This window comes from Isoptericola variabilis (assembly GCF_050311655.1).
Lineage (GTDB): Bacteria > Actinomycetota > Actinomycetes > Actinomycetales > Cellulomonadaceae > Isoptericola > Isoptericola variabilis.
In genome coordinates, this window is record NZ_JBNOZM010000008.1 from 57,672 (window position 1) to 114,543 (window position 56,872).

A 56,872-nucleotide genomic window follows, 5' to 3' on the forward strand; every position below is an offset into this window, starting at 1 on the left:
TCGCGGGCGGCGTCCACGTGCTCGGCCGGGTGCAGCACGGCCTGGATCCCGTCGTAGACGAACGGGGCGGCCAGGAGGGGGCGGGCGATTCGGCGCAACAGCATGGGCCCACTGTGGCAGAGCCGACCCACGCTTGCGCGGCGACCGGCGGACGACAAGGGGAGCGGCCGGGCCGTGCGTCAGCCGGGGGCGCCGTCCCACCAGTCGGGGTGGGAGCGCGGGGGCTGCCGGGTGCCGCGCCCGTCGCGGCGGACGGTGCGGACGAGGCCGGAGGCGTAGGCGGCCAGGAGCAGGACGGCGAGGGTGACGGCGATGAAGGTCATGGCAGTAATGCTTCGCGCATCGTTGTTCTGCCACGAGTGGCAGAAGTGCCAACATGCGTCGACATCCCGCCATTCGGGTGGGACCATGGGAGGCATGATCCGGACCGTGGCCGCCGTCGTCGTCCCCGGCGTCGCGCCGTTCGAGCTCGGCGTCGCGTACGAGGTGTTCGGGATCGACCGCAGCGACACCGGCGGACCGGCCTTCGACTTCACGCTCTGCGCGCCCGAGCCCGGGCCCGTGATGACCAAGGGCGGCTTCCCCGTCGTCGTGGAGCACGGCCTCGAGGCGCTCGACGACGCCGACCTCGTCGTCGCGGTCGCGTACGGCATCGACGACGACGGCGCCGAGGTGCTCCCGCCGGCCTACCTCGACGCGCTCCGGGCGGCCCACGACCGCGGCGCGTGGCTGTTCGCCATCTGCTCCGGCGCGTTCACGCTCGCGCGGGCCGGCCTGCTCGACGGGCGCCGGTGCACCACCCACTGGATGTACACGGAACGGCTCGCGGCGGAGGTCCCCACCGCCGACGTCGACCCCGACGCGCTGTTCGTCGAGGACGGGCGCGTGCTCACCAGCGCCGGTACCGCGGCGGGGATCGACGCCGCGCTGCACCTCGTGCGTACGCAGGTCGGCGCCGACGCCGCCCGTGCCGTCGCGCGCCGCATGGTGGTGCCGCCGCAGCGCGAGGGCGGCCAGGCCCAGTTCGTCGTCGACCCGCTGCCCCGGGAGGGCGAGTCGCTGGCCGGCCTGCTCGCCTGGATGCGCGAGCACCTGGCCGAGGAGCACACCGTGCCGCGGCTGGCCCGTCGGGCCGCGCTGTCGGAGCGCACGTTCGCCCGCCGCTTCCGGCAGGAGACGGGCGCGACGCCGGCCGCGTGGCTGGCGCGGCAGCGCGTCGCGCGGGCACAGGAGCTGCTCGAGTCCACCGAGGCGCCCGTGGACGAGATCGCGCGGTTGGTCGGCTTCGGCAGCGCCCCCGTGCTGCGGCACCACTTCGCCCGCCAGCTCGGCACCAGCCCGGTCGCGTACCGCCGTCGGTTCGCCGCGCCGGTGGCGTCCTGACGCCGTGCACCGAGCCCGTCGAGCGGGAATGTCGCGGCCCCTTCCGGGGTTGCACACCGACGTGAGCACCCGCACCTCGACGACGGCGACCGCCGTCCCCGCAGCCGGACCCGCGTCCGTGCGGCTGTTCGCCGTACCCGACGACGCCCTGGTACCGGGCACGCGGGCCGCGGCGGCCGGCGGCACCACACTGCACACCCCGTGGATCGGAGGACCCCACCCAGTGGCTGGACTAGGCTCGACGGTGATGACCCAGGACCTTGGCCCGGCGAGCGGCGACGCGCCGCACGGGAGCACCGGGCGCACCCCGGACGAGGAGATCCCCGAGGACACGGAACGTGCCCCCGAGGGAGAGAGCAACGCGGCACGGGCCGCGCGCTTCGAGCGCGACGCCCTGCAGTACCTGGACCAGCTCTACTCCGCCGCCCTGCGCATGACGCGCAACCCCGCGGACGCCGAGGACCTGGTGCAGGAGACGTTCGCGAAGGCGTTCGCCGCCTTCCACCAGTACAAGCCCGGCACCAACCTCAAGGCCTGGCTGTACCGCATCCTCACCAACACGTTCATCAACAGCTACCGCAAGAAGCAGCGCGAGCCGCAGCAGTCCCAGGCGGAGGACGTCGAGGACTGGCAGATCGCCCGCGCCGCGTCGCACACGTCGCAGGGGCTGCGGTCGGCCGAGGCCGAGGCGCTCGACCGGCTCCCGGACTCCGACGTGAAGCGCGCGCTGCAGGAGCTGCCCGAGGACCGGCGCATGGTCGTCTACTACGCCGACGTCGAGGGCTTCCCCTACAAGGAGATCGCCGAGATCATGGGTACGCCGATCGGGACGGTGATGTCCCGCCTGCACCGCGGACGTCGGCAGCTGCGGGAGCTGCTCGCCGACTACGCCGCCCAGCGTGGCCTGGTCCCGGCTCGTGGAGGAGCGTCATGACCGACCCCATCACCCCCATCCCGCACGACCGGGCCGAGGGGGAGAACGAGTGCGAGCACGCCCTCGTGCACCTCAACGAGTTCCTCGACTCGGAGATGACGCCCGAGGACGAGCAGCGGATGCGCGCGCACGTGGCGCACTGCTCGCCCTGCCTGGCGGAGCTGAGCATCGAGGAGCTCGTCAAGCAGCTGGTCCGTCGCTCCTGCTCGGAGCGCGCGCCGGACACCCTCCGGGTGCGCATCCACGCGCAGCTGACCGTGATGTCCACGGCCGAGTAGGCCGCACGACCACGGCCCGCGAACGACGAAGGGCCGGGAACCCCGCGGGGTTCCCGGCCCTTCGACGTCTCTCGGCGAGACGTCCGGCGCCTGTGCTCAGGCGTTGGGACGCTTGCCGTGGTTGGCGGCGTTGCCCTTGCGGCTACGGCGCTTGCGACCGCGCTTGCTCATGGTGGTCTCCTCACGAAGGATGGACGAGGGGTCGGGTCCCATGGTCCCACACCCGAGGCCCGGGGTCGGAATCCGGGGCATCCCCGATCCGCACGTCCCCGGGCTCTGCCAGGGTGGTACCCGTCCCCAGCACAGCCCGAGCACCACAGGGAGCCTCATGAGCACGGAGTCGTGGGCGGTCGCCGCCCCGCAGACCATCGACGTCGAGAGCGCGACGGGGGTGACGCTCCGCCTGCAGGACGGGCGCGCCGACGTCGTCGCCGACCCGGCCGCGACGGGCGTGCGGATCGAGCTGCTCGAGGTGGGTGCCAAGCCGCTCCAGGTCGTGCGTGACGGCGACCGGCTGCGCGTGGGCTACGAGTCCTCCGTGCTCGACTCGGTCATGGCGAAGCTGCGCAACCCGCGCCAGAGCGAGCGCGCCGTCGTGCGCGTCGTCGTCCCGGTGGACGGGGCGGTCGACGTCGGCGCCCTCGGCGCGGACGTCGAGGTCGCCGGTGGTCGGAAGGTGGCGGTGAAGACCGTGACCGGCGCCGTGCGTGCGACGGGCACCACCGGCCCGATGACGCTCAAGACCGTCTCGGGCGCGCTGTCGGCCGAGGGGCACACCGGGGACGTGACGGCCAGCAGCGCGGCCGGGTCGATCGCCCTGGCCGGCGCCCTCGCGCGGGTCTCCCTGAACACCGTGTCGGGGGCCGCGACGGTCACCGCCACCCAGGCGAGCCCGCTGATCACGGCCAAGACCGTCTCGGGGGCGATCGACCTGCGCCTCCCGGCCGGCAGCCCGGTGAACCTCAAGGTGCGCGGTGCGTCCGGCCAGGTCGTCCTCGACGGCTCGGTGCTGCCGAGCGCCGGCGCGACCCTCGTCGTCGACCACGGCGAGCAGCCCGCCGACGGCCGCAGCGCCGCCTACCTGTCCGCGACGGTGACGTCCGCGCACGTCACCGTCGACCGTCGCTGACGGCGTCCGCCCGGACGTCCGCGAGGAGAGGAGCACGATGACCACACCGTCGACAGCGCCCGCACCCCACGTCGCCCTGCTGACCGACGCCTTCGGGCGGATCGCCGGGACGGCCCACCGCGTGCTCCGCGGGGCCACGACGGAGCGGCTGACGTACCGCCCCGACCCCGAGGCGAACACCGTCGCGTGGCTCGTGTGGCACCTGGCGCGCGTGCAGGACGACCACGTCGCGGACGTCGCCGGCACCGAGCAGCGGTGGACGGCGGGCGGCTGGGCCGCCAGGTTCGCGCTGCCGTTCGACGTCGCGGACACCGGCTACGGCCACACGCCGGAGCAGGTCGCGGCGGTCCGCGCCGACGCCGCGCTGCTGCGGGGCTACCTCGACGACGTGACCGCCGCGACCACCGCCTACCTGGAGAAGGTCACCGCCGAGGACCTGGAGCGCGTGGTGGACACCGGCTGGGACCCGCCCGTCACGCTCGGGGTGCGGCTCGTCAGCGTCGTCGGCGACGACCTCCAGCACGTCGGCCAGGCCGCGTACGTGCTCGGCCTGGCCGAGCGGGCGGGGGTCTGAGGGGCGCCGTGACGTCGACGAAGGACCGCCCGGTCCGGCGCCGGTTCCTGCGGCTGCTCAAGAACACGCTCAACCGCTGGACGACGCGCGTCGCCAGGTCCGGGAGGGGCCCGTTCTCCCTGGTGCGGCACGTCGGCCGGAAGACGGGGAACCGGTACGAGACCCCGATCATCGTGGCGGCCGTGCCGGACGGCTTCGTCGCCGAGCTCACGTACGGCGAGGACGTGAGCTGGTACCGCAACGTCGTCGCCGCGGGCGGCTGCGACCTGCTGGTGCGGGGAGCCGTCCACCACGTCGTCGCGATCGAGCCGTACCCCGTGGAGGCCGGTCGCCGGGCGTTCGGGTTCCCGGCCGGGCTCCTGCTCCGGGTGCTGCGCCGGCGCGAGTTCCGGCTGCTGCGCACCGCGGCGTCCGGCTGACCGTCACTCGTCGGCGGGCAGCCCCAGCCACGCGTGCCAGCCCGTGTGCAGCACGAGCCACGCCATGAGGCCGTAGCCGGCCTGCCCCGGGTAGGTCGAGCCGTTGGTCGCGAGGTCGGCCAGCCACTGCTCGTGCTGCGCCAGCGGCGTGTACGTGTCGACGTACGGCACGCGGCGCCGGTTCGCGACGTCGGAGAACGCGGCCGAGAGCTCCGCGATGCGGCCGCCGTCCTCCGGCCGTCCCGGCGGCGGGCCGACGACGAACGCCGGGATCCGGCTCGTCTCGGCCACGTCGAGGATGTTCGCGAGGTTGAGCCGCGACCGAGCCACCGAGAGCGACGAGTCGACGTCGTGCCGGCCGAGGGCCACGACGAGGCGGTTCTCGCACGTGTCCTCCGGGCCGAAGCGCGACTCCGTCTCCGCCTGCCAGCGGGCGCCGAGTGCCGAGCTGGTCTCCCCGGGCACGGCGAGCGTGAACGCCATCGCCGGCCGGCCGAAGCGGGTCCGGGCCATGACGCGCCCCGTCCACCCCAGGGCGCGGGCGTCCCCGACGCCCACGCTGAGCTCGTCGCCCACGACGCAGATGCGCACCTCGGTCTGGGTCACTGAGCCTTCACCGTCCAAGTCCTGTCTCGCAGTTGCGCGGCCATTGTCGCCGCACGCCCGGCCGCGACGCAGGATCCCACGCCGCACGGCTCCCCGAGTTGTCAGAGCCACAGGGGTGCATACCCCGCTGTGGCTCTGACAGCTCGCCGGTGCAGCGAGCTGTCAGAGCCAGGTCGGCAATTGGACCCCTGTGGCCCTGACAGGTCAGAGCAGGGTGGCGCCCCAGCGCACGACGTGCTCGTCGCCGGGGGCGAGGCGGACCAGGCGGTCGCCGGTGTTGAAGGCGTCGGCGACGCAGCTCATCGGCTCGGCGGCGAGACCGAACCGCTCGTAGCCGGTGATGTGGTCGGCCGAGCAGACCTGCCAGCAGTCCATGGACCCGTCCATCCAGATCGCGGCGGTGGTCCCGTCCGGGCGGCCGAGCCGGGCCCACGACAGGCCGGCGTCGTCGCGGGTGGCACCCGTCCACGCGTCGTCGAGGTCCAGGCCGGCGAGCGAGCGGGTGGTGCGCAGGTCGTACGGGCCGGCGACGGCCTCGGTGCCCGTGGGCAGCAGGCGGTCGTCGACGGTGACGTGCGTCGTGGCGTCCAGGCTGACCGTGCACTCGTCCAGGGCGGCGCCGCCGGTGGACAGCCACGGGTGGAAGCCGACGCCGTACGGCGCGGTCCCGGCCCCGACGTTGCGGGCACTGACCACGACCTCCAGGCCGGCGTCGGACACCGCGTACCGGGTGCGCAGGACGAGCTGGAACGGCCAGCCCTTCTGCGCGGGCAGGGCGAGCTCGAGGGTGACCGCGTCGTCGGCCACCTCGACGGGCGTCCAGCGGTACCAGCACACGAGGCCGTGCAGCGCCGTCCCACGGTCGGGCTCGCTCACCGCGACCTGGTGCTGCACGCCGTCGACCGTGTAGGCGCCGTCGCGCAGGCGGTTGGGCCACGGGGCGAGGACGGCGGCGTTGAAGACGGGGGCGGCCTCGTCCTCGGCGAACGGCACGAACACGTCGCGGCCGGCGACGGTGTACTCGCGCACCATCGCGCCGACCTCGGTGACGGTGGCCCGGTGCTCGCCGGAGGAGATGCGGAACTGCCGGCCCGACGGGGCGGGGACGGCGGGGGAGTCAGCGGTGTTCACGCTCACACCGTAGTCGGCACGCCGGATCGGTGCGGGCGTCGTAGCGTAGGGGAGCCAGATATCTGACGAGACGTCCCCTCGCGCGCGAGGGGTCCGCGCCACGGGTCCGGGGGGCCCGGGGTGCCACCGAACGGGGGAACGATGGAGAAACAGGTGCTCGGCCGCACCGGTCGGCTGGTGTCGGTCGTCGGCCTGGGAACCTGGCAGCTGGGTGCGGACTGGGGGACGGTCGACGACGACCAGGCCCGGTCGGTGCTGGATGCCGCGTTCGAGTCCGGCGTGACGTTCTTCGACACCGCCGACGTCTACGGCGACGGCCGCAGCGAGCAGGCCCTCGGGGCCTTCCTCGCCGACCACCGCGACGACGGGATCACCGTGGCCACGAAGATGGGCCGGCGGATGGACCAGGTGCCGGAGAACTACGTCCTGTCGAACTTCCGCGAGTGGACGGACCGGTCGCGCCGGAACCTCGGCGTCGAGACGCTCGACCTCGTGCAGCTGCACTGCCCGCCCACGTCGGTCTACTCCGACGACGAGGTGTACGACGCGCTCGACACGCTCGTCGCCGACGGCGTGACCGCCGCGTACGGCGTCTCCGTGGAGACGGTCGAGGAGGCGCTCACCGCCATCGCGCGCCCCGGTGTCGCGACCGTGCAGATCATCCTCAACGCGTTCCGGCTCAAGCCGCTGGAGCAGGTGCTGCCCGCGGCCTCGGCGGCCGGCGTGGGCATCATCGCGCGGGTGCCGCTGGCCTCCGGGCTCCTGTCGGGCCGGTACACCCACGAGACCACGTTCTCCGAGGACGACCACCGCACGTTCAACCGCGAGGGCAAGGCCTTCGACGTCGGCGAGACCTTCTCTGGCGTGCCGTTCGACGTCGGCGTGGACGCGGCCGCCCGCTTCACGGAGCTCGCGGGCTCGGCCCTGAACCAGGACCTCACGCCCGCGCAGGCGGCCATCGCGTGGGTGTGGCAGCAGCCGGGTGTCTCCACGGTCATCCCGGGCGCGCGCAGCCCCGAGCAGGCGCGGCTCAACGCTGCCGCCGGTGGCGCCGGCGTGCTCGGCCCGCTCTTCACCTCCGGGGTGCGCGAGATCTACGACGAGGCGATCAGGGAGCACGTGCACGACCGCTGGTGACGGCGGCCCGCACCACCAGCCGGACATCGTCCGGAACGGCGAAGCGCCCCTCCACCCGCGGGTGGAGGGGCGCTCTCGCGTCCGGGCCGGGCCGGTCAGGCGCGGTCGAAGGCCTGGGCGACCAGGACCTCCTGCTGCTCCTTGTGGCGCTTGGCGGTGCCGGCGGCGGTCGAGGCGGACGCCGGGCGGGACACCACGCGCACGCGCGGCATGTCCTCCGGGAGCGCGAGGTGCAGGAACGACCAGGCGCCCTGGTTCTCGGGCTCGTCCTGGACCCACACGACGTCGGCGCCCGGGTACTGCGCCAGCTGCGTGCGGAGCTGCTCCTCCGGGAACGGGTAGAGCTGCTCCAGGCGGACGATGGCGGTCCGGGTGTCCTGGCGGTTGGTGCGCTCGGCGAGCAGGTCGTAGTACACGCGGCCGGTGCACAGCAGCACGCGGTCGACCTGCGCCGCGTCCACCGTCGTGTCCGGCAGCACCGGCTCGAAGGTGCCCGTGGTGAAGTCCTCCACGCTGGAGGCCGCGGCCTTGAGGCGCAGCAGCTGCTTCGGCGTGAAGACGACCAGCGGGCGGCGCGGGCGGGCGTACGCCTGCCGGCGCAGCAGGTGGAAGTACGACGCCGGCGTGGACGGCTGCGCCACCGTCATGTTGTCCTCGGCCGCGAGCTGCAGGAAGCGCTCGATGCGGGCGGACGAGTGGTCCGGCCCCTGGCCCTCGTAGCCGTGCGGCAGCAGCATGACGAGCGAGGAGTTCTGGCCCCACTTCTGCTCCGCCGACGAGATGAACTCGTCGATGACGGTCTGCGCGCCGTTGACGAAGTCGCCGAACTGCGCCTCCCAGAGCACCAGGGCGTCCGGGCGCTCCACCGAGTAGCCGTACTCGAAGCCGAGGGCCGCGTACTCGCTGAGCGAGGAGTCGTACACCCAGAACTTCGCCTGGTCGCCCGACAGGTACAGCAGCGGGGTCCACTCGGCACCGGTGTTGCGGTCGTGCAGCACGGCGTGGCGCTGGACGAAGGTGCCGCGGCGGGAGTCCTGACCGGCGAGGCGCACCGGGGTGCCCTCCATGAGCAGCGACCCGAAGGCGACCAGCTCTCCGAAGCCCCAGTCGATGCCGCCCTCCTTCGCCATGAGCTGGCGCTTCTCCAGCATCTGGGCGAGCTTGGGGTGCACCGTGAAGCCCTCGGGGGCGGACACCTGGACGGCGCCGACGCGCTCGAGCACGGCGTGCGGGACGGCGGTCTGCCAGCCGACCATGTCGCCGGCGCCCTCCCGCTGCGCCTCCGGGCGCTCCAGGCCGAGGATCTCGTCGTCGCCGTCGGGCGCGGGGGCCTTGCCCGCCGACTTGGTCTCGGTGAAGACCCGCTCGAGCTGTGACTGGTAGTCCTGCAGCGCCTGCTCGGCCTCCTCGACCGTGATGTCGCCGCGCGCCACGAGGTTCTTCGTGTACAGCTTGCGCACCGACTGCTTGGCCTCGATGAGGTTGTACATCAGCGGCTGCGTCATCGACGGGTCGTCGCCCTCGTTGTGGCCACGACGGCGGTAGCAGACCATGTCGATGATGACGTCGCGGTCGAACTGCTCGCGGTAGGCGAAGGCCAGCTCGGCCACGCGCACGCAGGCCTCGGGGTCGTCGCCGTTCACGTGGAAGACGGGGACCTGGTAGCCCTTGGCGACGTCGGTCGCGTAGGTCGTGGAGCGCGACGACGACGGACCGGTGGTGAAGCCCACCTGGTTGTTGATGATCACGTGGATCGTGCCGCCGGTCCGGTACCCGCGCAGCTGCGCGAGGTTGAGCACCTCGGGCACGACGCCCTGACCGGCGAACGCGGCGTCGCCGTGGATGAGGATCGGCAGCACGGAGAAGCCGTCGCCGCCCAGGTCGATGCGGTCCTGCTTGGCCCGCACGATGCCCTCGAGCACCGGGTCCACCGCCTCGAGGTGCGACGGGTTGGCCGCCAGGTACACCTTCGTGGTGGCGCCCGACTCGGCCGTGAACACGCCCTCGGTACCGAGGTGGTACTTCACGTCGCCGGAGCCCTGCACGCTCTTCGGGTCGAGCTGGCCCTCGAACTCCTTGAAGATCTGGCCGTAGCTCTTGCCCGCGATGTTGGCCAGCACGTTGAGGCGGCCGCGGTGCGCCATGCCGATGCCGACCTCGTCGAGCCCGCCCTCGGCGGCGCGCGACAGGATGGCGTCGAGCAGCGGGATGACCGACTCGCCGCCCTCGAGCGAGAACCGCTTCTGGCCGACGTACTTGGTCTGCAGGAAGGTCTCGAACGCCTCGGCCGAGTTCAGCTTGCGCAGGATGCGCAGCTGGTCCTCGCGCGGGGTGCGGGCGTAGCCCGACTCGAGCCGCTCCTGGAGCCACTTGCGCTGGGCCGGGTCGGCGATGTGCATGTACTCGACGCCGATGGTGCGGCAGTACGAGTCGCGCAGCAGGCCCAGGATGTCGCGCAGCGTGTCCTTCGTCTTGCCGCCGAAGCCGCCCGTGGGGAACCGGCGGTCCAGGTCCCACAGCGTCATGCCGTGGTTCTGGATGTCCAGGTCGGGGTGCTTGCGCTGGCGGTAGGCGAGCGGGTCGGTCTCCGCCATGAGGTGGCCGCGCGAGCGGTAGGAGTGGATGAGCTCCGCGATGCGGGCCGGCTTGGCCGCCTCGACGTCGGCGTCCACGGTGTTGTCGCGCACCCAGCGCACGGGCTCGTACGGCACGCGCAGCGCCGCGAACACGCGGTCGTAGAAGCCGTCCAGGCCGAGCAGCTTGTTCGCGAGCACCTTGAGGAACTCGCCGGACTGCGCGCCCTGGATGATGCGGTGGTCGTAGGTCGACGTGATCGTCATGACCTTCGAGATGCCCATGCGGGCGAGCTGCTCCTCGGACGCGCCCGCGAACTCCGCGGGGTAGTCCATGGCGCCGACGCCGATGATCGTGCCCTGACCGGCCATGAGGCGCGGCACGGAGTGCACGGTGCCGATGCCGCCCGGGTTCGTCAGCGAGATCGTGGTGCCGGCGAAGTCGTCCATGCCGAGCTTGCCGCCGCGCGCCTTGCGCACGAGGTCCTCGTACGCGGCCCAGAAGCCGGCGAAGTCGAGCTCCTCGGCCTTCTTGACGCTGGGCACGAGCAGCTGGCGCGAGCCGTCCGGCTTCGCCAGGTCGATCGCGAGGCCGAAGCCGACGTGCGCGGGCTGCACGACGTGCGGCTTGCCGTCGATGCTCTCGTAGTGCGCGTTCATCACCGGCATGTCGGACAGCGCCTCGACGAGCGCGAACCCGATGAGGTGGGTGAACGAGATCTTGCCGCCGCGGCCGCGCGCGAGGTGGTTGTTGATGACGATGCGGTTGTCCACCATGAGCTTGGCGGGCACCGCGCGCACCGACGTCGCGGTCGGGACCTCGATCGAGGCCTCCATGTTGGTGACGACGCGCGCGGCGGGGCCGCGCAACTTCTGCACGTCGTCGGTGGCCTCGTCCTCGGTGGCCTTGGGGGAGGACTTCGCGACCTCGGCGTACGGCGCGGTCGAGGGCAGGGCCTCGGCGACCGGGCGGACGGCGCTCACCTCGGGGTCGGCCGGGACGGGGGCCGGCTTCGCGGCCTTCCGCTCCGCCTTGGCCGTCTCGGCGGCGGCGGTGCCCGACCGGCCGGCCGGGGCCGCGGGGGCCTGCGCGGGGGCGGCGGGCGCCGCGGCCGGCTGTGCCGGAGCCGCGGGCTGGGCCGACGCCGTCGGCTGGGCCGGGGCCGCGTCCGCCGCGGCGCCGTTGTGCTCACCCGGCTCGTAGTCGGCGAAGAAGTCCCACCACGCGGGGTCCACCGCGTTCTTGTCCTTCAGGTACTGCTCGTAGAGCTCGTCGACGAGCCATTCGTTGGCTCCGAACGCGCTCGCCACGCTGATCGACTCTGACCCGTCCTTCGGGGACACCACGCGCGGATCGCCCACTTTCACACAGTTGCAACTCGTTCGACCGGAAATGCGCCCGACAGCGCCGGTGCGCAGGTCCAGCCTACGTCCTTCGACGTGTCCCACCGGGGAGGCCGAGCGGCGTCAGACGGCCGTTCCCGGGCTCACGGCGCGGCATCGTGACCGTCCGGTAATGGGGTGGGCAACGACTCTTCGGGTCGACCCGATGACTCCGTGTTCCGACGTCATGTCCGGACCACGCGCGCCGTCCTGTGACGGGGGAGTGTGACCAACGTCACGACGCCGCCCCGGGCGTCGGCCCGGCGCGATCAGCCCGACGGCTCGGTCGTGACGCCGGGGGCGGGCCGGGCCTGCGCGGGAAGGGTGACGCGCATCGTCGCGCCGCGGTCGGTGTCGGCGACCTCCACGTGCCCGCCGTGCAGGTCGACCGCCCAGCGCACGATCGCGAGCCCGATGCCGGTGCCGCCGCTCGCCATGCCGGCGGGCGGCGCGGCGTGCGGGCGACCGGCGGCCGCCCCGCTCGCGAACCGCTCGAAGATGCGCCCACGGTCCTCGGGGGCGATGCCGGGGCCCTCGTCGCTCACCTCGAGGACGATGTCGTCGTCCACCGGGTAGGCGTCGAGCCGCACGGTGCCGCCGTGCGGCGAGTGCCGGATCGCGTTCTGCAGGAGGTTCGTGACCACCTGGCGCAGCCGCTCGACGTCGGCCTCCAGGGCGAGGTCCGGCGGGGTCACGTCCACGACGTAGCTGAGGCCCTTCGCCGCGTCGACCATCGACATCGCCTGCGCGGACTCCTCGAGGAAGTCGCCCACCGAGAACTCGCTGAGCACCAGCGCGGACGCGCCGGCCTCCACCCGCGACAGGTCCAGCAGGTAGGTGACGAGGCGGGTGAGCCGCTCCGTCTGCTCCAGCGACAGCTCGAGGGCCGACGGCGTCGGCTCGGTGACGCCGTCGACCATGTTCTCGAGCTGCGCCTGCAGCGCCGCCACCGGGGTGCGCAGCTCGTGCGACACGTTGGCGATGAGCTCGCGCCGCACGCGGTCGGAGGCGTCGAGGTCGGCCGCCATGACGTTGAACGCCTCGGCGAGCTGGCCCACCTCGTCGCGGCTCGTGGCGCGCACCCGGATCGAGTAGTCGCCCGCCGCCATGGCCTGCACGGCCGCCGTCATGTCCCGCAGCGGCGACGTCATGCCGCGCGCCAGGAGCTGCACGATCACCAGGGACAGGAAGATCGCCAGCGGGAGCGTGCGCGTGGGGCCCAGCTCGTTCTGCAGCCCGATCCACGTGATGAGGACGGCGAACGTCACGGTCGCCACGACGAGCACGCCGAGCTTGGTCTTGAGCGACCGCAGCGGGTCCAGAGGGCGGACGTCGGGCAGCCGGTGGTGCTCCTTGCGGCGGGGCGCGACCGGCCCTGCCGGCCCGGCGGCGTCGTCGCCGGGGGCGGGATCCATCAGGCCTCCGGCGGCTCGAACGCGTACCCGACGCCGTGCACGGTGCGGATGAGGTCCGGCCCGAGCTTGCGGCGCAGCGCCTTGATGTGGGAGTCGACGGTGCGGGTGCCGCTGGCGTCGGCCCAGTCCCACACCTCGGCGAGCAGGCGCTCGCGCGTCTGGACGGTCTTCGGCGAGCTCGCGAGCATGACCAGCAGCTCGAACTCGGTCGGCGTGAGGTGCACCTCGTCGCCGGCGCGGTGCACGCGGCGCTGTGCCCGGTCGATCGTCACGTCGCCCATGACCATCGGCGGGTCGGCGGGGGTGGTCACCGCGGCCTGCTGCGCGCGCTCCACGCGGCGCAGGAGCGCCTTGACCCGCGCCACCAGCTCGCGCATGGAGAACGGCTTGGTCATGTAGTCGTCGGCGCCGACGCCCAGGCCGACGAGCATGTCGGTCTCGTCGTCGCGCGCCGTGAGCATGAGGATCGGGATCGGGTTCTCCGCCTGGATGCGGCGGGTGACCTCGAGCCCGTCGATGCCCGGCAGCATCACGTCCAGCACGATGGCGTCCGGGTGCAGGCGGGAGGCGGCGTCGACGCCGGCGAGGCCGTCGCGCGCGACCTCGACCCGCCAGCCCTCGGCGGACAGCCGTTGCGCGATGGCGGCCGCGATCGCGGGCTCGTCCTCGACGACGAGCACGGTGGCGTTCTGCTGGCCCGACGTGCCCGAGGTGCCCGGGGTGCTCGGAGGGGTCGCGGTGGTCATGAAGCCATCTTGCACCGGCTCCCTGGGGGAGCGCTGAGTACACGCTGTCCGGGCCGACGACCGGCGGCCCCCTGTGGACCCCGACTCGCCCGTGCCCGCCGTCCCGATAGCATCGGAGCACGATGGACGAGAGTCGATATCGCGCGCGCCCGCCCGCGCCGTCCCACCGCCAGCCACGCCCTGCCGCCGGGAGCCGCCCGTGCTAGGCGACGTCCTCATGATCGTGCTGGGCGTCGTGCTCACCGCCGGTACCGCGGTGTTCGTCGCCAGCGAGTTCTCGCTCGTCACCCTCGACCCGGCCGTCCTGGGGGCCGACGACGAGGAGGGCGACAGTCCGTCGCCCGGCCGCGACCCGGCGCGACGCCCGTCCGACCGACGGGACCGCGCCGTGCGTGCCGGGCTCAAGCACCTGTCCACGGAGCTCAGCTCCGCCCAGGTCGGCATCACCATCACCACGATCCTGCTGGGCTACACCGCCCAGCCGGCGCTGCTGTCCCTGTTCTCGGAGGCGTTCGCGGCCACCGCGCTGGGCCGCGGCGTCGCGGGCGTGCTCGCGGGCGTGCTCGCGCTCGTCGTCGTCAACGCGTTCTCGATGCTGTTCGGCGAGCTGATCCCGAAGAACTTCGCGCTCTCCGCCCCGCACGCCACCGCGCGGCTCGTGGTCCCCGTGCAGCGCGTGTTCACCATGATCTTCCGGCCCCTGATCGTCGTGCTCAACGGCTCGGCCAACGCGCTGCTGCGCCGGGTCGGCGTCGAGCCGCGCGAGGAGCTGTCGGGCGCGCGCTCGTCGTCGGAGCTGCTGTCGCTGGTGCGCCGGTCGGCGCAGGAGGGCACCCTCGACCCGTCGGTCGCGACCCTGCTGACCAACTCCCTCGAGCTCGACGAGCTGTCCGCGCGCGACGTCATGACCGACCGGATGCGCATGGCCGTCGTCGAGCGGGACACCACCGCCGCCGAGGTCGTGGACCTCGCCCGGCGCACCGGACACTCCCGGTTCCCCGTGATCGGCGAGGACCGCGACGACGTCGTCGGCCTCGTGCACCTGCGCCGCGCCGTCGGCGTGCCCCACGACCGGCGCGGCGAGGTGCCGGCAGCCGCGCTCATGGTCGACGCGCCCCGCGTGCCGGAGACGGTCCGGCTCGGGCCGCTCCTCGTCGAGCTGCGGGGCCTCGGGCTGCAGATGGCCGTGGTCGTCGACGAGTACGGCGGCACGTCGGGCATCGTCACGCTCGAGGACGTCGTCGAGGAGCTCGTGGGCGACGTCGCCGACGAGCACGACCCGCGCCGCGCGGGGGTCGTGCGCGGTGCCGACGGGTCGTGGGTCGTGCCCGGGGTGCTGCGCCCCGACGAGCTGGAGGAGCGCACCGGCCTGGTGGTCCCGGAGGGCCCGGCCTACGAGACGCTCGGCGGCCTGGTCATGGCGGAGCTGGGGAGGGTGCCCGAGGTGGGCGACGAGATCGAGACCGACGGCGTGCTGCTGCGCGTCGAGGCGATGGACGCGCGGCGCGTCGAGCGGCTGCGCGTGCTCGCCGTCGACCCCGCCGGCCCCGGGCGCGGGGAGGCGGGCCGATGAGCACCGGGACCGCCCTGCTGGTCGGCGTGCTGCTGCTCGCCGGCAACGCGTTCTTCGTGGGCGCCGAGTTCGCGGTCATCTCCGCGCGCCGCAGCGCCATCGAGCCGCGCGCCGAGGCCGGCGACCGCCGCGCCCGCACCGCCCTGTGGGCGATGGAGCACGTCTCCCTCATGCTCGCGTGCGCGCAGCTCGGGGTCACCGTGTGCTCCACCGGCCTGGGCATCGTCGCGGAGCCCGCCCTCGCGCACCTGCTCGAGGTGCCGTTCGAGGCCCTGGGCGTCCCCGAGGCGCTGCTGCACCCGGTCTCCCTGGTCCTCGCGCTGGCGATCGTCGTGTACCTGCACGTGGTGCTCGGCGAGATGGTGCCGAAGAACCTCGCCGTCGCCGGCCCGGAGACGGCCGCCCTCTGGTTCGCGCCGCCGCTGGTGCTGCTCGGCCGCGCCGTGCGCCCGATCATCGCCGCGCTCAACTGGGTCGCCAACCACGCGGTGCGGCTCGCCGGCATCGAGCCGAAGGACGAGGTGGCCTCCGCGTTCACGGCCCAGGAGGTGCAGTCGATCGTCGAGCACTCGCAGGCCGAGGGCGTGCTCCAGGACGAGCAGGGCCTGCTCGCCGGGGCCATCGAGTTCTCCTCGCGCACCGCGGGCGACGTCATGGTGGCCGTCGACGAGCTGGTCACCGTCGGCCCCCGCAGCACGCCCGACGACGTCGAGCACCTCGTGGCGCGCACCGGCTTCAGCAGGTTCCCCGTCCGTGGTGACGACGACGCCCTGCGCGGCTACCTGCACCTCAAGGACGTCCTGTACGCGTCGAACGGCGACCGGTTCGACCCGGTGCCGGCGTGGCGCGTGCGCGCCCTCGCGTCCGTGCGCCCGGCCGACGAGGTGGAGGACGCGCTGCGCGCCATGCAGCGCTCCGGGGCGCACCTGGCCCGCGTCGAGGGGCCCGACGGCGTCCTCGGCGTCGTGTTCCTCGAGGACATCCTCGAGGAGCTCGTGGGTGAGGTCCGCGACGCCATGCAGCGGCGGCACTGACTCCGCACCGACTCCCGCCCGCGACGCCTCCGTGGCGTCCTCGGGTCGCCGGGCGTGAGCAGGGTGGACACCCTCCCACCACTCCGGTCCGCGGGCTCGGCCTGACCGTCTGTGGACGGGGACTTGGCGGGGGAGCCCGACCCCGTTATGGTTCCGTGACGGATCGGTCGTACGGCGCGTGCCGGGCACGCGACGACGGGCGGTCCGTGTTCAGGTCCGGACTCCTCGAGCGGCCATGGCGGCCGCCCGGGGCACGAGCGCGGAGGTGCCGTGGAGGCGACGTCGCAGGGTGACGCAGCCGCGCCGCGCTCCCGTCGCGAGATCCGGGAGGCCGAGCTCGCCCGGGCCGGCAAGAAGCCTCGCAAGCGCCCGTCCTCCACCCGCGGGGACCGCTCCGCCGGCCGGCACGCCGCACCCGCCGGGCACGCCTGGGTCACCCGGCTGACCGTGCTCGGCTCGCTCGCCGCCGCCACCATCGCCGCCCCCCTCGTCACCGACGACCAGGCCCACGGCGGCACCCCGTTCGACCTCGACACCCAGCCCACCGGCCCGTCCACGCTGGCGCTCCTCGAGCAGGGCGTCGACACCCCGCGCACCTCCCAGGGCATCGCCGCCGCACCCCGCGACGTGCGCGTCGAGGCGTCTGCCGCCAGCCGCACCGCCGAGCGCAGCCCCCTGCCCGGCTGCGACGCCGGAGCCTCCATCGACGGCGGCAACGGCAGCCTCGCCGACCACTCCCTCTGCGACATCTGGCAGCCCGGCGAGAAGCTGCGCGCCGACGCCGCCGTCGCCCTCAGCGCCCTCAACGAGGCGTTCCGCGTCCGCTTCGGCCGCGACCTGTGCCTCGTCGACAGCTACCGCTCCATCTCCTCCCAGTACGCCGTCAAGGCCAGCCGCGGCTACCTCGCCGCCACGCCCGGCACGTCCATGCACGGGTGGGGGCTCGCCATCGACCTCTGCGGCGACGAGTACCGCTCCAGCGAGGTCTACGGGTGGCTGTGGGAGAACGGGCCGGCGTACGGGTGGGAGAACCCGCCGTGGGCGCAGCGGGGTGGCATGGGGAACTACGAGCCGTGGCACTTCGAGTACAAGCCCGGCGTCGTGGAGATCACGACCTGGCACTGAGCGCTGGTTGAGCCTGCCGAAACCCGGCTCGCCGCCGAAACCCGGCTCGCCGCCGAAATACGGCTCGCCGCCGCGGGAGGTGCAGGATCCTTCGCGCGGTCGCGTTCACGCGCCCCAGGGGGCGCTCCACTTCGGGAGGGATACGACCGCGCGAAGGATCCTGCACCTCCCGCTCTCCTGATTCCTCGCCGTTCGCTGTACTACGGCCTTTCGTACCGCCGTGGCCTTCGGTCTCTCTCGCGCGGGGCGTGGGGTCGTGCGTCGCGCCGTCGACCCGTGTGGGCGACGGCGGGCTGCGGCCGGTGACCGTTGTCAGGCTGGCGCGCACGCCGGCGCAGCGTGCTGCGTGCTTCCGGTCACGTGGTGAGGGTGGTGTTGCCGCCAAAGTCGTCGCGGAAGCGGGGGCCCTGCGTGGCGAGCTCCTGGGCGTAGGCGGCGGACCAGCCGCGGAAGGGGTCGACGGCCAGGGACTCGTTGGAGAAGCGGCGGTCGTCGGTGAGCTCGGTGACGCAGAAGTCGGGGATCTGGAGGTCCGTGACCGGGCCCGAGCGCTCGCACTCCGCGACGATGAGCGGGGCGTTGGCGCCGCCGAAGACGTCGATCGACCAGCCGTCCGCACCCAGCCAGGCCGCGTAGCGGGTCTTGAGGACCTGGGCGCCGCCGCGGCGCACCAGCTCCGCGCCCACCTTCGGGTCGAGCTGGCGCTCCGCCTCGTACCGCGTGCCGCCCACCGACGGACCCTTGACCGTGACCGCGGCGAAGTCCACCCGGTTGCGGTACAGCTCCAGGACGTCGCGGGCGTCGCTGTCGGGCCCCAGCCGTGCCTCGACGCCCGTGGCCTGCACCCGCACGCGCAGCGCGTAGCCGCCGTCGGACAGGAAGTAGGACTGGACGATCAGGGCCGGGGCGTCGCGCAGCGCGTCCGGCAGGTCGCGGACGAAGAACCGGCGCTCGAACTCGAAGTCGGAGTAGTCGGCGGACATGGGTGCGAGCCTAGTGCGCCGCGGTGACGGCCCGGGCAAGGGGCCCGGCGAGCCCGGCGGGTCGGCTCAGGTGCGCCGCGCGCGCAGCACTCCCGTGCGCATCGGCAGGGTGAACTCGCCCTGTGCCGCCTCCGGCCGCTCGGCGAGGTAGGTGCGGATGCGTCCCGTCCGGACGGTGCGCTCCGCCTCCGGCATGACGAGCATCCCGGCGCGGGTCGCGAGCGTCGCCACGAGCGAGTCGGCCGTGCGGCGCTGGCCGTGCGGGAACTCGGCCCGCTCCGCCCGGCCCGACCATGCCTCGCCGGTGGGCGGGAGCAGGTCGGCGGTCGCGCGCCGCCAGGCGGTCGGGGTGTCCCGGGGGCCCACGGCCTCGGGCCCGCTCACCTCGGCGAGCCCGGCGACCCAGGCGACGTCGTCGTCCAGGAGGTTCCACAGCCCGGCCAGGACGCCGCCCGGGGCGAGCACCCGGGCGATCTCCGGGCCCGCGACCGCCAGGTCGAACCAGTGCAGGGCGTTGCCCGCGAGCACCGCGTCGACGGAGGCGTCCGGCAGCGGGATCGACTCGGCGCTCCCCGCCAGGGCGCGCACGCCCGGCAGGCCGCGGCGCAGCTCGGCCAGCATCGCGGCGTCGGGCTCGACGGCGACCACGTCGGCGCCCGGCACGACCGCCGGGTCGAGCAGGGTGGCGGTGAGCTTGCCCGTCCCCGCGCCGAGGTCGAGCACGCGCGGTCCCGGCGCCGCCCGCAGCGTCCAGCGCACCGCGGCCGCCGCGTAGTCGGGACGGTGCTCGGCGTACGCGACGGCCGCCGTCCCGAACGAGGACGCCGCGTGCGGGGCGTCCCGCCCGGCGCTCACGACGTCGTCCCGGGGACCTCGCGACGCGCCGGCCCGACGTACGCGGACAAGGGGCGGATCAGGGCGTTGGCCGCCTGCTGCTCCATGATGTGCGCCGTCCACCCCGTGACGCGGGCGGCGACGAACAGCGGCGTGAACGTGGGCGTGTCGAAGCCCATGAGGTGATAGGCCGGGCCCGACGGGTAGTCGAGGTTCGGGTAGATGCCCTTGCGCCGCACGAACTCGGACTCCAGCGCGTCGTAGAGGGCGGCCAGGTCGGGGCGGTCGTAGTGCTCGACCAGGGTGTCGAGGGCCGCCTTCATGGTCGGCACGCGGGAGTCGCCGTGCTTGTAGACGCGGTGCCCGAAGCCCATGATCTTGCGCTTCGCCGCGAGCGCGTCGTCGAGCCAGGTCGCGGCCCGCTCGGCGGTGCCGATCTCCGCGAGCGTCTCCATGACCGCCTCGTTGGCGCCGCCGTGGAGCGGGCCCTTGAGCGCCGCGATCGCGCCCACGACGGCCGAGTGCAGGTCGCTGAGCGTGGACGTGATGACCCGCGCGGTGAACGTCGAGGCGTTGAACGAGTGCTCGGCGTACAGGATCATCGACCGGTTGAACGCGTCGACCACCACGGGGTCCGGCTCGACCTCGAACGTCGTCCAGAGGAAGTTCGCGGAGAAGTCCAGGTCGTCCCGCGGGGCCACCGGCTCCAGCCCCTGGCGGCGGCGCTGCCCGTACGCGACGACGGCCGGCAGCGCGGCGAACAGCCGCACGCTGCGCGCGAGGTTGACCTCGGGGTCCGCCGCCGCCTCCAGGGCGGTGAGGCCCGCGGCCTCCCGGGCGCCGATGACGCTCACCGCCGTGCGCACCTCGTCCATCGGGTGCGCGGTGACGGGGAGCAGGTCGATGGCGGCCCGCACGTCGTCGGCGAGCGGGCGGTGCTCCCGCTCGGTCGCGCGCAGGACGGCGAGCTCGTCGTCGCTCGGCAGCTCGCCGTGCCACAGCAGCCACGCGACGGCCTCGAACGGGCGCGTCGCCGCCAGGTCCTGGACCGGGTAGCCGCGGTACAGCAGCGAGTTGGTCTCGGGGTCCACCTTGGAGACGGCGGTGACGTCGGCGACCACCCCCGCCAGCCCGCGCCGGACCTCCGGCTCGCCGGAGGTCTGCTCGCTGTGCTCGGTCATCGGTGCTCCTTTGCTGCGATGCGGGTGCGGCGGTGGGCGGCGCGCGGCCGCCGACCGTCAGCCGTGGTGGTTGTCGTCGAGGGAGAAGTCGAAGACGCTCGTGTCGAACGTCGAGTAGGCGGCGTAGTCGAGCAGCTCGTAGAGCCGGGCGCGGGTCTGCATGTGCTCCACCTGCCCGGCCAGCGAGCCTTCGGCGCGCAGGGCGTCCAGGCCGCGCTCGGCGGCACCCATCGCCAGGCGCAGCAGCGAGACGGGGTAGATGACGAGCGCCACGCCCGCGTCGGCGAGCTGCGCCGTCGTGAACAGCTCGGACTTGCCGAACTCCGTCATGTTGGCCAGCACGGGGACGTCGACGGCGCTCGCGACGGCCTCGAACTCCGCCAGGTCGCGCATGGCCTCGGGGAAGATCGCGTCGGCGCCCGCGTCGACGAGCGCCTTCGCGCGGTCGACGGCGGTCGCGAGCCCCGCCACGGCCCGCACGTCGGTGCGGGCCATGACCAGCAGGTTCTCGTCGCGGCGCGCGGCGACCGCCGCGCGCACCCGCTGCAACGCCGTCGGCTCGTCGACGACCTGCTTGCCGTCGAGGTGGCCGCACCGCTTGGGGTTCACCTGGTCCTCGACGTGCAGGCCGGCGACGCCCGCGTCCTCCAGGGCCTGCACGGTGCGGGCTACGTTCATCGCCTCGCCGAAGCCGGTGTCGGCGTCCACGAGCGTCGGCAGGTCGGTCATGCGCGCGATCTGCCCCGCGCGCGTCGCGACCTCGGTGAGCGTCGTCAGCCCGACGTCGGGCAGCCCCAGGTCGGCGGCGACCACCGCTCCCGAGACGTAGACGCCGTCGAACCCCTTGTCCTGGATCAGGCGCGCCGCGAGCGGGTTGAACGCGCCCGGCAGCTGCAGGAGCTCGCCGGAGCGCAGGCGCTCGCGGAAGGCGGCGCGCTTCGCGGCGGGGGTGGTGGCGGAGTAGAGCACCGGACGCTCCTTCTAGAAGATGCCGCGCGCGACCGGGTGCGTCGCGAGCGGGTCGGCGAGCGGCGTGACGGTGAGGCCGGACAGCTCGTCGGCGGTCAGCTCCGGCAGCCGCTGGGCGAGGTCGAGGAACCGCTCGGTCTCCTCGTCGGCCAGCACCCCGGCGGCCAGCGTGCGGAACTTCGCCACGTACTGCTCGCGCGCGAACGGGCGCGCGCCCAGCGGGTGCGCGTCGGCGACGGCGATCTCCTCCACGACGCGCGAGCCGTCCGCGAGCTCGATCTCCACGCGCCCGCCGAAGGACTTCTCGTCCGGGTCGCTCGAGTGGTACCGGCGGGTCCACTCGGCGTCCTCGGCCGTGGTGACCTTGCGCCACAGCTCCACGGTGTCCGGGCGGGCGGCGCGCTCGGGGGCGTAGCTCCCGACGTGGTCCCAGGCGCCGTCCTGCAGCGCGACCGTGAAGATGTAGGGGATCGAGTGGTCCAGGGTCTCGCGGCTGGCCGTGGGGTCGTACTTCTGCGGGTCGCCGGAGCCCGAGCCGATGACGTAGTGGGTGTGGTGGCTCGTGTGCAGCACGACGGCGACGACGTTCGCCGGGTCGCGCAGCTCGGGCCGCTCGGTGCCGAGCCGGCGGGCGAGGTCGATCCACGCCTGCGCCTGGTACTCGGCGGAGTGCTCCTTGGTGTACGTGTCCAGGATGGCGCGCCGTGCCTCCCCGGGGGCGGGGAGCGGCACGGTGTAGCGGGCGTCGGGCCCGTCGAGCAGCCAGGCGATCACGCCGTCCTCGCCCTCGTAGATCGGGCTGGGGGAGGTCTGCCCGCGCATCGCGCGGTCCACGGCCTCCACCGCCATCTTCCCCGCGAACGCGGGGGCGTGGGCCTTCCAGGTGGAGATCTCACCCTTGCGCGACTGCCGCGTCGCCGTCGTCGTGTGCAAGGCCTGGCCGACCGCCTGGTAGATGGTCTCCGCGGGCAGGCCCAGCAGCGTGCCGAGGCCCGCGGCGGCCGACGGGCCGAGGTGGGCCACGTGGTCGATCTTGTGCGCGTGCAGGCTGATGCCCTTCACGAGGTCCACCTGGATCTCGTAGCCGGTGACGATCCCGCGCAGCAGCTCGGCTCCGGTGCGCCCGAGGTGTTGGGCGACGGCCAGCAGGGGCGGGATGTTGTCGCCGGGGTGGGAGTACTCGGCCGCGAGGAACGTGTCGTGGTAGTCCAGCTCGCGGACGGCGACGCCGTTGGCCCAGGCCGCCCACTCGGGGCTGGTGCGCTCGGGGGAGCCGAAGACCGTCGACCCCGCACCGCCGCGCGAGACGGGGTGCGCCTCGGCCTGCGTGCGGGCCGCGAGGATCGGGCCGCGGCCCAGGGACGCCGTCGCCACCGCGGCGTTGTCGATGACGCGGTTGATCACCATGTCGGTGACCTCCGGCGTCGGCTCGAGCTGCTCGGCCCCGACCTCCGCGATCTTCCACGCGAGCTGCCCCTCGCGCGGCAGCGGCTCGTCGGAACGGTAGACGCGGACCTCGTGGTCGATCATGCGGGGGAGCCCTCCGAGTGTGCAGGCATCGTGTGCTGGCGCCGTCGCCGCCCGGGTCCGGGCTGCTCCGAGAACGTAACCCCCGGCGGGCGCGGGGTCCAATGAGCGGGGTCGCGCCGGCGCCGCCCGGACGGCGCGAGGACGTCGTGTGGCGGGCTTCACGAACGACGTGTCAAGGAACGGTGTCGTCGCAGGTGAGGAGGCTGCGCCGACGGTCGTTCCGGGTCCATGGTTGCCCTTCCGAACTTGATTCTCGGTCAAGGATCGGTAACGTGGCCGCCCATGTTCGGGCTCGACGTCCGCTCTCGGAGCGGGCGTCGGCTCCCTGTCACGGGCCGGGCCGCTGCGTCACACCGCGTGCACGCCGCGCCGGCCACGGAAGGAAACATGACCGCCGTACTCCCTCAGGAACCGACCGGCACCACCCCCGAGAGTGCCCCGGCGACCCGGGCCGCACGCCGCAGGCTGCGCGTCTCCGACGTCACCGTCGTCGACAACTCCATGCTCAAGAAGACGATCGGCGGCACCGCCGTCGGCAACCTCATGGAGTGGTACGACGTCGGCGTCTACGGCTACCTCGCCGTGACGATGGGTGCCGTGTTCCTGCCGCAGGCGTCGTCCGGCGTGCAGATCCTCTTCTCCCTCGGCGTGTTCGCCGCCACCTACGTGGCGCGCCCGCTGGGCGGCATCGTCTGCGGCCGCATCGGCGACAAGGTCGGCCGCCAGAAGGTGCTCGCCTTCACGCTGGTGATGATGGCGGCCTCGACGTTCCTCATCGGGCTGCTGCCCACGTACGGCGTCCTCGGCGTCGCGGCGCCGCTGCTGCTCGTGCTGCTCAAGGTGGTGCAGGGCTTCTCCACCGGCGGCGAGTACGCCGGCGTCACGACCTTCGTCGCCGAGCACGCCCCCGACCGCCGCCGCGGCTGGGCGGCGTCGTTCCTCGACTTCGGCAGCTACCTGGGCTTCGCGCTCGGCGCCGTCGTCGTGACGGTGCTGCAGGTGACGCTGGGGGAGCAGGCCATGCTCGACGGCGGCTGGCGCATCCCGTTCCTGGTCGCGGGCCCGATCGGCGCGTTCGCCGTGTGGTTCCGCCTGAAGATCGAGGAGTCGCCGGCGTTCCAGGCGCAGCAGGTGGCGGCCGAGGCCGCCAAGGACCAGGGCGCCGAGGTGCCCGCGGCCGCCGACGTCACGCTGCGCTCGCAGTGGCGCCCGCTCGCCGTCGCGATGGTGCTCGTGGCCGTCGCCAACACGGCCGGCTACGCCCTGACGAGCTACATGCCGACCTACCTCACCGACACCCTCGGCTACGAGGCGACGGCGGGCACCCTGCTCACCGTGCCCGTGCTGGTGCTGCTCGCCGTGATGATCCTCGTGGCCGGCCCGATCAGCGACCGCGTCGGCCGCCGTCCGCTGCTGTGGTTCGGCGCGGGCTCGCTCGCGGTGCTCGCGGCCCCGGCCTTCCTGCTCCTGGCGATGGGCCACGTGTGGTCCACGATCCTGGGCCTCGTGCTCATGGCGGTCCCGGTGGCGTGCATGGTCGGCGTGCAGGCGGCGACGCTGCCCGCGATGTTCCCCACCGCGGTGCGCTACCGCTCGATGGGCCTGGCCTACAACGTCTCGCTCGCGATCTTCGGCGGCACGACGCCGCTCATCGTGGAGTCGCTGACGCAGGCCACCGGGTCGAGCATGGCCCCGGCCTACTACCTCATGGGCTTCGCGCTCGTGGGCGCGGTCGCCGTCGGCTTCGTCAAGGAGAGCGCCGGCAAGCCGCTGCCGGGCTCCATGCCGTCGGTCGACACCGACGCCGAGGCCAAGGCGCTCGTCAAGACGCAGGAGAAGAACCCCGACCTCGACCTCGACGCGATGCCGGGTCTGGTTCCGGCGCACTGACCGTATCGACGTAGCGATCTCCCATGATTCCCCGGCCGGGAACCATGGGAGTCGCTACGTCGCGGGACAGAACGAGAGCGGCCCGTCACCTTCAGCAGGTGACGGGCCGCTCTCTTCGGTGCGCCTGAAGGGATTCGAACCCCCGACCTTCTGCTCCGGAGGCAGACGCTCTATCCACTGAGCTACAGGCGCGGGCGCCGGAGCGGAACCGCTCGGCACGGTGCACGAGACTACCAGCACCTGGGCGCGCGGTGGCACACGGCGACCAGCCGGCGCGCACCCGGCGGCCCGTCGCCTTTGTAGAATCGCCCGGTGACCCCCGACGAGCTCTCCGGAGCACTCAGCGCTGCCCTCGCCTCGGCCGTGGCCGACGGCACCCTCGCCCTGCCCGCCGACGCCGTCCCGGCCTCGGTGCACGTGGAGCGACCCCGGCAGCGCGAGCACGGGGACTGGGCCACGAACGTGGCGCTGCAGCTCGCGAAGAAGGCCGGCACGACGCCGCGGGCGCTCGCGGAGGACCTGGCAGCCCGCCTCGCGGCGACGCCGGGGATCAAGGCGGCCGACGTCGCCGGCCCCGGCTTCCTCAACATCACGCTCGAGGCCGGCGCGGCGGGCGAGCTCGCGCGCACGATCGTCACGGAAGGTGACGCGTACGGCCGCACGGACGCTCTCGCGGGCCAGGTGCACAACCTCGAGTTCATCTCGGCCAACCCGACGGGCCCGCTGCACATCGGTCACACGCGCTGGGCGGCGCTCGGCGACGCTCTGGTGCGGATCATGCGCGCGGCCGGCGCCGACGTGACGGCCGAGTACTACATCAACGACGCGGGCGCGCAGATGGACAAGTTCGCCGCGTCGATCCTCGCCCGTGCCAAGGGCGAGGACGTGCCCGAGGGCGGCTACCCCGGTGAGTACGTCGCCGAGCGCGCCGCCGAGGTGCTCGAGCAGGAGCCCGACCTCCTGTCGCTCCCGGCGGACGAGGCCCTGACGACGGCGCGCGAGCTCGGCTACCAGGCCCAGCTCGAGGCGATCCGCCGCACGCTCGACGCGTTCGGGGTGCACTTCGACGTCTGGTTCTCCGAGCGCACGCTGCACGACTCGGGCGCCGTGGAGCAGGCGGTCGCCCGCCTGCGCGAGCAGGGGCACGTCTTCGACGTCGACGGCGCGGTGTGGCTGCGCACCACCGACTTCGCCGACGACAAGGACCGCGTGATGATCCGCGCGAACGGCGAGCCCACGTACTTCGCCGCCGACGCCGCGTACTACCTGTCGAAGAAGGACCGCGGGTTCCCGGGCAAGATCTACCTGCTCGGCGCCGACCACCACGGGTACATCAACCGCCTCAAGGCCATCGCCGCGTGCGCGGGCGACGACCCGGAGACGAACATCGAGGTGCTGATCGGCCAGCTTGTCAACATCGGCGGCGAGCGCATGGGCAAGCGCCGCGGCAACGCGCTGTACATGGACGACCTCATCGAGTGGCTGGGCTCCGACCCGCTGCGCTACTCGCTCGCCCGCTACCCGGCGGACTCGCCGCTGTCCCTGTCGGGCGAGGAGATGCTCAAGCAGAGCAACGACAACCCCGTCTACTACGTGCAGTACGCGCACTCGCGCACCTGCGCCGTCGACCGGAACGCGGCCGACCGCGGCGTCGCGCGCACCGCCGCGGACGGCTCCGACGCCTTCGACCCCGCCCTGCTCACGCACGAGACCGAGGCGACGCTCATCGGCGCCCTCACCGAGTTCCCGCGGATCGTCACGCAGGCGGCCGAGCTGCGCGAGCCGCACCGCGTCGCGCGCTACCTCGAGTCCCTCGCCGCGGACTACCACAAGTGGTACCAGGAGTGCCGCGTGACGCCGTACCCGGACGAGGAGGTCACGGACACGCACCGCACGCGCCTGTGGCTGAACGACGCCGTCCGCCAGGTGCTGGCCAACGGGCTCGACCTGCTCGGGGTCACCGCGCCGGAGCGGATGTGACCGGCGCCGCCCCGGGGAGCGCGACGGGCGTCCTCGGCGTCCCCTGGTCGGCGGGCGTGCGCCGCCGCGACGACGGCGTCGTCGAGGTGGCCGGAGCGGGCGTCGACGCGCTCGCCGCCGAGCACGGAACCCCCGCCTACGTGCTCGACGAGGCGGACTTCCGGGCCCGCGCGCGCGGCTACCGCACGGCGTTCGCGACGGCGTTCGCCGAGGTGGGCGCCGGCGTCGACGTGTACTACGCGGGCAAGGCGCTGCTCACGGTGGCCGTGGCCCGCTGGGCCCGCGAGGAGGGGCTGCGCGTCGACACGGCGTCCGGCGGCGAGCTGGCCGTCGCCCTCCGCGCCGGCGTCCCCGGCGCCGAGATCGGCCTGCACGGCAACAACAAGTCGGACGCCGAGATCCTCGCGGCGCTCGACGCCGGCGTCGGCCGCATCATCGTCGACTCGCTCGTCGAGATCGACCGCGTCGCGGCGCTCGCGGCCTCCCGCGGGCTCGTCGCGCCGGTCATGGTGCGCGTGACGACCGGCGTGCACGCCGGCGGCCACGAGTACATCTCCACGGCGCACGAGGACCAGAAGTTCGGCCTCTCGGTGAACCGGGGCGCGGCCGACGACGCAGCGGGCGACCCGCCGGCGATGCGGGCGCTGCTCGCCGCGGCCGGGCGGCCGGAGCTGCGGCTGCTGGGGATCCACTCGCACATCGGCTCGCAGATCCTCGACCCGGCGGGCTTCGAGGCGGCGGCGCGCGTGGTGCTGCGGCTGCGCGCGGAGCTCGCGGAGCGCACGGGGGTCCTGGTCGAGGAGGTGGACCTCGGCGGCGGGTACGGCATCGCGTACCTGCCGGGGGAGGTGCCGCTCGACCCGGACCGCATCGCCAAGGACGTGGCGAGCGCCGTGGCGGCGGTCTGCGCCGAGCTGGGCACCCCGCTGCCGCGCCTGTCCATCGAGCCGGGCCGCGCGATCGTCGGACCGGCCGGCCTGACCCTCTACACGGTCGGCACGGTCAAGCCGGTCGCGCTCGACGACGGGCGCGTGCGGACCTACGTCTCGGTCGACGGCGGGATGAGCGACAACATCCGCCCCGCCCTGTACGAGGCGCAGTACCACGCGGAGCTCGTCGGCCGGACGTCGACGGCGGAGCCCGTGCTCGCGCGCGTGGTGGGCAAGCACTGCGAGAGCGGCGACATCGTCGTGCACGAGACCTGGCTGCCCGGCGACGTGCGCGCCGGGGACCTGCTCGCCGTCGCCGCGACGGGCGCCTACGGGCGTTCGATGGCGTCGAACTACAACCTGCTCACGCGCCCGCCCGTGGTGGCCGTCTCCGGCGGCGCGTCGCGCGTCCTGGTGCGGCGCGAGACGGTCGACGACCTGCTCGCGCTCGACCAGGGCTGACGCACGTCGTCGCCGCCCGTGGACGGCGGCCCGACGGCCGACGCGCCGCGGCTATCCTGACCCCGTCCCGGCATCCCGTTCCGAAGGTTCTCCCGTGCCTGCAGCCACCCCGTCCGGGCCCCTGACCGGGGCCGTCCCGCTTCGCGTCGCGCTGCTCGGCTGCGGCGTCGTCGGCTCCCAGGTGGCGCGGACGCTGATCGAGCACGCGGACGACCTCGCCGCCCGGGCGGGTGCGCGCCTGGAGCTGGTGGGCATCGCGGTGCGCGACGCCGGCCGCCCGCGCGACGGCGTCGGCACGGTCGTGCCGGCCGACCTGCTCACCGAGGACGCGGACGCGCTCGTCGACCGGGCCGACCTCGTCATCGAGCTCATGGGTGGCATCGAGCCGGCCCGGGGCCTCATCCACCGCGCGATCGCCGGCGGCGCGAGCGTCGTCACGGCGAACAAGGCGCTGCTGGCGGCGCACGGCCCGGAGCTCTTCGAGGCCGCCGACGCCGCGGGCGTCGACCTGTCGTTCGAGGCCGCCGTGGCGGGCGCGATCCCGATCGTCCGCCCCGTGCGCGAGTCGCTCGCGGGGGACCAGGTGCGCCGCGTGCTCGGCATCGTCAACGGCACCACCAACTACGTGCTCGACCAGATGACCACGCACGGGCTGGAGCTCGAGGAGGCGCTCAAGGAGGCGCAGGCCCTCGGGTACGCGGAGGCCGACCCCACGGCCGACGTCGAGGGGCACGACGCCGCGGCGAAGGCCGCGATCCTCGCGTCGCTCGCGTTCCACACCCGGGTCTCGCTGGCGCAGGTCGCCTGCGAGGGCATCACGGGGGTGACGGCGGCCGACGTCGCCGCCGCGCAGCAGACCGGGCACGTCGTGAAGCTGCTCGCCATCGCCGAGCAGACCGCCGAGGGCGTCTCCGTACGGGTGCACCCCGCGCTCGTGCCGGCGGCGCACCCGCTCGCCGCGGTGCGCGGCGCGTTCAACGCCGTCTTCGTCGAGGCCGACGACGCCGGCCCGCTGATGTTCTACGGCCAGGGCGCGGGCGGTCGCCCGACGTCGTCCGCCGTGCTCGGCGACCTCGTGTCGGCCGCGCGCGACCGGATGGTCGGCGGCCGGGGGCCGCGCGAGTCCGCGTACGCGTCGCTGCCGGTGCTGCCGCACGACGCCGCGGTCACGCGCTACCAGGTCCGCCTCGTCGTGGCGGACCGCCCCGGCGTGCTCGCCCAGGTGGCGCAGGTGCTGGCCGACCACGGCGTGTCGATCGACACCGTCCGCCAGGCGCCCGACGAGCCGTACGCCGTCGACGTCGCCGAGGGCACCGCCGCGCTGCTGCTCACCACGCACTCCGCCCGCGAGGCGTCGCTCGCCGCGACGGTCGCGGCGATGCGCGGCCTCGAGCCGGTGCACGAGATCACGTCCGTCCTGCGAGTCGAGGGAGCCTGACCATGCCTGCACACCAGTGGCGCGGTGTCATCACCGAGTACGCCGACCGCCTGCCCGCCCACGTGGCGGAGCGCGTCGTGACGCTCGGCGAGGGCGGCACCCCGCTCGTGGCCGCCCCCGCGCTGTCGGACCGGACCGGCGCCGACGTGCACGTCAAGGTCGAGGGCATGAACCCGACCGGGTCGTTCAAGGACCGCGGCATGACGACGGCGATCTCCGCCGCCGCTGGGCGCGGCGCGAAGGCCGTGGTGTGCGCGTCGACGGGCAACACGTCCGCGTCTGCGGCGGCGTACGCGACCCGCGCGGGCATGACCTGCGCCGTGCTCGTGCCGGACGGCAAGATCGCGATGGGCAAGCTCAGCCAGGCGATCGCGCACGGTGCGCGCCTCCTGCAGGTGGACGGCAACTTCGACGACTGCCTGGTCGCGGCGCGCAAGCTCGCCGAGGTGTACCCGGTCGAGCTGGTGAACTCCGTCAACCCGGACCGCATCGAGGGCCAGAAGACGGCGGCGTTCGAGATCGTCGACGCCCTCGGGGACGCCCCGGACATCCACTGCCTCCCGGTCGGGAACGCGGGCAACATCACCGCGTACTGGAAGGGCTACCGCGAGTACGCGGGCCTGGACGACGGCGCCGCGCACGGCGCGGTCGCGACCCGCACGCCGCAGATGTGGGGCTTCCAGGCCGCGGGCGCCGCGCCGATCGTCAAGGGGCACCCTGTCGACCAGCCGGAGACGATCGCCACCGCGATCCGCATCGGCAACCCGGCGTCGTGGGAGCAGGCGGAGACGGCGCGCGACACCTCGGGCGGCGTCATCGAGTCGGTCACCGACGAGCAGATCCTCGCCGCGCACCGCGTGCTGTCGGCCGAGGTGGGCGTGTTCGTGGAGCCGGCGTCCGCAGCCGGGGTCGCGGGTCTGCTCGCCCGCGCCGAGCGGGGCCTCGTGCCCGCCGGCGCGCGCGTCGTCGTGACCGTCACCGGCCACGGGCTGAAGGACCCGCAATGGGCGCTGCGCACGCCGGACGGCGACGACGTCGTGCCCACCCGCGTCGGTGCGGACGTCGTGTCCATCGCCGCGGCGCTCGGCCTCGACTGACACCCACCCGCTTCGACCGGATCCCGCGGAGGGGAACGATGCAGCTCGGCGCCGACCACGTCCTGGTCCGAGTCCCGGCGACCAGCGCGAACCTGGGCCCGGGGTTCGACGCGATGGGCCTGGCCCTCGCGCTGTACGACGACCTGGAGGTCGAGCTCCTGGCGAGCGACGACGTCGTCGTCGAGGTCGAGGGGCAGGGCGCGGGGGAGGTGCCGCTCGGCGAGGAGCACCTCGTCGTGCGCGCCCTGCGGCACACGCTCGAGCTCGCCGGCGCGCCCCGCACCGGGCTGCGGCTGCGGTGCGTCAACCGCATCCCGCACGCGCGGGGGCTCGGCTCGTCGTCGGCGGCCGTGGTGTCCGGCATCGTCGCGGCGCGGGCGCTCCTGGCCGACCCGCACGTGCTCGACGCGGCCGCGGTGCTGCGGATCGCCACGGAGTTCGAGGGGCACCCCGACAACGCGGCGCCCGCGATCCGCGGCGGCGCGACGCTGGCGTGGGTGTCGGGCGCCGGGCCCCGCGCCGTCGACCTCGACGTGGACGAGCGCATCGAGGCCACCGTGCTGGTGCCGGACGCCCGCCTGGCCACGAGCCGCGCCCGGGGCGTGCTCCCGGCCGAGGTGCCGCACGGCGACGCGGCGTTCACCGCCGGGCGGGCGGGGCTCCTGGTCGAGGCCCTGGCGCGGCGCCCGGAGCTGCTGCTCGACGCCACCGAGGACCGGCTCCACCAGGACTACCGCGCGAGCGTGATGGCGGGCTCGGCCGAGCTGCTGCGCGCCCTGCGCGCGGAGGGTCTCGCGGCCACGATCTCCGGCGCCGGCCCCACGGTCCTCGTGCTCACCGCGGGCGACGGCACGGGTCGGCTCGACGCCGTGCTGGCCGACCTCGTCGACGACGTCGCGGGCTGGCGCGCGCTGCGGCCCGGCGTGGACCACGACGGTGCGGTGGCGCGCCGGGTGACGGGCGGCGCGGCCGACGGCGCGTCGGCCTGGGGCGGGGTCTGAGGTGATATGATGCGGTGAGCCTTCGGGATCGACCGCGAGGGCACTCCCTCTCCACCGCACGGCGCGTTTACGTGCCCGGTCAGAGCCAGGTGCCCCGGTGGTCGCGATGCGGTGCAGGATCCGCCGCGACAGTCCCGCGAGAGGGTGAAACACCAACCCCGCCAGCCGACGTCGTCGTACCACTGATGCGAGGTTCCACGCGTCACGGCGCACCGCGCCGGACGGCAACCACCCCGGCCCCGAGATCTGCGGGCCGCATACGAGGGGGAAGGGTCCTTCGTGACGAACACCACCGACAGCCGGAACGGCGCCGCCGCATCCGGGAACCTGAGCTCGATGCGTCTGGCCGAGCTCCAGGCGCTGGCATCCGGCCTGGGCGTCAAGGGCACGTCCCGGATGCGCAAGAGCGACCTGCAGGACGCGATCCGGGCCGCGCGCGGCCAGGGCGCGCGCACCGCCAGTGCCCCGGTCGCCGCGGCGACCGCCGTGGCGCCCACGGTCCGCAGCGACGCCCCGGCCCAGTCGCCGGCCGACCAGGGCTCCGCGCAGCCGTCGGGTGACGCGCGCGCCCCGCGCGCCGAGGGCGAGGCCCCGCGGCGTTCGCGCCGCGCCACCCGCTCCGCCGGCTCGGCCGAGGGCGACGCCGCGCCGCAGCAGCGCGCGGCCGAGGCGCCCGCCGAGCAGCCCGCCCGGAACGAGCAGCCCGCTCGCAACGAGCAGCGTGCCGGCGAGCAGCGCGCGGCGCAGCAGAACGACGCCGACCGCGAGGCGCGCCTCGCCCAGCTCGCGGAGGCCGTCGCGGCCCCGCGCGAGCGCGGCGGGCGCCGCAACGGGCAGAACGGCAACGGCCAGAACACCGGCGACGGCGACGGCCAGCGCTCCGGCCAGGGCCGCGGCAACGACGGCTCCGGCCAGCAGCGGTCGGGCGGCCAGGGTGCCCAGGGCGGGCAGCGCGACGAGCGGCAGCGCCGCGACGAGGACGACGAGCGCGGCGGTTCGCGCCGTCGTCGGGGTCGCGACCGCGGCCGGGACCGCAAGCGCAACCGCGGCGGGCGCGCGGGCGGCCCGGACGTCGCCGGCCTGGACGACGTCGAGGTGCGCGAGGACGACGTGCTGCTGCCCGTCGCCGGCGTGCTCGACATCCTGGACAACTACGCCTTCGTGCGCACCAGCGGCTACCTGCCCGGCGCGGGCGACGTCTACGTCTCCCTCAACCAGGTGAAGAAGTCCGGCCTGCGCCGCGGCGACGCGATCGTCGGCGCGATCCGTCAGCCCCGCGAGGGCGAGGAGCCGCCGCAGGGCAAGAACGTGCGCAGCAAGTTCAACGCCCTCGTGCGGCTGGACTCCGTCAACGGCATGACGCCGGAGGAGGCGCGCCAGCGTCCCGAGTTCACCAAGCTGACGCCGCTGTACCCGCAGGAGCGGCTGCGCCTGGAGAACCCGGAGGCCACCCGCCTCACGCCGCGCGTGATCGACATCGTCGCCCCGATCGGCAAGGGCCAGCGCGGCCTCATCGTCGCGCCGCCGAAGGCCGGCAAGACGATCATCATGCAGCAGATCGCCAACGCGATCACCGCGAACAACCCCGAGGTCCACCTCATGGTGGTGCTCGTGGACGAGCGGCCCGAAGAGGTCACCGACATGGAGCGGACGGTCAAGGGCGAGGTCATCGCCTCGACGTTCGACCGCCCCGCGTCGGACCACACGATCGTCGCCGAGCTCGCCATCGAGCGGGCCAAGCGCCTGGTCGAGCTGGGCCAGGACGTCGTCGTGCTGCTCGACTCGCTCACCCGCCTCTCGCGCGCCTACAACCTCGCGGCGCCGGCGTCGGGCCGCATCCTCTCCGGTGGTGTGGACGCCGCGGCGCTCTACCCGCCGAAGAAGTTCTTCGGCGCGGCGCGCAACATCGAGAACGGCGGCTCGCTGACCATCCTCGCCTCGGCGCTCGTGGAGACGGGCTCGAAGATGGACGAGGTGATCTTCGAGGAGTTCAAGGGCACGGGCAACATGGAGCTGCGCCTGTCCCGCAACCTCGCGGACAAGCGGATCTTCCCGGCGGTGGACGTCAACGCGTCCGGCACCCGGCGCGAGGAGATCCTCATGTCGAAGGACGAGCTGGGCATCGTCTACAAGCTGCGCCGCGTCATGGGCGCGCTCGACCAGCAGCAGGCGATCGAGCTGCTGCTCGGCCAGCTCAAGAAGACCAAGACCAACGTCGAGTTCCTGCTGCACGTGCAGAAGACGACGCCGGCCGGGCTCTCGGACGAGAACCCGGGCGAGACGGTCTGACCGTCCCCGTGCGCCGGCCCTGCGGGGCGCGGCGCACGGGCGATGTCCGGGGCGCGTCCGCGTTCTGGCACAATGGTTCGTCGGCCTTCCGGTTCACGGCCCGCTGTCCTGCGGGGCGACCCGGTGGCATCACACCAAGGAGCATCATGAAGTCCGGTATCCACCCCGAGTACGTCGTCACCCAGGTGACCTGCACCTGCGGCAACACGTTCACGACCCGCAGCACCGCGACCTCCGGCAAGATCAGCGCCGAGGTCTGCAGCGCCTGCCACCCGTTCTACACGGGCAAGCAGAAGATCCTCGACACCGGTGGCCGCGTCGCCCGCTTCGAGGCTCGCTACGGCAAGAAGAAGTAGCGCCCCCGCCCTTCTGTGGGGTGAATGCGCCGGTGGTCCGCCCGACAACCTCTCCAGGGGCAGTCGGACGACGGGCCACCGGCGCTTCTGCTTTGCCGAGGTAGTCCGGCCCGAGCTGCTGAGCTGCCTCGCGGCGACCTGAGCTACCTCGCGATGACCTGAACTACTTCGTGCTCGACCGGGAGATGCCATGACCGACTCGTTCGCCGCCGCGCGGCCGCTGCTCGAGGAGCACGCCGAGATCGAGCGCGCGCTGGCCGACCCGGCCGTGCACGCCGACGCGGGGCGTGCGCGCTCGCTCGGGCGCCGGTACGCCGAGCTGAACCAGGTGGCGGCCGCGTACCGGGCGTGGGAGCAGGCGCACGACGACGCGGAGGCGGCGGCGGAGCTCGCCGCCGAGGACGCGGCCTTCGCGGCCGAGCTGCCGACCCTGCGGGAGGCCGCGGACGACGCGGCCGAGCGCCTGCGGCGCGTGCTGGTGCCGCGCGACCCGGACGACGCCCGCGACGTCATCCTGGAGATCAAGGCGGGGGAGGGCGGCGACGAGTCCGCCCTGTTCGCCGGCGACCTGCTGCGCATGTACCTGCGGTACGCCGAGCGCCGCGGCTGGAGCACGCAGGTGCTCGACGCGACGGAGACCGAGCTGGGCGGCTACAAGGACGTCCAGGTCGCGATCAAGGCGCGCAGCGTCTCCGACCCGGCCGAGGGCGTGTGGGCCAGCCTCAAGTACGAGGGCGGCGTGCACCGCGTGCAGCGTGTGCCGGTCACGGAGTCGCAGGGCCGCATCCACACGTCGGCGGCCGGTGTGCTGGTGCTGCCCGAGGTGGACGATCCCGGCGAGGTGGAGATCGACCCCAACGACCTGCGCATCGACGTCTACCGTTCGTCGGGCCCGGGCGGCCAGTCGGTCAACACGACGGACTCCGCCGTGCGCATCACCCACGTGCCCACGGGGATCGTCGTGTCGATGCAGAACGAGAAGTCGCAGCTGCAGAACAAGGAGCAGGCGATGCGCGTGCTGCGTGCCCGGCTGCTCGCCGCGCAGCAGGAGGCCGCCGCGGCGGCCGCGGCCGACGTCCGCCGCTCCCAGGTGCGCACGGTGGACCGCAGCGAGCGGATCCGCACGTACAACTTCCCGGAGAACCGCATCGCGGACCACCGCACCGGGTACAAGGCGTACAACCTCGACCACGTGCTCGCGGGCGACCTCGACCCGGTGGTGCGCTCGGCCGTCGACGCCGACGAGGCGGCGCGGCTCGCCGCGGCGGGCGGCCAGGGTGACTGACGCGGGGCCGGGCACGGCGCGGGACGTCGCGGACGACGAGCTGCCCCGCACCACCGGCGCGGCGCTCCGCCGGGCGACGGCGCGGCTCGCGGCCGCCGGCGTGCCCAGCCCGCGCGTCGACGCGGAGACCCTGCTCGCGCACGCGCTCGGCGTCGACCGCTCGGAGGCGCGGCGCCTCGCGGTGCTGGACCGGGGCCTGCCGGACGGCGCGGCCGAGCGGTTCGCCACCGACGTCGCGCGGCGCGCGGACCGGGAGCCGCTGCAGCACCTCACCGGCGTGGCGGCCTTCCGGCACCTGGAGCTCGCCGTCGGGCCGGGCGTGTTCGTCCCGCGCCCGGAGACGGAGCAGGTGGCGCAGGTCGCGATCGACGAGGCGACGCGCGTCGTGGCCCGCGAGGGCGCCGCGGTCGTGGTCGACCTGTGCACCGGGTCGGGAGCGATCGCCCTGGCGGTCGCGACCGAGGTCCCCGGCACCCGGGTGCACGCCGTCGAGCTGGACTCCGAGGCCCACGGGTGGGCGGCCCGCAACGTCGCCGCCGCGACGGGCGACCGGCAGGACGCCGTCGTGCACCTGGTGCGCGGCGACGCGCGCACCGCGCTGCGCGACCTGGACGGCCAGGTCGACGTCGTCGTCTCCAACCCGCCGTACGTGCCGCCGGGCGCCGTCCCGCGCGACCCGGAGGTGGCCGACCACGACCCGGCCGTGGCGCTCTACGGCCTGGGCGACGACGGCCTGGAGGTGCCGCGCGGCGTCACCGCGGCCGCGGCGCGGCTGCTGCGCCCGGGCGGGCTGTACGTCATGGAGCACGCGGAGGTGCAGGCCGCCGCCGCGCGCGCGATGGTGGCGGGCACGACCGTGGGCACGGTCGTGGGCACGGGCGTGGGCACGGCCGGGTTCGGCCCCGCGACCACGCGCGAGGACCTCGCCGGCCGGCCGCGGATGGTGGTGGCCCGCCGGGCGGCGACGGCGGCCGGGAACCCGCACCAGGACCCGCACCAGGACCCGCACGAGGACACGGACGACCGCCGGGCGGCGGGTCGAACCGTGACAGACTGAGCCCGTGAGCAGCGTGCACGACGTCACCGATCCGAACACCTGGGGCCCTGCGATCGACGAGGCGGTGAACACGGTCTCGCGCGGCGGCCTGCTGGTGCTGCCGACCGACACCGTCTACGGCATCGGCGCCGACGCCTTCGACGCGGAGGCCGTCGCGGCCCTGCTCGCGGCCAAGGGCCGCGGGCGCCAGATGCCCCCTCCCGTCCTCATCCCCGACGTCCGCACCCTCGACGGCCTGGCCACCGAGGTGCCCGACGGCGCGCGCAGGCTGGCCGAGGCGTTCTGGCCGGGCGGGCTCACGATCATCCTGCAGGCACAGCCCTCGCTGCAGTGGGACCTGGGGGAGACGCACGGCACCGTCGCGCTGCGCATGCCCGACCACCCGGCCGCCCTGGCGCTCCTGCGCCGCACCGGCCCGCTGGCCGTCTCGAGCGCCAACGCCACCGGCAACCCGGCCGCCCTCGACGTCGCCGACGCCCGCGCGCAGCTCGGCGACGCGGTGACCGTCTACCTCGACGGCGGCGACGCGCCGGGCGGGGTCGCCTCGACCATCGTCGACGCCACCGGCGAGCACCTGCGCGTGGTGCGTCAGGGGGCGATCACGCTCGAGGCGCTCAACGACGTCGCGCCCGTGCGCGGGGTCGACGAGCCGGACGAGGAGAGCTCTGGCGAGGCCGGCGACGCGTCCGGGGCGACGTCCGCCGACGGGACGACGGCGGGCGGGCCGGAGGAGCAGGGTGCCGCGCCCGCGGAGGAGTCCGCCGGGTGAGGGCCTACCTGCTCCTGCTGCTCGTCTCGGCGGCGGTCACGTACCTCGCCACGCCGGGCGCGCGGTGGGTCGCCCGCCGCACGAACGCGATCACGGCGGTGCGGGCGCGCGACGTGCACGTGCAGCCGACGCCCCGGCTCGGCGGCCTGGCGATGCTGCTCGGCATCGTCGTCGCGGTGGTGCTGGCGTCGCAGATGCCGTTCCTCGCGGGCGTGTTCGAGACGGGCCCGCAGGCGTGGGGCATCGTCGGGGGCGCCGTCATCGTCTGCCTGCTGGGCTGGGCCGACGACGTGTGGGACCTGGACTGGATGACCAAGCTCGCCGGGCAGGTGCTCGCGGCGGGGTTCATGGCCTGGCAGCAGGTGCAGCTGACGTCGCTGCCCACGCCGGACTGGCTGTTCATCACCTCGTCGCGGATCTCGCTGTTCCTCACGATCCTGGTGGTCGTCGTGGCGATGAACGCGGTGAACTTCGTCGACGGCCTGGACGGGCTGGCGGCGGGCCTCATCGCGATCGGTGGGTCCGCCTTCCTGCTGTACACCTACGGGCTGACCCAGCAGGCCACGCCGGAGAACTACGCCAACCTCGCGACGCTCATGATGGCCGTGCTGGTGGGCGCGTGTCTCGGCTTCCTGCCGCACAACTTCTTCCCCTCGCACATCTTCATGGGCGACTCGGGCTCGATGGTGCTCGGCCTCGTCTTCGCCGGCTCGGCCATCACGATCACGGGGAACGTCGACCCGGTCTCGATGGGCGCGACGCTCTCGGGGGCGCAGCGCGTGCCCCTGTTCATCCCGCTGCTGCTGCCGGTCGCGGTGGTGCTGCTGCCGCTGCTCGACATGGCGATGGCCGTGGTCCGCCGCCTCGCGGCGGGCAAGTCGCCGTTCCACCCCGACCGCATGCACCTGCACCACCGGATGCTGGCGCTCGGCCACTCCCACCGGCGCGCCGTGCTCATCCTCTACGTGTGGGCCGCCGTCTTCTCGTTCGGCGTGGCCGCGCTCGTGCTGTGGGACTGGAAGGCCGTGCTCGCCGGGCTCGCGGTTGCCGTCGTGGTGGCCCTGCTGCTCACGCTCGGCCCGCTGCGCACGCGCGGGCGCTTCCTGGACGACGACGTCGCCACCGGCAGCCACCCGGCGGTCGCGGCGGCGCACCCCGCGCCCGCGACCCCCCGCACCCCGACCCCGCCGGCGGTACCGCCGGCGCCCACCCTGACGACGCACGAAGGACGCCAGCGATGACGACGCCCGACACCCCCGGCCCGACTCCCGACCCTGCGGCCGACCCGGCCGGAGGCGCCACGGTCGAGCACGCCGCCGCCGCGGAGCGCCGGGTGCTGCGGACGGCGCTGCGGGACACGCTGCTGCTCGTCGGCGCCCTGGTCGTGCTGGGCGGAGGGATCGGCCTCCTGGTGGCCGGCCTGCCCGGCCTCTGGGGCGCGCTGGTGGGCGCCGCGATCGCGGCCTTCTTCTGCGCGACGACGATCTGGTCGATGATGCGCACCGTCGGCTCGAGCCCGGCGCGGATGGCGGCGTTCGTCATGGGGGCGTGGGTGGCCAAGATCGTCGTGCTCATCGTGGTGCTGGTGCTGATCCAGGGCCGCACGTTCTACGACCCGTGGGTGCTGCTCGTGGTGCTCGCGGTGGGCGCGATCGGCTCCGCGCTGCTCGACTACCGGGCCGTGAACAGCGGCCGGGTGCCGTACGTGCAGCCGTGACTCCGCCCGCCTGACCAGGGTGCTTGCGCCGGGCGACCATCCGTCGCCGGGGGCAACATCGTGCGCTTCTTCACAAGCCGCGTGATCTTGCCGGAAATTCTGCTCCCGGATGTCGGAGCACCTGTGAACATCCGGTAGGCTGTCCGCGAATCCATGACGGCCAGGTCCGATGGCGTGCCCGCCCAGCGGTGGAGCGCCCGGACCGTACGACCTCCGGGAGAATCCCCTGTCTACGCCAGCGATCCCCATGCTGCTCGCCGCCGAGGGCGGTGGCTTCGAAGCGCCGACGATCGCGGACTTCTTCCCGCCGGCCATCTTCTTCGAGGGCACGCCCTTCGAGTTCAACCGGATCATGCTGGTCCGCGTCATCATGGCGACCGTCCTGCTGCTGGTGTTCTGCATCGCCGCTCGTCGCGCCCGCCTGGTGCCCGGTCGGTTCCAGAACGGTGTCGAGATGGTCCTCGACTTCGTGCGGAACTCGATCGCCATCGAGGTGCTGGGCCAGGAGAACGGCCGCAAGTACTTCAAGCTGCTCGCGACGATCTTCTGCACCGTGCTGGTGATGAACATCGCCGCGGTGATCCCGTTCCTCAACATCGCGGGAACGTCCGTGATCGGCCTGCCGATCGTGCTCGCGGCGTGGACGTACGTCATGTACCTCTCCGCGGGTGTCAAGGCGCACGGGCTCGGCGGCTACCTGAAGAACTCGCTGTTCCCCCCGGGCGTGCCGAAGCCGCTGTACCTGCTGCTCGTGCCGATCGAGGCGCTGCAGGTCTTCATCCTGCGTCCCGCGACGCTCGTCATCCGACTGCTGGCCAACATGGTCGCCGGGCACCTCATGCTCGCGATCTGCTTCGCGGCCACGTCGTTCTTCCTCTTCGACTCCGCCGGCGCGATGAAGCTCTTCGGCGCTGGCACGTTCGTGGCGGGCGCGGCGTTCTTCTTCTTCGAGATCTTCGTGGCGGCCCTCCAGGCCTACGTCTTCGCGATCCTCACCGCCGTCTACCTCAACATGTCCGTCGAGGCGGAGCACTGACCGTCTCGCGGTTCCCGGCCTGAGCCGGACACCCGCTCCACCACCTGCAACCACAAAGAGACGCCGGGCCACCCGAGGCCCGGCGCCCAACGGAAGGAAACCCAGTGGACGTCACCACCCTCGCCGAGGTCTCCGGAAACATCGGCACGATCGGTTACGGCCTCGCGGCGGTCGGCCCCGGCATCGGCCTCGGCATCCTCATCGGCAAGACGATCGAGGGCATGGCCCGCCAGCCCGAGGTCTCCGGCCAGCTCCGTACCACGATGTTCATCGGTATCGCCTTCGTCGAGGTGCTCGCGCTCCTCGGCCTGGTGGCCGGCTTCATCGTCCCGGCGTGATGGCTTCCCCCCTGAGCACCTCGACCGCGGACGTCGCCGCGGAGGAGGGGACCCAGAACATCCTGCTGCCGCACACGCCGGACATCGTGTGGTCGCTGATCATCGTGATCATCGTCGGGATCGTGTTCTACAAGTACGTCCTGCCCAAGTTCCAGGCCGTGCTGGACGAGCGCACCGCGAAGATCGAGGGCGGCATCGCCAAGGCGGAGAAGGCGCAGGAGGAGGCCGCGGAGGCGCTGAAGGAGTACCACCAGCAGCTCGCCGAGGCCCGTGCCGACGCCGCGAAGACCCGCGAGGAGGCGCGCGCCGAGGGCACCGCCATCGTCGCGGAGCTCCGCACCAAGGCGCACGAGGAGGCCTCGCGCATCGTCGAGACCGCCCACCGCCAGATCGAGGCGGAGCGCCAGACGGCGGCCGTCTCGCTGCGTGCCGAGGTCGGCGAGCTGGCCACCGAGCTGGCGTCGAAGATCGTCGGCGAGTCGCTGCAGGACTCCGCGCGCCAGTCGCGCGTCGTCGACCGCTTCCTCGACGAGCTCGAGGCCGCGGGCGACGAGTCCCGCACGGCGTCGGTCGGCAACTCGGTCGGCAAGGAGGGCTGATGCGGGGCACCAGCGGAGCATCCCTCGCGGCGGCGCAGGAGCGGTTCGAGCCGGTCCTGCGGGCCGCCGGGGCCGACGCGAAGGCGCTCGGCGAGCAGCTGTTCGCCGTCGTCGCCGCCCTGGACGAGTCCGGTCCGCTGCGCCGGTCGCTCGCCGACCCGTCGCGCAGCCCGGAGGACCGCGCGGCCCTGGCGGGCCGCATCCTCGCGGGGGGCTTCGACGAGCGCGTCGTCGACCTCGTCACGGGCCTGGCGCGGTCGCGCTGGGCCGGCGACGCGGACCTCGTGGACGCCGTCGAGCGTCTCGGGCTCGACGCCGTGCTGGCGTCCGCCGAGGCACGCGGCACCCTCGAGACCGTCGAGGACGAGCTGTTCCGGCTGACCCGGGCGCTCGTCGGGCAGCGCGAGGCGCGCCAGGTGCTCTCGGACCCCGCGTCCGACCCCGAGCGCCGCGCGCAGCTCGTCGACACCCTGCTCACGGGCAAGGTCGACGACGTGACGCTCGTGCTCGCCCGGCGCGCCACGACCGCCCTGCGCGGCCGCCGCTTCGTGGCGACGCTGCTGTGGTACGGGGAGATCGCCGCCGAGCGTCGTCGCCGTCTCGTGGCCACGGTCACGAGCGGCAGCGTGCTCAGCCAGTCCCAGCAGGACCGGCTCGCCGGGCTGCTCGAGCGCGCCTACGGGCGCCCCGTGCAGCTCAACGTCACGGTCGACGCCGCCGTCATCGGCGGCCTGCGCATCCAGGTCGGCGCCGACGTCGTCGACTCCACCGTGCTGTCCCGCCTGGCCGACGCCCGTCGCCGGCTGGCCGGCTGAACCCCTAGGCCCAGCGCCGGCCCCGGTCGGCTACGCAGAACGTGAGGCCGCGCGATACGCGGCCACGACAGGAGAGAGCAATGGCTGAGCTGACGATCCGGCCGGAGGAGATCCGCGCCGCTCTGGACAGCTTCGTGAAGTCGTACGAGCCCGAGGGCGCGGTCAGCGAGGAGGTCGGCCGCGTCACCGTCGCCGCCGACGGCATCGCCTACGTCGAGGGCCTCCCCGGCGCGATGGCGAACGAGCTGCTGCGGTTCGAGGACGGCACGCTCGGCCTCGCCCTGAACCTGGACGTCCGCGAGATCGGCGTCGTCGTCCTGGGCGAGTTCACGGGCATCGAGGAGGGGCAGGAGGTCCGCCGTACCGGCGAGGTCCTGTCCGTCCCCGTGGGCGAGGGCTACCTCGGCCGCGTCGTCGACCCGCTGGGCAACCCGATCGACGGTCTGGGCGACATCGAGAGCGAGGGCCGCCGCGCCCTCGAGCTCCAGGCGCCCGGCGTCATGCAGCGCAAGTCGGTGCACGAGCCGCTGCAGACCGGCATGAAGGCGATCGACTCGATGATCCCGATCGGTCGCGGTCAGCGTCAGCTGATCATCGGCGACCGGCAGACCGGCAAGACGGCGATCGCGATCGACACGATCATCAACCAGAAGGCCAACTGGGAGTCGGGCGACCCGAACAAGCAGGTCCGCTGCATCTACGTCGCCGTCGGCCAGAAGGGCTCGACGATCGCCTCCGTGCGCGGTGCCCTCGAGGAGGCCGGCGCGCTCGAGTACACGACGATCGTCGCCGCCCCGGCGTCCGACCCGGCGGGCTTCAAGTACATCGCCCCGTACACCGGCTCGGCCATCGGCCAGCACTGGATGTACCAGGGCAAGCACGTGCTGGTCATCTTCGACGACCTGTCGAAGCAGGCCGAGGCCTACCGTGCCGTGTCGCTGCTGCTGCGCCGCCCGCCGGGCCGCGAGGCGTACCCCGGCGACGTCTTCTACCTGCACTCCCGGCTGCTCGAGCGCTGCGCCAAGCTCTCGGACGACCTGGGCGCGGGCTCGATGACCGGCCTGCCGATCATCGAGACCAAGGCGAACGACGTCTCGGCGTACATCCCGACCAACGTCATCTCCATCACCGACGGCCAGATCTTCCTGCAGTCGGACCTCTTCAACGCCGACCAGCGCCCGGCGGTCGACGTCGGTATCTCCGTCTCCCGAGTCGGCGGTGACGCGCAGATCAAGGCGATGAAGAAGGTCTCCGGCACGCTGAAGCTCGAGCTGGCCCAGTACCGCTCGCTCGAGGCGTTCGCGATGTTCGCGTCCGACCTCGACGCGGCGTCGCGCGGCCAGCTGGCCCGCGGTGCGGTGCTGATGGAGCTGCTCAAGCAGCCGCAGTACACGCCGTACCCGGTCGAGGACCAGGTCGCGTCCGTGTGGGCCGGCACCAAGGGCAAGCTCGACGACGTCCCCGTCGAGGACGTCAAGCGGTTCGAGTCCGAGATGCTCGACCACCTGCGTCGGAACACCTCGGTGCTCTCCACGATCGCCGAGACCGGCAAGCTCGAGCAGGACACCGAGGACGCGCTGGCCGCGGCCGTCGAGGACGTCCGCAACGGCTTCCTCAAGGGCGACGGCACCCCGCTCGTCGGCGGCGACGACGAGGGCGACGCCGCGGACGTCGAGCAGGAGCAGCTCGTCGTGCAGAAGAAGGCCTGAGCATGGCCGGTGGAGCCCAGCGCATCTACAAGCAGCGGATCAAGTCGACGCAGTCGCTGAAGAAGATGTTCCGCGCGCAGGAGCTGATCGCGGCCTCCCGCATCGGCAAGGCGCGGGCGCGCACCGCCGCGGCGGCACCGTACGAGCGGGCCATCACCCGCGCGGTGTCCGCCGTGGCGACGCACACGTCGACCAAGCACCCGCTGACGAGCGAGCGGCACGACACCGACCGCGTCGCGGTCCTCGTGATCGCGTCCGACCGCGGCATGGCCGGCGCCTACTCGGCGTCGATCATCCGCGAGACGGAGCGCCTGGTCGCGCAGCTGCAGGGCGAGGGCAAGCAGGTCGAGCTCTACGCGACCGGCCGCCGCGCCGTCTCGTACTACAGCTACCGCGGGCGTCAGCTCGCGGGGCAGTGGTCGTACGGCTCGGACAGCCCGGACTCGGACGTCGCCGGCGAGATCGCCGACACGCTGCTCGGGGCGTTCCTCGCCCCGGCGGACGAGGGCGGCGTCTCGGAGCTGCACGTCGTGTACACGCAGTTCGTCAACATGGTCACGCAGCGCCCGCGCGTCGTGCGGATGCTGCCCCTCGAGGTCGTCGAGGGCGTGGCCGTGCCCGGCGAGCACGACGCGTTCCCGCTGTACGACTTCGAGCCGTCACCGGAGAGCGTCCTGGACGCCCTCCTGCCGCGGTACGTGCGCAGCCGCATCTTCAGCTTCATGCTCGACGCCGCGGCGTCCGAGCTGGCCGCGCGCCAGCGGGCGATGCACACGGCGACGGACAACGCCGAGGACCTGATCCGTACCTACACGCGCCTGGCGAACCAGGCTCGCCAGGCGGACATCACCCAGGAGATCAGCGAGATCGTCTCGGGTGCCGACGCCCTCGCGGCGTCATGACGCCCACCCTGACACCCGGAACGAACCTTTCGAAGCGAGGCAAGCAATGACCGCCACCACCGTGGAAGCCCCGGTCGAGCACCAGAGCGGACCCGGCGTGGGCCGTGTCGCGCGCGTGATCGGCCCCGTCGTCGACATCGAGTTCCCCGAGGACGCGATCCCCGACATCTACAACGCCCTGACGGTCGACATCGACCTGTCGTCGCAGGGCGAGGGCGAGAAGTCCTTCACCCTCATGCTCGAGGTCGCCCAGCACCTCGGCGACTCCCTGGTCCGCGCGATCGCGCTGAAGCCGACCGACGGCCTCGTGCGCGGCGCCGTCGTCACCGACACGGGGGCGCCGATCAGCGTGCCCGTCGGCGACGTCACCAAGGGCAAGGTCTTCAACGTGACCGGCGACGTGCTGAACGCCGAGCCGGGCGAGAAGATCGAGATCACCGAGCGGTGGCCCATCCACCGCAAGCCGCCGGCCTTCGACCAGCTCGAGTCGAAGACGCAGATGTTCGAGACGGGCATCAAGTCGATCGACCTCCTCACCCCGTACGTGCAGGGTGGCAAGATCGGCCTCTTCGGTGGTGCGGGCGTCGGCAAGACGGTCCTCATCCAGGAGATGATCCAGCGCGTCGCGCAGGACCACGGCGGTGTGTCCGTGTTCGCCGGCGTCGGCGAGCGCACCCGTGAGGGCAACGACCTCATCGCCGAGATGGAGGAGGCCGGCGTCTTCGACAAGACGGCCCTGGTCTTCGGTCAGATGGACGAGCCGCCGGGCACGCGACTGCGCGTTGCCCTGTCCGCCCTGACGATGGCGGAGTACTTCCGCGACGTGCGCAAGCAGGACGTGCTGCTCTTCATCGACAACATCTTCCGGTTCACGCAGGCCGGCTCCGAGGTGTCGACCCTGCTGGGCCGCATGCCGTCCGCGGTGGGCTACCAGCCCAACCTGGCCGACGAGATGGGCCTCCTGCAGGAGCGCATCACCTCGACGCGCGGCCACTCGATCACCTCGCTGCAGGCGATCTACGTGCCGGCGGACGACTACACCGACCCGGCGCCGGCGACCACGTTCGCTCACCTGGACGCGACGACCGAGCTCTCCCGAGAGATCGCGTCGAAGGGTCTGTACCCGGCGATCGACCCGCTGACCTCGACGTCCCGCATCCTCGACCCGCGCTACGTGGGCCAGGAGCACTACGACGTCGCCACCCAGGTGAAGTCGATCCTGCAGCGCAACAAGGAGCTGCAGGACATCATCGCGATCCTCGGTGTGGACGAGCTCTCGGAGGAGGACAAGACGGTCGTGGCGCGTGCGCGCCGCATCCAGCAGTTCCTCTCGCAGAACACCTACATGGCGAAGAAGTTCACCGGCGTGGAGGGTTCTACCGTGCCGCTGAGCGAGACCATCGAGGCGTTCAAGAAGATCGCCGAGGGCGAGTTCGACCACATCGCCGAGCAGGCGTTCTACAACATCGGCGGCCTCGAGATGCTCGAGGAGAACTGGGCCCGGATCCAGAAGGAGTACGGGGCCTGACGGTCTCGTCCCGCCGCGTCGCCCCGCCGGGAGGCACCGCCTGCTGGCGGGGCGACGCGACCGCCTGACGAACCCCGCACGATCGGAAAGAGGACATGGAGATGGCAGAGCTGAACGTGGACCTCGTCGCGGCCGACCGCAAGGTCTGGTCCGGCGCGGCGCGCGAGGTCAGCGCCCCGTCCGTCGACGGCCAGGTCGGCATCCTCGCCGGCCACGCCCCGCTCCTCGCGGTGCTGCGCCCGGGCACGGTCAAGGTGTCGACGGCCCACGGGACCGCGGTCGAGGCGCACGTCACCGGCGGCTTCGTCTCCGTCGACGGCAACCTCGTGACGATCGTCGTCGACGAGGTCTCGGAGCTGTCCGGCCGCGAGCCGGCGCTGCGCTGAGGCAGGTGCCGGTGGCGTACGTCGTCTGGACCGCGGTGGCTCTCGTCGTCGCGCTCGGACTGGTGCTCGCCGCCGGCGCCTCCCGCCTGCGGACCCTCTCCCGGAGGGTCGGCTCCTTCCCCTGCCACGCCCGGCCCGCGGACGACCCGCAGGCCGCGTGGATGGTGGGGATCGCCCACTACGCCGTGGGCCGCATCGACTGGTGGCGCGGGTGGTCGCTCGCGCCGCGCCCGGCGCGCGTCTGGCGACGCGACGGGCTCTCGATCACCGGCCGCGCCCCGCTCGACCAGGCCGGTCAACCCGACCAGGTGCTGGTGCGCTGCCGCTACGACGGCACCGACTTCGAGCTGCTGATGTCCTCCGGCGCCTACGCCGGGCTGGCGTCGTGGCTCGAGTCCGCGCCCCCGGGGCGCCGCGACCTCGTCCTGTAGACCGCCCGCGTATCCTCCCTGGTGGCGTCGCCCGCGGCGCCCGCCCGCAGCACCCGCCACGAACGAAGAGGAGGACCGTGCGTCTCGTCGTCGCCCGCTGCTCGGCCCGGTACACGGGCCGGCTCACCGCCCACCTGCCGCTGGCCACGCGGCTCCTCGTCGTCAAGGCGGACGGCAGCGTCCTGCTGCACTCCGACGGCGGCTCCTACAAGCCGCTCAACTGGATGAGCCCGCCGTGCGTCATGGCGGTCGGCGACCCCGACGACGCGGCGCGGGAGCGCGGCGTCACGCAGGTCTGGACGGTGCAGCACCAGAAGTCCGACGACCGCCTCGAGATCGAGCTGCACGAGGTGGAGCACGACTCCGCCCACGACCTGGGCGTCGACCCGGGCCTCGTCAAGGACGGCGTGGAGGCGCACCTGCAGGAGCTGCTGGCCGCGCAGATCCACCTCCTCGGTGCGGGCCACACGCTGGTGCGCCGTGAGTACATGACGGCGATCGGACCGGTCGACATCCTCGCCCGCGACGGCTCCGGCGCGACCGTGGCGGTCGAGCTGAAGCGCCGCGGCGACATCGACGGCGTCGAGCAGCTGACCCGCTACCTCGACCTCCTCAACCGTGACCCGCTGCTGGCCCCGGTGCGCGGCGTCTTCGCCGCCCAGGAGATCAAGCCGCAGGCGCGCGTGCTCGCGACGGACCGGGGGATCGAGTGCCTGGTCCTGGACTACGACGCGATGCGCGGCGTGGACGACGTGGAGTCGCGCCTCTTCTGACGCCTCCGATGACGCCCGGTCGCGGTTTGTCAGGAAGGTTTCGGAATTCCTTCGCCCTGCGGCAGGATGGGCCCATGAGCGCTGCCATCCCCACGGCCCCCACCCCCGAGCCCGTCGCGTCGGTCGCGCTGCGCGGCCGCGTCGTCACCCCGCAGGACGACGTCGAGGACGGCGCGGTCGTCGTCGCGGGCGGCCTCGTGCGCTGGGTGGGACCCGTGGCGGCGGCGGAGCACGCCGACCCGGAGGTCGCCGCCGCGGTGGCCGCGGCCGCGGTCCCGGAGCCAGGCACCGTGCTGCTGCCCGGCCTCGTCGACCTGCACAACCACGGCGGGGGCGGCGTCGGCTTCCCCGACGCGTCGACCGCCGCCGACGCGCTGGTCGCGGTGCGCGAGCACCGCCGGCACGGCACCACGACGATGCTCGCGTCGCTGGTCACGGCCGACCGCGAGACGTTGCTGGTGCGGGCGGCCCTGCTGGCTGGTCTGGCCGACGCGGGCGAGATCGCCGGGATCCACGCGGAGGGGCCGTTCCTCTCGCACGAGCGGCGCGGCGCGCAGAGCCCGGCCGACCTCGTCGCCGGCGACGTCGGCCTGGTGCGCGACCTCGTCGAGGCGTCGCGCGGGCACCTGCGCACCATGACCGTGGCCCCCGATGTCGACGGCGTGGTCGGGCCCGACGGCGCGGCCGACGCGCTGGTCGCCGCCGGCGTCGTGCCGTCGCTCGGGCACACCGACGCGACCACGGAGCAGGCGGAGGAGCTCGTCGCGCAGGTGGCCGCGGCCCTCGCCGCCGCCGCCGAGGCCGGGGAGGCGCCCGCGCGCGAGATGACCGCCACCCACCTGTTCAACGGCATGCGCCCCCTGCACCACCGGGCGCCCGGCCCGATCGCCGCGTGCCTGGCCGCCGCTGCCCGGGGCGAGCTCGTCGTCGAGCTGATCGCCGACGGCGTCCACCTGGCGCCGGCGACGGTGCGGACGGTCGTGGAGACCGTCGGCGCCGACCAGGTCGTCTTCGTCACGGACGCGATGGCCGCCGCGGGCATGGCGGACGGGTCCTACGAGCTGGGTCCCATGGCGGTGACGGTGCGCGACGGGGTCGCCCGCCTCACCGACCCGGACGACCCCGACGGCGGCGCGATCGCAGGCGGCACGGCGCACCTGGTCGACGTGGTCCGCCACGCCGTCGCCGCGGGGGTCCCGCTCGTGGACGCCGTCCGCTCCGCGTCGTGGGTGCCCGCGCGTGTGCTCGGCCTCACCGACGTCGGCGGCCTCGTCGTGGGGCGGCGGGCCGACGTCGTCGTCACCGACGGAGACCTGCGCGTGCGGCGCGTGCTGCGCGGGGGCGTCGACGTGCCGCTCGGCTGAGCCGGCTCCGCCGCACCACCGCCTCGAAGGCCTTTGCGCTCGGGGCCGGGGACTCGGTAGCGTTGTTGAAGCGCTTCGACAGGGGAGCGTGATCCCAGCCGCACCGCCGCACCGCCGCGGCGCCCCGAGGAGGACCCGTGGACGTGCCTGCCTTCCGTGACCCCCGCCTGCCGGCGCCCGAGCGCGCACGAGACCTGCTGGCCCGGCTGTCCCACGACGAGCGCGTCGCGATGCTCCACCAGCACGCGCCCGCCGTCGAGCGGCTCGGGCTCGCGCCGTTCCACACCGGCTGCGAGGCGCTCCACGGTGTCGCGTGGCTGGGGGAGGCGACCGTCTTCCCTCAGCCGGTGGGGCTCGCGGCGACGTGGGACGTCGACCTGCTGCGCCGCGTCGGCGACGCGGTCGCGTCCGAGGTGCGGGCCAAGCACCGGGCCGACCCGTCCGTGAGCCTCAACGTGTGGGCGCCCGTGGTCAACACGCTGCGGCACCCGGGGTGGGGACGCAACGAGGAGGGGTACTCGGAGGACCCGCACCTCACGGCGCACCTCGCGACGGGCTACAGCCACGGCCTGCGGGGCGAGCACGAACGGGTGTGGAAGACGGTGCCGACGCTCAAGCACTTCCTCGCGTACAACAACGAGACCGACAGGTCGTCCACGAGCTCGAACCTCGACCCGCGCACCCTGCACGAGGAGGAGCTGCCCGCGTTCCGGGAACCCGTCGAGGCGGGCGTCGCCGGCGCCGTGATGCCGTCGTACAACCAGGTGAACGGCGTACCGGCGCACCTGCAGGGCGACCTGTTCGACGAGCTGCGGTCGTGGGCGCCGGGCTCCGTCGCGCTCGTCTCGGACGCCGCGGCGCCCGCCTTCCTCGTGACCCTGCAGGGCGCGGCCGCCGACCGGGCGGCCGGGAACGCCGCGATGGTGCGGGCCGGCGTCGACTCCTTCACGGACGACGACGCCGACCGTGCGCCCACGGTGCGACGGGTCGAGGAGGCCCTCGAGCGCGGCCTGCTCACCACGGACGAGGTCGACCGGGCGGTGCTGCGCCTCCTCGAGCTGCGGATCCGGACCGGCGAGCTCGACGGCGACGACGATCCGTACGCGCACGACGGCACGATCGACGCGCCGGAGCACCGGAGGCTCGCCCGGGAGGCCGCGGCGCGGTCCGTCGTCGTGCTGCGCAACGAGGCCGGGACGCTGCCGCTCGCCGCCGGGTCCGTGGCCGTGGTCGGCCCGCTCGCCGACGTCGTCCTCACGGACTGGTACTCGGGCACGCCGCCGTACGCCGTCACGCCGGCCGACGGGCTGCGCGCGGCGCTCGGTGCCGACCACGTGGAGGTCGCGACCGGGTCCGACGTCGTCGCGCTGCGGGTGGCGGGCTCCGGGCGGTACGTCGCGGTCTCGGCGGACGGGGCGAGCGTCGTGGCCGACGCCGCCGACGCGGGCAAGGCCACCCACCTGCACGTGACGGACTGGGGCGACGGCGTGCTGACGCTGCGCGCGGCGGCGTCCGGGCGCCTGCTGACCGGGGCGTCGTGGCCGTTGCGCGCCGACGCCGAGCGGGTGGGCGGCTGGGAGGTGCAGGAGAGCTTCCGCCGGCACGTCCACGCCGACGGCTCGTGGTCGCTGCTGCACCTGGGATCGGGCCGCTGGGTGCGGGTGCAGCGGGAGACCGGGGTGCTGTGCGCCGAGGGCCGGACGCTCGACGACGCCGCCCGGTTCGTGCCCCGGGTGCTGGAGTCGGGGGCCGCCCGCGTGGCGGAGGCCGCCGCGCGGTGCGACGCCGTCGTCGTGGTGGTCGGCAACGACCCGCACCTGAACGGGCGCGAGACGCAGGACCGCCCCCACCTCCTGCTGCCCGACGCCGCCGTCGAGGTGTGGCGGGCGGCCGCCGACGCGAACCCCCGCGCCGTCCTGGCGATCGTCTCGAGCTACCCGTACGTCCTCGGCCCGGGGGCCGACGACGCGGCGACGGTCGTGTGGAGCAGCCACGGCGGGCAGGAGCTCGGGCACGGGCTGGCCGACGTGCTGACCGGGGCGGTCGAGCCCACCGGCCGCCTCGCCCAGACCTGGCCGGCGCGGCCGGAGCAGGCAGGCGACCTCTTCGACTACGACACGCGCCGTCAGCAGGTCACCTACCGGCACCTGCCGGCCGACGACCGGGGCGTCCCGGCGTTCGCCTTCGGTCACGGCCTCACGTACGGCGAGGTGGCCTACGGGGGCCTCGAGCTCTCGCGGGCCGCCGTGGACGCCCCGCCGCCGACGCGCGACCACCCGCCCCTGCACCCCGCGGACCCCGGGGCCCCCGGCGTCCTCACCGCGCGGGTGACGGTGCGCAACGCCGGCGACCGGCCCGTCGACGAGCTGGTGCAGGTCTACTCGCTGGGCTGCGCGGCGGCCGACATCGCCACCCCCGTCCGCCTGCTGCTGGGCTACCGGCGCGTGCGCGTCGAGGCCGGCCAGGAGGCGGTCGTCGACGTCCCGTTCGACGTCGCCCGCCTCGCCGTCTGGGAGTCGGGGCCCGGGGGCGGGGCGCTCGACGGCGCGCTCCGCGTCCAGCCGGGGGAGTACGTCCTCGCGGCAGGCCCGTCCAGCGCCGAACTGCCGGCACGGAGCGGGCTGCGGGTGCAGGCGGGGGCGGCCCGGTGAGGATCGATCCCGAGGGCCGCACGGCCCAGGGCATCACCACGTTCGTCCTGTTCGTGGTTCTCAACGTCCTGTACCTGCTGGCCTGCCTGCCCGTCGTGACGATCGGCGTCGCCACGAGCGCGCTCCTCGAGGTCACGCTCCGGTACGCCGACGACGAGCGCGGGCACCTGGTGCGCGGGTTCGTCGTCGCCCTCGGCCGGAACGCCTGGCGGGGCACCGCCGCCTTCGTGGCCCTCGGGCTCCCGGCGGCGATGCTCGTCTACAGCGGGGTCTTCTGGCTCTCGCTGACCAGCGTGCTCAGCGCCGTGGCCGGGGCTCTCGCGCTGCTGGGCGCGTGCTACCTCCTCGCGGCGCTGCTCTACGCGCTCGCGCTGGTGGGCTGGTTCGACGCGCCGCTGCGGCGGACGGTGCGCAACGCGCTGCTCCTGCCGCTGGTCGAGCCGGCGCGCACCCTGCTGCTGGTGCTGATCCCGGTGGGGTCGGCCTGCCTCGCGCTCGTCGCCCCGCAGACGCTGTTCCTCGGCGCGACGATCGGGTTCTCGTTCGGCGCCTACGTCTGCGCCTTCCTGCTGCACGGCGTCTTCCGCCGGCGCCAGGCCCACCCCTCGGAGCTCGAGCCGGTGAGCCCGCACTCCGGGCAGTGAGCACGGGGTCGCGCACGGCGCGACGGCACGACGAAGGGCTCGGGCGTGGCGCCCGAGCCCTTCGACGTGCGACGACCGGCGACCGGTCAGCGCGTCGTGAACGTCAGCCGAACTCCTTGGCGACGGCCACGCGCGCCTCGTTCTGGGCCTTGGCGTTGCCCATGTCGAACTCGAGGACCTTGGCGTAGCCGAGGCCGTCGACGGTCTTCTGCATGTCCGCCAGGAGCGAGTCGAACTCCGCGTCGCTCTTCGCGAAGACCATCTTCCAGGAGTGCTCGATGATGGACGCCTTGACCTGGCTGCGGATGGCCTCGATCTCCGAGTCGTCCGCCGGGGCGGTGTAGCTCGAGCCCGGGGCGACGACGAGCTGGTTCTCGGCCTGCAGGTACTCCATGGTCGAGGTGGCGTCCCCCATCCGGGCGCTCCAGTCCTCGGACAGCGGGTTCTTCACCTGCTCCTGGTAGCTCGGCCAGAACGTGTAGTTGTACGGGAACTTCGTCTCCGGGTTGACGTCCTTGGGCAGGACGGTCGACACGTTGAGGGTCGACACCCCGTCCACGTAGGCGCCGCCGCCCCACTCGGCCGGCACGTCGGCGCCGCCCTCGCGGAAGACCTTGGTGCCGAAGTCGGTGAGTGCCGGCTCGCCGTTCTCGCCCAGCTCCCACGTGAGCCCCTCGGGCCCCGCGGCAGCGCCGGTCTGCGACGAGTTCATGTTGACGCCCTCGGGCGAGTACAGCCAGTCGATGAACGCCGCCAGGCGGGCCGGGTCCTCGGCGCCGGAGCCGATCCCGAGGATCTGCTTGCCGCCGTACACCTCGGCGCCGTAGGAGAAGATCTGCTGGTCGGCCAGCGGCGCGAGCTCGAAGCCCTTGCCGTCGGCCATGTTCGCGTCGGTGTTGTACGCCGACTGCCCGAGCCACGGCCACCAGGACAGCAGCACCTGGCCGTTCTGGTACTTGGTGAACATGGTGTCGTAGTTCTGGGTGGTCGACTCGGGGTCGACGAGGCCCATCTGGTTGGCGTCGTAGTAGAACTTCAGTGCGCGGACGTACTCCGAGTCGGAGTCGACGATGCTCTGGTAGTCGGAGCCGTCCGCCTTCGCGAGGACGAAGCCCATCTCGTCGTACCCGTAGAGGGTGGCCGGCTGCTTCGCCGTGACCATCATGTTCCCGTCCCAGTCCTTGAACAGGGAGACGGCGTACGCCTTCTGGCCGTTGTCGGCCTTGGGCTGCGCGTCCTGCATGTCCTTCAGGACGGGCAGGAGGTCCTCCAGCGTCCCGATCTCCGGGTAGCCGGCCTTGGCGTACAGGTCCCAGCGCAGGTAGGGCCCGAACGTGGGCTCGAGGCCCTCCGACGGCTCGGTGGGCTTGAGGCTCGACACGGAGGTCGGGAAGCCGTAGATGCCTTCCTTGCCCTCGTTGAGGTGCTGGACCGCCGGGTCGTACTGCGGCACGTTCTTCATCGACCCGTAGTAGTCGCTCGCGTCCAGGAGGAGGCCGCCCTCCACGAGCTCGTCCATCTGCTGGCCCTTGTCGACGACGACGAGGTCACCCAGGTCGCCGCCCGAGACGCGGGTGTTGTACAGGGTGTCACCGCCCCCCGCGACGTTGGGGGCGATGATGTTGAGCTCCATGTTGAACTTGTCCTTGACGACCTTCCCGAACCAGCCGTTCTGGATGCCCATGTAGTTGGCCAGGCCGTCGTAGACGTCGACGGTGATCGGGTCGGCCTTGGACCAGTCCTGGTCGAGGTTGACGTTGGTCGGCTCGTCGTCCGACCCGCCGGGCGAGCAGGCCGCGAGCGCGAGCACCCCGACCAACGGGGCCACCACCATGGCGACCGATTTCCTGAGTTTCATGACACCCCTTCGTGCGTGCGACGAGGCACGGTCAGCCCTTGACCGCGCCGAGCATGATTCCCTTGACGAAATAGCGTTGGAAGAGCGGGTAGATGAAGAGGATGGGGAGCACCACGAGCACCGCGACCGTCATGCGGATCGACGTCGGTGTCTGGGTGGTGGCCGCCGTGGCCAGGGCCCCCAGGTTCCCCTGAGCGTTCTGCGCCGCCTGCGCCAGGCTGCTCGCCTGGTTGGTGTACGTGTAGAGCAGGTACTGCAGGGAGTAGAGCTTCTGGTCGGTGATGTACAGCAGCGTGTCCTGGAACGAGTTCCACTGGGCCACCGCCGTGAAGATCGCCACCGTGGCGAGGATCGGCGTCATGTTCGGCAGGATGATCCGGAAGAAGACCCGGAGCGTCCCCGCGCCGTCGATCTCGGCCGCCTCCTGCAGCGAGGCGGGCATCGACTCCACGTACGTCTTGACGAGGATGATGTTGAAGGGCTGCACGATCGCCGGGAGGATGTAGACCCAGAACGAGTTCGTGAGCCCCAGCGTCTTCATCGTGATGTACATCGGGATCAGCCCCGCGCTGAAGTACATCGTGAAGATGACCAGCCGGTACCAGAGGGAGCGCTTCCACATCCGCTCCTGGGTGAACATGAAGCCGAGGAACGCGGACGCCAGCACCGTGCAGGCCGTGCCGATGACGGTGCGGGCCACGGACACGATCGCCGCGGCGGACAGCCCGTCGAGCTGCAGGATCTGCGCGTAGTTCGACAGGTGGAGGCCCTCGGGCCACAGCCGGACCTGACCCAGGGCGCTCATGTCGTTGGCGCTGACCGAGTTGATGATGAGGAAGTAGAACGGGTAGGCGCACAGGAGCGCGAAGAGCAGGAAGCCGGCGTAGTTGACGATCGCGAAGGGAACGTCGCCGCGCGCGCGCTTGAGGGCAGGGCTGGTGATCGACATCGTCTCGTCCCCGTTCAGATGATCGACGTGCCGCGGGCGCGCTTGGCGATCGCGTTGGCGGTGACGAGCAGGACGACGGAGATGACGCTCTTCAGCATGCCCAACGCCGTCGCCATCGACAGGCTGTTCCCGGTGATGCCGATGTTGTAGACGTACAGGTCCAGCACCTGGATGTGCTCCTTGTTGAAGGCGTTCTGGAACACGTAGTACTGCTCCATGCCGTTGTTGAGCATGTTCGCGATCGAGAGCACGAGCAGGACCACGTAGGTGGGCATCAGCTGCGGGAAGGTGATGTACCGCATGAGCTGGAAGCGGCCGGCGCCGTCGATGCGGGCGGACTCGTAGAGCGCCGGATCGATCGAGCTGATGGCGGCGAGGTACATGATCGCGCCCCACCCGAGGCCCTTCCAGAGGCTCCAGAGCAGCATCGTCAGCCACACGTGCTCGCCGGTGTCGAGGAACTTGATCGGCGTGGTGATGATGCCCCAGTCGTTCAGCACCGAGTTGACGAGGCCCGAGGTGGAGAAGAGCGAGAACGCGATCATGTAGACGAGCACCCACGAGATGAAGTTCGGGAGCGTCGTGAGGGTCTGCACCGCGTTCTTGAACCAGGGTGCCCGGATCTCGTTGAGGAGCATCGCGAAGAAGACGGGCAGCAGGGAGGTCGCGATCCCGAGGAAGCTCATGGCGAGCGTGTTCGCCATGACCTGCCCGATCTGCTGGAGCTGCGTGGGGGAGGACACGAGCATCCGGAACCACTGGAACCCGACGAACTCGCTGCCCGACAGCCCGAGGGCGGGCTTGTAGTCGTAGAACGCCGTCGCCCAGCCGACGAGCGGCAGGTAGGAGAACGCGAGCACGAGCACGAGGAACGGGAGGATGACGAGGAACATCGTCGGCGACGGCTTCTTGCCCCGGCGCCTCCGGTCGCGGCGGTGCGGCGACGGTTCCTCGCTCCGGCGCGCGCGTTCGCGGTCCGGTGCGTCGGCGGGGCCGCGGTCGAGCAGCGGCGCTCCCTGGGTGAGGCTCACCTGTCACTCCCTCGTGATGGTTCTCGCGCGCTCGGCGGCCACCGGCGGCCACCGTGTCGAAGCGCTTCGAATTGATATCACTCCCGTGACCGGTAGCGCAATGGTGTGCGGCGATCCGGAGCCGGGTCGTGACCTGTTGCCCGGCGCCCTCGCGGGGGTCGGGGGCTACCGCCGGGCGGTGCTGCCTCGGGTGGTGAGCACCGGCGTCAGCAGGCGGGTCTCCGCGTGCTGGCCGCCGTCGAGCCGGGACATGACGATGTCCACGGCGAGGCTGCCGATCGTCGCCGCGGGCAGGTCGATCGCGGTCATCGGGACCTGCTGGGCGAGCGCGACGTCCTCGGGGCACAGGGCGACGACGGACACGTCCTCGGGCACGGACCGCCCCGCGTCGCGCAGCCGGGACAGCACGTGCGGCAGGGCGCGCTCGTTGTGCACGAAGAGCCCGCTGGTGCCGGGGGCCTCCGCGAGGAGCTCGTCGACGACGCGGGCCACCTCCGCGGGAGCCCCGGGGCAGGCGACGACCTGCGCGTCGAGGCCGTGCTCCGGCGCGGCCTGCGCGAACCCGCGCATCACGCGGTCCACGTACGACGTGTGCCGGTCCACGACCTCCGGCGGCGCGCCGAGCATGGCCACCTGCCGGTGCCCGAGCTC

The 56,872-nt window shown here is 73.3% G+C and carries 53 protein-coding genes and 1 tRNA gene (2 of these 54 only partly in view); 36 read left to right on the plus strand and 18 right to left on the minus strand.

Features of this window, described 5'->3' with window-relative positions:
• Both ACQP60_RS17065 and ACQP60_RS17070 read right to left on the minus strand, forming a co-directional pair.
• Positions 1-104, minus strand: partial view of a DoxX family membrane protein gene (locus ACQP60_RS17065; protein WP_429735044.1) — the 5' end (the start) only. The gene continues 484 nt to the left of window position 1, outside the view; only the first 104 of its 588 coding nucleotides appear in the window; the start codon lies at positions 102-104; the stop codon falls past the left edge of the window.
• Between the two features lie 75 nt (positions 105-179).
• Positions 180-323: a hypothetical protein gene (locus ACQP60_RS17070; RefSeq protein WP_429735047.1), complete on the minus strand. Its 144-nt coding sequence runs from the start codon at positions 321-323 to the stop codon at positions 180-182.
• A 94-nt stretch (positions 324-417) separates the two neighbouring features.
• On the opposite strand from ACQP60_RS17070, the gene ACQP60_RS17075 reads away from it, so the two are divergent.
• Genes ACQP60_RS17075 through rsrA form a run of 3 tightly spaced genes read left to right on the plus strand, consistent with a single transcriptional unit; the run spans position 418 to position 2,595 of the window.
• Positions 418-1,383 (plus strand): helix-turn-helix domain-containing protein, encoded by a 966-nt coding sequence (locus ACQP60_RS17075; protein ID WP_429735049.1) that lies wholly within the window; start codon positions 418-420, stop codon positions 1,381-1,383.
• Between the two features lie 28 nt (positions 1,384-1,411).
• Positions 1,412-2,317, plus strand: coding sequence for a sigma-70 family RNA polymerase sigma factor (locus tag ACQP60_RS17080; RefSeq protein ID WP_429735050.1), 906 nt, complete (start codon positions 1,412-1,414; stop codon positions 2,315-2,317).
• Complete coding sequence (gene rsrA / locus ACQP60_RS17085) at positions 2,314-2,595, plus strand: mycothiol system anti-sigma-R factor (protein ID WP_429735052.1); 282 nt, start codon at positions 2,314-2,316, stop codon at positions 2,593-2,595. The genes ACQP60_RS17080 and rsrA overlap by 4 nt, the downstream gene beginning before the upstream one ends.
• A 96-nt stretch (positions 2,596-2,691) precedes the next feature.
• Here rsrA and ACQP60_RS17090 read toward each other — a convergent pair whose 3' ends face one another.
• Positions 2,692-2,766, minus strand: a complete 75-nt coding sequence (locus ACQP60_RS17090; protein WP_099052597.1) for a 50S ribosomal protein bL37 — start codon at positions 2,764-2,766, stop codon at positions 2,692-2,694.
• Positions 2,767-2,923: 157 nt separating this feature from the next.
• On the opposite strand from ACQP60_RS17090, the gene ACQP60_RS17095 reads away from it, so the two are divergent.
• From ACQP60_RS17095 to ACQP60_RS17105, 3 genes are read left to right on the plus strand one after another with little or no spacing between them, the layout of a single operon-like run.
• On the plus strand, positions 2,924-3,724 hold the full coding sequence (locus ACQP60_RS17095) for a DUF4097 family beta strand repeat-containing protein (protein WP_429735054.1): 801 nt from the start codon (positions 2,924-2,926) through the stop codon (positions 3,722-3,724).
• Between the two features lie 37 nt (positions 3,725-3,761).
• Positions 3,762-4,298 carry a mycothiol transferase gene (locus ACQP60_RS17100; protein ID WP_429735056.1) on the plus strand — a complete coding sequence of 179 codons (537 nt, stop codon included), beginning with the start codon at positions 3,762-3,764 and terminating at the stop codon, positions 4,296-4,298.
• Positions 4,299-4,306: 8 nt separating this feature from the next.
• Complete coding sequence (locus tag ACQP60_RS17105) at positions 4,307-4,717, plus strand: nitroreductase/quinone reductase family protein (protein ID WP_429735058.1); 411 nt, start codon at positions 4,307-4,309, stop codon at positions 4,715-4,717.
• Positions 4,718-4,720: 3 nt separating this feature from the next.
• Here ACQP60_RS17105 and ACQP60_RS17110 read toward each other — a convergent pair whose 3' ends face one another.
• Both ACQP60_RS17110 and ACQP60_RS17115 read right to left on the minus strand, forming a co-directional pair.
• On the minus strand, positions 4,721-5,323 hold the full coding sequence (locus ACQP60_RS17110; protein ID WP_429735060.1) for a GDSL-type esterase/lipase family protein: 603 nt from the start codon (positions 5,321-5,323) through the stop codon (positions 4,721-4,723).
• Between the two features lie 204 nt (positions 5,324-5,527).
• Positions 5,528-6,454, minus strand: coding sequence for an aldose 1-epimerase family protein (locus ACQP60_RS17115; protein ID WP_429735062.1), 927 nt, complete (start codon positions 6,452-6,454; stop codon positions 5,528-5,530).
• Between the two features lie 141 nt (positions 6,455-6,595).
• Between ACQP60_RS17115 and ACQP60_RS17120 the strand changes: the two genes are divergently transcribed.
• The gene (locus ACQP60_RS17120) at positions 6,596-7,591 is read left to right on the plus strand and encodes an aldo/keto reductase (RefSeq protein ID WP_429735064.1); all 996 of its coding nucleotides are present in this window, start codon (positions 6,596-6,598) and stop codon (positions 7,589-7,591) included.
• A 95-nt stretch (positions 7,592-7,686) separates the two neighbouring features.
• On the opposite strand, the gene ACQP60_RS17125 is transcribed toward ACQP60_RS17120, so the two are convergent.
• From ACQP60_RS17125 to ACQP60_RS17135, 3 genes are all read right to left on the minus strand, one after another.
• A complete protein-coding gene (locus ACQP60_RS17125) occupies positions 7,687-11,475 on the minus strand; it encodes a multifunctional oxoglutarate decarboxylase/oxoglutarate dehydrogenase thiamine pyrophosphate-binding subunit/dihydrolipoyllysine-residue succinyltransferase subunit (protein ID WP_429735066.1) in 3,789 nt (1,262 codons plus the stop codon).
• Positions 11,476-11,816: 341 nt separating this feature from the next.
• On the minus strand, positions 11,817-12,962 hold the full coding sequence (locus ACQP60_RS17130) for a sensor histidine kinase (RefSeq protein ID WP_429735068.1): 1,146 nt from the start codon (positions 12,960-12,962) through the stop codon (positions 11,817-11,819).
• Positions 12,962-13,708 (minus strand): response regulator transcription factor, encoded by a 747-nt coding sequence (locus ACQP60_RS17135; RefSeq protein ID WP_429735070.1) that lies wholly within the window; start codon positions 13,706-13,708, stop codon positions 12,962-12,964. The genes ACQP60_RS17130 and ACQP60_RS17135 overlap by 1 nt, the downstream gene beginning before the upstream one ends.
• A gap of 199 nt (positions 13,709-13,907) precedes the next feature.
• On the opposite strand from ACQP60_RS17135, the gene ACQP60_RS17140 reads away from it, so the two are divergent.
• From ACQP60_RS17140 to ACQP60_RS17150, 3 genes are all read left to right on the plus strand, one after another.
• The gene (locus ACQP60_RS17140; protein WP_429735072.1) at positions 13,908-15,281 is read left to right on the plus strand and encodes a hemolysin family protein; all 1,374 of its coding nucleotides are present in this window, start codon (positions 13,908-13,910) and stop codon (positions 15,279-15,281) included.
• A complete protein-coding gene (locus tag ACQP60_RS17145; RefSeq protein ID WP_429735074.1) occupies positions 15,278-16,315 on the plus strand; it encodes a hemolysin family protein in 1,038 nt (345 codons plus the stop codon). Before ACQP60_RS17140 ends, ACQP60_RS17145 begins: the two co-directional genes overlap by 4 nt.
• Positions 16,316-16,585: 270 nt before the next feature.
• A complete protein-coding gene (locus tag ACQP60_RS17150; protein WP_429735076.1) occupies positions 16,586-17,440 on the plus strand; it encodes a M15 family metallopeptidase in 855 nt (284 codons plus the stop codon).
• Positions 17,441-17,796: 356 nt separating this feature from the next.
• Here the strand turns inward: ACQP60_RS17150 and ACQP60_RS17155 are convergent, their stop codons facing one another.
• From ACQP60_RS17155 to ACQP60_RS17175, 5 genes are all read right to left on the minus strand, one after another.
• Complete coding sequence (locus tag ACQP60_RS17155) at positions 17,797-18,423, minus strand: CYTH domain-containing protein (protein ID WP_429735078.1); 627 nt, start codon at positions 18,421-18,423, stop codon at positions 17,797-17,799.
• Between the two features lie 66 nt (positions 18,424-18,489).
• Positions 18,490-19,278, minus strand: coding sequence for a class I SAM-dependent methyltransferase (locus ACQP60_RS17160; protein WP_429735080.1), 789 nt, complete (start codon positions 19,276-19,278; stop codon positions 18,490-18,492).
• On the minus strand, positions 19,275-20,438 hold the full coding sequence (locus tag ACQP60_RS17165) for a bifunctional 2-methylcitrate synthase/citrate synthase (RefSeq protein ID WP_429735082.1): 1,164 nt from the start codon (positions 20,436-20,438) through the stop codon (positions 19,275-19,277). Before ACQP60_RS17165 ends, ACQP60_RS17160 begins: the two co-directional genes overlap by 4 nt.
• Positions 20,439-20,495: 57 nt before the next feature.
• Positions 20,496-21,407: a methylisocitrate lyase gene (gene prpB / locus ACQP60_RS17170; protein ID WP_429735084.1), complete on the minus strand. Its 912-nt coding sequence runs from the start codon at positions 21,405-21,407 to the stop codon at positions 20,496-20,498.
• A 12-nt stretch (positions 21,408-21,419) separates the two neighbouring features.
• Entirely contained in the window at positions 21,420-22,937 is a 1,518-nt protein-coding gene (locus tag ACQP60_RS17175; RefSeq protein WP_429735086.1) for an MmgE/PrpD family protein, read from the minus strand.
• A 387-nt stretch (positions 22,938-23,324) separates the two neighbouring features.
• Between ACQP60_RS17175 and ACQP60_RS17180 the strand changes: the two genes are divergently transcribed.
• The gene (locus tag ACQP60_RS17180; protein WP_429735088.1) at positions 23,325-24,827 is read left to right on the plus strand and encodes an MFS transporter; all 1,503 of its coding nucleotides are present in this window, start codon (positions 23,325-23,327) and stop codon (positions 24,825-24,827) included.
• Positions 24,828-24,946: 119 nt separating this feature from the next.
• Here the strand turns inward: ACQP60_RS17180 and ACQP60_RS17185 are convergent.
• Positions 24,947-25,019: transfer RNA gene (locus ACQP60_RS17185), tRNA-Arg, on the minus strand.
• A 120-nt stretch (positions 25,020-25,139) separates the two neighbouring features.
• Between ACQP60_RS17185 and argS the strand changes: the two genes are divergently transcribed.
• From argS to ACQP60_RS17310, 25 genes are all read left to right on the plus strand, one after another.
• Positions 25,140-26,807 (plus strand): arginine--tRNA ligase, encoded by a 1,668-nt coding sequence (argS, locus tag ACQP60_RS17190; RefSeq protein WP_429735090.1) that lies wholly within the window; start codon positions 25,140-25,142, stop codon positions 26,805-26,807.
• Positions 26,804-28,198: a diaminopimelate decarboxylase gene (gene lysA, locus ACQP60_RS17195; protein ID WP_429735092.1), complete on the plus strand. Its 1,395-nt coding sequence runs from the start codon at positions 26,804-26,806 to the stop codon at positions 28,196-28,198. Before argS ends, lysA begins: the two co-directional genes overlap by 4 nt.
• Before the next feature lie 94 nt (positions 28,199-28,292).
• Positions 28,293-29,636, plus strand: a complete 1,344-nt coding sequence (locus ACQP60_RS17200; RefSeq protein ID WP_429735094.1) for a homoserine dehydrogenase — start codon at positions 28,293-28,295, stop codon at positions 29,634-29,636.
• Positions 29,637-29,638: 2 nt separating this feature from the next.
• The gene (thrC, locus tag ACQP60_RS17205) at positions 29,639-30,733 is read left to right on the plus strand and encodes a threonine synthase (protein WP_429735096.1); all 1,095 of its coding nucleotides are present in this window, start codon (positions 29,639-29,641) and stop codon (positions 30,731-30,733) included.
• Between the two features lie 38 nt (positions 30,734-30,771).
• A complete protein-coding gene (gene thrB, locus ACQP60_RS17210) occupies positions 30,772-31,734 on the plus strand; it encodes a homoserine kinase (protein ID WP_429735098.1) in 963 nt (320 codons plus the stop codon).
• A gap of 279 nt (positions 31,735-32,013) precedes the next feature.
• Complete coding sequence (gene rho, locus ACQP60_RS17215; RefSeq protein ID WP_429735100.1) at positions 32,014-34,023, plus strand: transcription termination factor Rho; 2,010 nt, start codon at positions 32,014-32,016, stop codon at positions 34,021-34,023.
• Between the two features lie 146 nt (positions 34,024-34,169).
• Positions 34,170-34,379 (plus strand): 50S ribosomal protein L31, encoded by a 210-nt coding sequence (gene rpmE / locus ACQP60_RS17220; protein ID WP_429735102.1) that lies wholly within the window; start codon positions 34,170-34,172, stop codon positions 34,377-34,379.
• Positions 34,380-34,569: 190 nt separating this feature from the next.
• Positions 34,570-35,664, plus strand: a complete 1,095-nt coding sequence (gene prfA / locus ACQP60_RS17225) for a peptide chain release factor 1 (RefSeq protein WP_429735104.1) — start codon at positions 34,570-34,572, stop codon at positions 35,662-35,664.
• A 40-nt stretch (positions 35,665-35,704) separates the two neighbouring features.
• On the plus strand, positions 35,705-36,721 hold the full coding sequence (gene prmC, locus ACQP60_RS17230) for a peptide chain release factor N(5)-glutamine methyltransferase (protein WP_429735341.1): 1,017 nt from the start codon (positions 35,705-35,707) through the stop codon (positions 36,719-36,721).
• A gap of 13 nt (positions 36,722-36,734) precedes the next feature.
• Complete coding sequence (locus ACQP60_RS17235) at positions 36,735-37,490, plus strand: L-threonylcarbamoyladenylate synthase (RefSeq protein WP_429735343.1); 756 nt, start codon at positions 36,735-36,737, stop codon at positions 37,488-37,490.
• Positions 37,487-38,731 (plus strand): glycosyltransferase family 4 protein, encoded by a 1,245-nt coding sequence (locus ACQP60_RS17240; protein ID WP_429735106.1) that lies wholly within the window; start codon positions 37,487-37,489, stop codon positions 38,729-38,731. Before ACQP60_RS17235 ends, ACQP60_RS17240 begins: the two co-directional genes overlap by 4 nt.
• Positions 38,728-39,207, plus strand: a complete 480-nt coding sequence (locus tag ACQP60_RS17245) for a Cg1360 family ATP-synthase-associated protein (protein ID WP_429735108.1) — start codon at positions 38,728-38,730, stop codon at positions 39,205-39,207. Before ACQP60_RS17240 ends, ACQP60_RS17245 begins: the two co-directional genes overlap by 4 nt.
• 247 nt (positions 39,208-39,454) lie before the next feature.
• Positions 39,455-40,243 carry a F0F1 ATP synthase subunit A gene (gene atpB, locus ACQP60_RS17250; protein WP_429735110.1) on the plus strand — a complete coding sequence of 263 codons (789 nt, stop codon included), beginning with the start codon at positions 39,455-39,457 and terminating at the stop codon, positions 40,241-40,243.
• 104 nt (positions 40,244-40,347) lie between these two features.
• Positions 40,348-40,581: an ATP synthase F0 subunit C gene (locus ACQP60_RS17255; RefSeq protein ID WP_429735112.1), complete on the plus strand. Its 234-nt coding sequence runs from the start codon at positions 40,348-40,350 to the stop codon at positions 40,579-40,581.
• Complete coding sequence (locus tag ACQP60_RS17260; RefSeq protein ID WP_429735345.1) at positions 40,581-41,180, plus strand: F0F1 ATP synthase subunit B; 600 nt, start codon at positions 40,581-40,583, stop codon at positions 41,178-41,180. Before ACQP60_RS17255 ends, ACQP60_RS17260 begins: the two co-directional genes overlap by 1 nt.
• The gene (locus ACQP60_RS17265; protein ID WP_429735114.1) at positions 41,180-41,995 is read left to right on the plus strand and encodes a F0F1 ATP synthase subunit delta; all 816 of its coding nucleotides are present in this window, start codon (positions 41,180-41,182) and stop codon (positions 41,993-41,995) included. Before ACQP60_RS17260 ends, ACQP60_RS17265 begins: the two co-directional genes overlap by 1 nt.
• A gap of 80 nt (positions 41,996-42,075) precedes the next feature.
• Complete coding sequence (gene atpA, locus ACQP60_RS17270) at positions 42,076-43,704, plus strand: F0F1 ATP synthase subunit alpha (RefSeq protein WP_429735116.1); 1,629 nt, start codon at positions 42,076-42,078, stop codon at positions 43,702-43,704.
• A 2-nt stretch (positions 43,705-43,706) separates the two neighbouring features.
• Positions 43,707-44,606 carry a F0F1 ATP synthase subunit gamma gene (locus tag ACQP60_RS17275; protein WP_429735118.1) on the plus strand — a complete coding sequence of 300 codons (900 nt, stop codon included), beginning with the start codon at positions 43,707-43,709 and terminating at the stop codon, positions 44,604-44,606.
• Between the two features lie 46 nt (positions 44,607-44,652).
• Complete coding sequence (atpD, locus tag ACQP60_RS17280) at positions 44,653-46,134, plus strand: F0F1 ATP synthase subunit beta (RefSeq protein WP_429735120.1); 1,482 nt, start codon at positions 44,653-44,655, stop codon at positions 46,132-46,134.
• 101 nt (positions 46,135-46,235) lie between these two features.
• Complete coding sequence (locus ACQP60_RS17285) at positions 46,236-46,520, plus strand: F0F1 ATP synthase subunit epsilon (protein WP_429735122.1); 285 nt, start codon at positions 46,236-46,238, stop codon at positions 46,518-46,520.
• An 11-nt stretch (positions 46,521-46,531) separates the two neighbouring features.
• Entirely contained in the window at positions 46,532-46,951 is a 420-nt protein-coding gene (locus ACQP60_RS17290; protein ID WP_429735124.1) for a DUF2550 domain-containing protein, read from the plus strand.
• A 77-nt stretch (positions 46,952-47,028) separates the two neighbouring features.
• Entirely contained in the window at positions 47,029-47,724 is a 696-nt protein-coding gene (nucS, locus tag ACQP60_RS17295; protein ID WP_429735126.1) for an endonuclease NucS, read from the plus strand.
• 74 nt (positions 47,725-47,798) lie between these two features.
• Positions 47,799-49,088 (plus strand): N-acetylglucosamine-6-phosphate deacetylase, encoded by a 1,290-nt coding sequence (locus tag ACQP60_RS17300; protein WP_429735128.1) that lies wholly within the window; start codon positions 47,799-47,801, stop codon positions 49,086-49,088.
• A 137-nt stretch (positions 49,089-49,225) separates the two neighbouring features.
• A complete protein-coding gene (locus tag ACQP60_RS17305) occupies positions 49,226-51,739 on the plus strand; it encodes a beta-glucosidase family protein (protein ID WP_429735130.1) in 2,514 nt (837 codons plus the stop codon).
• The gene (locus ACQP60_RS17310) at positions 51,736-52,383 is read left to right on the plus strand and encodes a DUF624 domain-containing protein (protein ID WP_429735132.1); all 648 of its coding nucleotides are present in this window, start codon (positions 51,736-51,738) and stop codon (positions 52,381-52,383) included. The genes ACQP60_RS17305 and ACQP60_RS17310 overlap by 4 nt, the downstream gene beginning before the upstream one ends.
• Before the next feature lie 103 nt (positions 52,384-52,486).
• Here the strand turns inward: ACQP60_RS17310 and ACQP60_RS17315 are convergent, their stop codons facing one another.
• From ACQP60_RS17315 to ACQP60_RS17330, 4 genes are all read right to left on the minus strand, one after another.
• On the minus strand, positions 52,487-54,241 hold the full coding sequence (locus tag ACQP60_RS17315) for a type 2 periplasmic-binding domain-containing protein (protein ID WP_429735134.1): 1,755 nt from the start codon (positions 54,239-54,241) through the stop codon (positions 52,487-52,489).
• A gap of 31 nt (positions 54,242-54,272) precedes the next feature.
• Positions 54,273-55,190, minus strand: coding sequence for a carbohydrate ABC transporter permease (locus ACQP60_RS17320; RefSeq protein WP_429735136.1), 918 nt, complete (start codon positions 55,188-55,190; stop codon positions 54,273-54,275).
• 14 nt (positions 55,191-55,204) lie between these two features.
• Entirely contained in the window at positions 55,205-56,221 is a 1,017-nt protein-coding gene (locus ACQP60_RS17325) for an ABC transporter permease (RefSeq protein WP_429735138.1), read from the minus strand.
• Positions 56,222-56,386: 165 nt separating this feature from the next.
• A protein-coding gene (locus ACQP60_RS17330; RefSeq protein ID WP_429735140.1) for a LacI family DNA-binding transcriptional regulator crosses the window boundary here: on the minus strand, positions 56,387-56,872 show its 3' portion. The gene runs 513 nt beyond the window's last position; only the last 486 of its 999 coding nucleotides appear in the window; its start codon lies off the right edge, out of view; the stop codon is at positions 56,387-56,389.

Excerpts from the sequence above, each read along its gene's own strand:
- ACQP60_RS17070 (WP_429735047.1), bottom strand. The coding sequence starts at position 323 with ATGACCTTCATCGCCGTCACCCTCGCCGTCCTGCTCCTGGCCGCCTAC.
- ACQP60_RS17075 (WP_429735049.1), top strand. The coding sequence starts at position 418 with ATGATCCGGACCGTGGCCGCCGTCGTCGTCCCCGGCGTCGCGCCGTTC.
- ACQP60_RS17080 (WP_429735050.1), top strand. The coding sequence starts at position 1,412 with ATGTCGCGGCCCCTTCCGGGGTTGCACACCGACGTGAGCACCCGCACC.
- rsrA (WP_429735052.1), top strand. The coding sequence starts at position 2,314 with ATGACCGACCCCATCACCCCCATCCCGCACGACCGGGCCGAGGGGGAG.
- ACQP60_RS17095 (WP_429735054.1), top strand. The coding sequence starts at position 2,924 with ATGAGCACGGAGTCGTGGGCGGTCGCCGCCCCGCAGACCATCGACGTC.
- ACQP60_RS17100 (WP_429735056.1), top strand. The coding sequence starts at position 3,762 with ATGACCACACCGTCGACAGCGCCCGCACCCCACGTCGCCCTGCTGACC.
- ACQP60_RS17120 (WP_429735064.1), top strand. The coding sequence starts at position 6,596 with ATGGAGAAACAGGTGCTCGGCCGCACCGGTCGGCTGGTGTCGGTCGTC.
- ACQP60_RS17130 (WP_429735068.1), bottom strand. The coding sequence starts at position 12,962 with ATGGATCCCGCCCCCGGCGACGACGCCGCCGGGCCGGCAGGGCCGGTC.
- ACQP60_RS17135 (WP_429735070.1), bottom strand. The coding sequence starts at position 13,708 with ATGACCACCGCGACCCCTCCGAGCACCCCGGGCACCTCGGGCACGTCG.
- ACQP60_RS17145 (WP_429735074.1), top strand. The coding sequence starts at position 15,278 with ATGAGCACCGGGACCGCCCTGCTGGTCGGCGTGCTGCTGCTCGCCGGC.
- ACQP60_RS17155 (WP_429735078.1), bottom strand. The coding sequence starts at position 18,423 with ATGTCCGCCGACTACTCCGACTTCGAGTTCGAGCGCCGGTTCTTCGTC.
- ACQP60_RS17165 (WP_429735082.1), bottom strand. The coding sequence starts at position 20,438 with ATGACCGAGCACAGCGAGCAGACCTCCGGCGAGCCGGAGGTCCGGCGC.
- ACQP60_RS17175 (WP_429735086.1), bottom strand. The coding sequence starts at position 22,937 with ATGATCGACCACGAGGTCCGCGTCTACCGTTCCGACGAGCCGCTGCCG.
- ACQP60_RS17180 (WP_429735088.1), top strand. The coding sequence starts at position 23,325 with ATGACCGCCGTACTCCCTCAGGAACCGACCGGCACCACCCCCGAGAGT.
- thrC (WP_429735096.1), top strand. The coding sequence starts at position 29,639 with ATGCCTGCACACCAGTGGCGCGGTGTCATCACCGAGTACGCCGACCGC.
- thrB (WP_429735098.1), top strand. The coding sequence starts at position 30,772 with ATGCAGCTCGGCGCCGACCACGTCCTGGTCCGAGTCCCGGCGACCAGC.
- rpmE (WP_429735102.1), top strand. The coding sequence starts at position 34,170 with ATGAAGTCCGGTATCCACCCCGAGTACGTCGTCACCCAGGTGACCTGC.
- prfA (WP_429735104.1), top strand. The coding sequence starts at position 34,570 with ATGACCGACTCGTTCGCCGCCGCGCGGCCGCTGCTCGAGGAGCACGCC.
- ACQP60_RS17245 (WP_429735108.1), top strand. The coding sequence starts at position 38,728 with ATGACGACGCCCGACACCCCCGGCCCGACTCCCGACCCTGCGGCCGAC.
- atpB (WP_429735110.1), top strand. The coding sequence starts at position 39,455 with ATGCTGCTCGCCGCCGAGGGCGGTGGCTTCGAAGCGCCGACGATCGCG.
- ACQP60_RS17260 (WP_429735345.1), top strand. The coding sequence starts at position 40,581 with ATGGCTTCCCCCCTGAGCACCTCGACCGCGGACGTCGCCGCGGAGGAG.
- ACQP60_RS17265 (WP_429735114.1), top strand. The coding sequence starts at position 41,180 with ATGCGGGGCACCAGCGGAGCATCCCTCGCGGCGGCGCAGGAGCGGTTC.
- atpA (WP_429735116.1), top strand. The coding sequence starts at position 42,076 with ATGGCTGAGCTGACGATCCGGCCGGAGGAGATCCGCGCCGCTCTGGAC.
- ACQP60_RS17275 (WP_429735118.1), top strand. The coding sequence starts at position 43,707 with ATGGCCGGTGGAGCCCAGCGCATCTACAAGCAGCGGATCAAGTCGACG.
- atpD (WP_429735120.1), top strand. The coding sequence starts at position 44,653 with ATGACCGCCACCACCGTGGAAGCCCCGGTCGAGCACCAGAGCGGACCC.
- ACQP60_RS17285 (WP_429735122.1), top strand. The coding sequence starts at position 46,236 with ATGGCAGAGCTGAACGTGGACCTCGTCGCGGCCGACCGCAAGGTCTGG.
- ACQP60_RS17300 (WP_429735128.1), top strand. The coding sequence starts at position 47,799 with ATGAGCGCTGCCATCCCCACGGCCCCCACCCCCGAGCCCGTCGCGTCG.
- ACQP60_RS17315 (WP_429735134.1), bottom strand. The coding sequence starts at position 54,241 with ATGAAACTCAGGAAATCGGTCGCCATGGTGGTGGCCCCGTTGGTCGGG.
- ACQP60_RS17320 (WP_429735136.1), bottom strand. The coding sequence starts at position 55,190 with ATGTCGATCACCAGCCCTGCCCTCAAGCGCGCGCGCGGCGACGTTCCC.